A 57,671-nucleotide genomic window follows, 5' to 3' on the forward strand; every position below is an offset into this window, starting at 1 on the left:
GGCCAGCACCTCGTCCATCTGCCGATGCGCCTCGCGGTAGTCGTCGACATCGCCTGGCGCGATCTCGACATCGAAATAGGCGCGCACCTCGTCGACGAATCCGATCTCGTCCCCGGCGAATTTGCGCGCCGAACACTCCAGCGCACCCAGGTGCACGTCCAGGAATTCGGTGCGCTCGGCGGTCAGGCCCGCGTCGGGCAGCGCGGTCCGCAGTTCGGCGGCGCGCTTGGCCAGATCCCTCGGCTCGGGCGCCGGCGCGTTCGCCACCGCTCTGCGCAGTTCGGGATCGCCGGTGTACGCGTCGACGAAACCTTCCTCCAACCGGTCGAAAGCCAATCCGAGCCGCAGGTACTCGGTGACGAGCGGGTGCGCATCCATTGCGCCGACATTAGCGGGTTGTGGCCGCACGTGACCTGACCGTCCAGTCAGCATCCCATCGGTTACCACCCGGTATCGGCACCCCGCGTTTCACACGATCATGGGGCAGAGCAGAATTCAGCTATGCGGCCTCAGTTGGACCGAATCGCGCACCCGGCACGCGGACTATGTTCGTGTTTGATTTCGGGGAGTGTCGGGTAAGTGGCACGGATGAGCAGCGAGGCGGTGGCATGAGCGAGCCGAGCCCCTATGTCGAATTCGATCGTAAAAAGTGGCGAACACTCCGCAAGTCGACTCCGCTGGTGCTCACCGAGGAAGAACTGATCGGGCTGCGCGGTCTGGGCGAACAGATAGATCTCGAAGAAGTGGCCGAGGTCTATCTTCCGCTGGCCAGGTTGATCCACCTCCAGGTGGCCGCGCGACAACGGCTTTTCGCGGCCACCGCGACCTTCCTCGGTGAACAGCATCCGGATCGTCAGGTGCCGTTCGTGATCGGGGTCGCGGGCAGTGTCGCGGTCGGAAAATCCACCACCGCGCGTGTACTGCAGGCGTTGTTGGCGCGTTGGGACCACCATCCGCGTGTGGATTTGGTCACAACCGACGGATTCCTGTATCCCACCGCGGAGCTGACCCGGCGCGGCATCATGCAGCGCAAGGGTTTTCCGGAAAGTTACGACCGGCGCAAGTTGCTGCGTTTCGTCACCGAGGTGAAATCCGGTGCACCGGAAGTATGCGCGCCGGTGTATTCCCATATCTCCTACGACATCGTGCCGGACAAGCAGCACTGTGTGCGCCAGCCCGACATTCTCATCGTCGAGGGTCTGAATGTGCTGCAGACCGGGCCGCGGCTGATGGTCTCGGATCTGTTCGACTTCTCCATCTACGTCGACGCGCGCATCGAGGATATCGAAAACTGGTATGTGCAAAGGTTTCTGGCGCTGCGCGCCACGGCCTTCGCCGACCCGGCGGCGCACTTCCACGACTACTCGCTGTTCACCGATGACCAGGCGACGGCGGAGGCCCGCAAGATCTGGAACAACATCAACCGCCCCAACCTGGTCGAGAACATCCTGCCGACCCGGCCGCGCGCCACCCTGGTGCTGCGCAAGGACGCCGACCACAGCATCAACCGGATTCGGCTGCGCAAGCTCTGATTTCGCCGGCGCGGCTACAACTTCCACGCCGCGTCCAGTCGGGCCGCGACATCGATATCGCGGGCGGCGGCAATATGCGGCTTGCGGATTTCTCTGGCGATGTAGCGCGCGATGAATCGCCGGATTTCCTGGTCGACGCTGGCGACGATGCGCAGCAGTTGACCGCGAATGGTATCGGTGGCCACATTGATCCGGACGTCACCCGGCCGCGGTTCGGCGATATCGATGACTACCCGCAGCGGTTCCGCGGTGCGGGCGGTGAGCCGCAAATGAATGGTGCCGTCCACCTGGAAACGATGACGATCTATGGCCAAATCTATGAGCATGTTCACATCGAGCGGGATGAACAGGTCGAAGGAAATCAACTCGTCGATGTGGCGGCGCACGCTCGGCTGTCCGAGTCGCACCTCGGCACTGGCCTTGGCGAGCCGGGCGGGCCCGACGCCGATGGGTCCGAAATCGAATGCGGTGCCGGTCAATTGGGCGAAGGCGCCGAGAATGCGCTCCTCCGATGCCGCGTATTCCAGGAAACACCTGCCGAATTCCTCGTAGCTGAGGTAGTTCGGCGCCGAGTTCTCCTCCACCAACCGGACGGTACGCGATGTTCTACGGTTCAGAGCCCGAATCGGCGATGCCGGGCCGCGTAGTCGCGTAGCGCGCGCAGGAAATCCACCCGGCGGAATTCGGGCCAATATGCCTCGGTGAACCATATTTCCGAGTATGCGCTCTGCCAGAGCAGAAAGCCCGAAAGTCGCTGCTCGCCGGAGGTTCTGATGACCAAATCGGGATCCGGCTGACCCGAGGTGTACAAATGCTGGCCGATCGCGTTGACGGTGACCGACTGCACCAGATCCTCGCCGGTCTCACCCGCGGCAATCTCCTGGCGCAGCAGCGACCGCACCGCGTCGGCGATCTCCTGACGGCCGCCGTAGCCGACCGCGATATTGACGTGCACGCCGTTCTCCCGGCCCTCGGTGCGCTCGGCCGCGGTGCGCATGCGCTTGGCGATGAGCTCGGGAAATCCGTCCAGCGATCCGACGATGCGGACGCTCCAATTCTGTTCCGGCGCGGACAGTTCCTCGACCACGTCGGTGATGACCTCGAAAACCGTCTCCAGCTCGTCCGGATCGCGCTCCAGGTTCTCGGTCGAGAGCAGATAGACGGTGACCAGCTCGATGCCCTCGGCCTCGCACCAGCTGACCAGCTCGGCGACCTTCAGCGCGCCGACCCGGTGGCCGTGACTGATATCGGTGAAGCCGTTTTCCCGCGCCCAGCGCCGGTTGCCGTCACAGATCACCGCGACGTGCCGGGGATGTTGTTTGCCCGCCAACTGCTTGGACAGCCGGGCCTCGTAGAGGCGGTATGGCAGCAAACGAACCGGGTTGGGAAGCTCCACGGCGACCAACCCTACGCCCCGAGAGCCGGATACCGGCAGCGACCGGGATTCACCGGTACAGTGATCAGGAGTAAACCTACGGTACCGTAGGTTACTGCTGGGTTGTCTTGGGAGGTTACTCGTGCCCGAATCGGTCGGCGCCGCGGACGCGGCCCTCTTCGGTCATCCGGCCGAAGCGCTGGTCGCGGCGGTGAAGCCGCGCATGCGCGGGTGGATACACACCTGGGCCGTCGGCATCGCCGCGATCGCGGTGATCGTTCTGATCGCCACCGCGAGCACCATATCCAAGACGGCGGGCTGGTCCACCCTCCTCTACGGTCTCACGGTGTGCGCGCTGTTCGGTATCAGCGCCGTCTACCACCGGGTGACCTGGCGGACCGTCGCGGCGCGGGTCCGCATGAAACGGGCCGATCATTCAATGATTTTCGTATTCATCGCGGGCAGTTACACGCCATTCGCGCTGCTCGGGCTGCCGGGGCGCACGGGACAGACGCTCTTGGCGGTGGTTTGGGCCGGCGCGCTGGCCGGCGTCGCGCTGAAGCTGCTCTGGCCGAGCGCACCGCGCTGGGTAGGGGTTCCGCTGTACCTGTTGCTCGGCTGGGCCATCGTGCCGGTGGCCGGACAGCTGCTGCACAACGTCGGCGTGGTGCCGCTGGTGCTGCTCGTCGTCGGCGGGCTGATGTACAGCGTCGGCGCGATCCTGTACGCCACCAAATGGCCCAACCCGTGGCCCGCAGTCTTCGGCCACCACGAATTCTTCCACGCCGCAACGGTTGTCGCCGCGCTGTGCCACTACGGTGCGGTCTGGTGGATCGTCCTGCCCTGAACTCGGGCCGACCGGTCACCCCACTTCGGCGCCCGCGCAATAAAGTCGAGGCGTGCTCCCCTTCGGCGGCCGACCGGCACGAACCGTAACCGGATGTCGTTCGTGATCGAGTGGACGAACATCCGGATCACCCGGCTCATCATCTGGGCGCTGCGCGCGCGGATCGGGCTGGCCGCGGTGGTGATCACCGCGAACGTCGGCGGCCTCGGGGTGATCGTCATCCAGCTGTGGCTCAACGGGTTCCTCGGCAGGCTCGGGCCGGACTGGTTGCGCGCCATGACCTTCGTCGGCATCTACCCGGTGATCGGCTTCCTCGTCGGCGTCTGGTTGGCCGTGCGCGACCGCACTATCTATTTCAGTTGGATGGACGCGGGCCGCAAACCCGACCCGGAGGAAGCTCGCCGCCTGCTGCGGTTGCCGCTCGCGATCACCATCAGGGCGCTCGCGCTCTGGTTGCCCGGCGTGATCGTCGCCGCCGCGATCTTCGCGCATCTGAGCACCGACAACGATCCGGCGGTCACCACCGCGCTGTTCACCCTCGGCGGGCTGGAATCGGCGGCGCTCACCTTCCTGATCGTCGACCGGCTGATCCGCCCGACCATCCCGGTGGTGGCCGGGGTGCTCGGCGCGACCATGCACTGGAGTTCGTCGGTGCTGGCGCGGGTGGTCGTCACCTGGGCGGTGTCGGGGGCGATGCCCTTGCTCATGTTGATCGTGGTGCTCGCGGATCCTGCGGCCCACGCGTCCGACCGGATCCGGGCCGCGATCTACCTGGCCGTCGTCGGCATCGCGGTCGGCGCGCTCGCCACCGCGTTCCTGGCCCGCGCGGTGGCAGCGCCGATGCGCACGCTGCGCCGGGCGCTGGACCGGATCACCAAGGGCGAGTTGGATGTTCGGGTGCCGGTCGGCAGCGCGAGCGAGGTCGGGCGGCTGGAGAATTCGGTCAACGAGCTCGCCGCGAACCTGCGCGAGCGGGAGCGGATGCGCGATGTGTTCGGCCGCCACGTCGGGGCCGAGGTGGCCGAGCGGGCGCTCGCGGGTGGGCTGGACCTGACCGGTGACGTCCGGGTGGTTTCAGCGCTGTTCGTCGACGTCACCGGATCGGTCGCGCTCTCGACCGGGCTGCCGCCACAGGAGTTCGTCGCCAAACTCAACCGCCTGCTCGCGATCGTCGTCGCGGCGACCGAGGAGAACAACGGGCTGGTCAACAAGTTCGAGGGCGATGCGGCGCTGTGTATTTTCGGCGCGCCGATCGCTTTGCGGGACAACGCGACTCCCGCACTGCGGGCCGCCCGCCGGATCCGCGACGAGGTGGTGGCCACCGGAGAACTCGATATCGGGATCGGGGTGGCCCGCGGGCGGGTTTTCGCCGGTGACGTCGGCAGCGACACCCGGCTGGAGTACACGGTGATCGGCGACGCGGTGAACGAGGCGGCCCGGCTCACCGCCGAGGCCAAGGAGGTGCCGCGGCGAATCCTGGTGAGCCAGGCGGTAATCGATGCGGCCGCGCCGCACGAACGGGTGAAATGGGAGCTGTACCGGACGATTCCGCTGCGCGGTATGCCGGTGCCGACGCAATGCTGGACCGATGTGGACGGAGCTGCCCGGGCGGCGATCGATCCGGTCGAAATCCATACCACGACAGCGCAATCGCCCGACTCGCCGCGCTGACACCGTCGCGCTCACGCCGATGGTGCCATCGGGGAACCGATTACGGCAGCCAGCCAGACAGGGTGATCACATCGGCCGCGATCTCGGCGACCGTGCGGCCGTCGGTCACGACCCGATGCGCCCGTTCCGGCGCGGCCGTATCCAACCGGCGGGCCATCGCCGCGCCGCGCTCGACATGTTCCTCGAATGCGGTGCCGATTTCGCGCTGCGCCAATCGTTTTCGAGCGGTTTCGTCGCTGCAGGTCAGCAGGATCGCGGTGATCTCCGGACGGTCGCCCATCGCGGCCGCCAATTGATCTGTGACATCGGCGAATACGCTCGCGGTGTTCGTGTAGATCAGTCGCCGGTAGCCGAGCTCCCGGTAGTTGGCCCACATCGCGGCCAGATTCCGTTCCGCCAGACCGTATTTCCCGGGATCCGGATACGCCAGGTCGAGGTTGTCGCCCTCGATCAGACAGTGCCGAACGCCCGCGGCCGAAAGTTGCACGTGAATTTCGATGCCGACGCTGCTCTTGCCGACACCCGACCGGCCGCCGATCAACAATGCCCTACTGGGTTCGGTCATCGCACCACTGTGCCGCACCCGCCGCAGCGCGGGCCATCGAATATTCGCCCGGGGCGGGCTGTCGAGTATTTCAACTCCAACCCGCGAGCCCGAAATGTGTACCGCTGCGGTACAGGCCGATACCGGCGACGGTGTACGGCTCGGTGTCGGCGGGCAGGTCGTCGAGCGGGAACCAGCCGAGCTCCGAACACTTCTCGGGCTCCCGGTTGTACGGCTCGCCGGGCCAACTCTCGGCGTGGAAGACGAATCCGACCCGCCCCCGCCCGCTCGGCGAGCGATAGTGCAACGCCGTCACCATGCGAACAGCATTGCGGGACAAGACGATTCCGATCTCTTCGGCCGCCTCGCGCAGAACCGCGGCGACCACATCCTCACCGTCCTCCAGCTTCCCCGACGGCATATTCCACATGCCGTCGGCATAGCCGGTGTTCCTGCGCCGCGCCAGCAGCGCCAGATCGGCGCGGGTGAGCAGAAGGAATACGTCTACCGGGCTCGTATATGGCACGCCGAGACCCTAGGGGCGGGTGAGGGAGGCGCGGAGTTGTTCGGCGGTGGAGACCGGTAGATCGCAGACCGAGCCGCGGCAGACGTAGGCGGCGGGTGCGCCGTCGTGCAATGGGCGGTCGGTGAGCAGGGGCGCGGAATCCGGTGCGGCGGCGAGGATTACCGAACCGCCCGGTGCGACGGCCCTGGCGACGGCGAGCAGTTCCGCGGCGGTCGCGGGCCGCGTCGCGTCGTGCACGACCGTCAGACGGGGAACCGAAGTCACCGCGGCGGTGGCGGATTCGGGTGTGGCGATGGCCACCTGCAGCGGTCCGCGCAGCGCGGCCTCGGCGACGGTGAGCCAGTGGCCGCCCGACCGTGGGGCGCGCGCCAGGATGACCGCGCCGCGAGCGATGGCCTGATCGGCCAATTCGCGGTAGCGGGAAGCGTTTTCCGGATCGCTCACCGCCGAGGCCGTCAGCAGGGCCTCGGCCAACGCCGACGCGCCCGCGGGTGTCGCGCCGTCGATGGGATCGCGCGGGCGGGCCACCAGGGTCTCCGCGTCATCCGCGGTGTCGAACCAGCTGCCGGGCGCGTCCGGGTCGGCGAAATGGTGAATCGCCTTGTCCAGCAGACGCTGCGCCTCGGGCAGCCAATCCGTCTGCCCGGTGGCCTGATACAGCGCGAGCAGACCGGTGGCGAGCCAGGCGTAATCCTCCAGGATGCCCGGTGAGACGCCGACGACACCGCCGAGCGACGCGCGCCGCACCCGGCCGTCGACGACGTGCTCGGCCAGCAGGAAGTGTGCGCACCCGGCTGCGGCGTCGATCCAATTCTGTTGTCCGAGTGCGGCTCCCGCCTCGGCCAGCGCGGTGATCGCCATACCGTTCCACGCGGTGACCACCTTGTCGTCGCGTGCGGGCTGCGGGCGCTTGTCCCGAACGGCCCGCAACGCCAACCGGATTCGCTGGAAGCGCGCGGCGTCCTCCGGATCCTGGTACCGGGTGAGCACCGAGGTGCCGAGTTCGAAGGTCCCGCCCGTTGTCACACCGAAAACCTCTGCGGCCCATGCGCCGTCGATAGGTCCGAGCTCGCCCATCAGTTCGGCGGGCGTCCACACATAGGTCGCGCCCTCGACACCGGGCCGCCCCGGTTCCAGGTGCGTGTCGGCATCCAGTGCCGAGGCGAAACCGCCCGTCCCGGTCGCCAGGTCGTCGAGCAGGAACTCCGCTGTCTCGCAGGCGATCCGGTGCGCGAACTCTGATCCGGCGCGGCGGGCTAGGTGGGCGTAGCCGCGCAACAGCAGCGCGTTGTCGTAGAGCATCTTCTCGAAATGCGGTACCACCCAGGCCGCGTCCACCGAGTAGCGGGCGAAGCCGCCCCGTAACTGGTCGTAGATGCCGCCGCGAGCCATCGCCTCGGCCGTCCGCGAAACCGCCTGCAGCACTTCGGCTTTGCCGGTGCGCTCATAATCCCGCAGCAGACCCTCCAGCAACGCCGACGGCGGAAACTTCGGCGCACCACCGAATCCGCCGTACTTCGGATCCTCGTCGCGCAGCACCGCCGCGACGGCATGGTCGAGCAGTTCCGCGGTGAGGGTGACCCCCGCCTCCGGCAGCCCCGCCGCCTGCGCCCGCAGCGCCTCGGTCACCTGAGCCGACGCCTGATGCACCTCGTCGCGCCTCGTTTGCCAGGTTTCGGCGATCGCGGTGAGCAACTGGGTGAACGAGGGCATCCCGCCCCGCGGCACCTTCGGGTAATAGGTGCCGCAGTAGAACGGCTCACCACCGGGCGTCAAAAAGCAGGTCATCGGCCACCCGCCCTGCCCCGTCATCGCGACCGTCGCATTCATGTACACAGCGTCGAGATCCGGCCGCTCCTCCCGATCCACCTTCACACACACGAAGTTCGCATTCATCAACTCCGCGGTCGCGGCATCCTCGAACGACTCGTGCGCCATCACATGGCACCAGTGGCAACTGGCGTACCCGACCGACAGCAGGATCGGCACGTCTCGCGACTCGGCTTCGGCCAGCGCCTCGGCATCCCACTGCCGCCAATCCACCGGGTTCCCCGCGTGTTGACGCAGGTAAGGCGATGTCGCACTTGCTAATTGGTTCACATTCATCAACCTCCCACGCCGAGCGGGCACACAAATCCGCACGCCCCGCGGGATTTGCCGGAGCGGCGAGAACGGTCCTGCCATCACACCACGAAGTCGTGGGCCATCACCTGAAGCGTAGTGCGCCATCATCGGGTGCTGGGCGTGTCGGGCTTCGGAAATCACGAATAGGAATGGTTCGCCCATGATCCAGCTCACGGTTGAGGTTGACCGGGGTCGGGGTGGATGTTCAGCGCAGCGGCACGACGCCGAGCCGGACATCACGGATTCGAGGAGCATTCGATAATGTCGATCGCCCTTTCCAACCAGGACAAGAGCATCCTACGGACCGCCGCCTATGGCGCTGTGTTCCAGATGGCCGCCGCCACCGGCGCGCCCCAGAAGACCGCCGCGAATGCCGTCCTCGCCCTGACATCGGCGACCGGGCTGGTCGGGCATGTGCTCGCCGCGCGGAGCAATGACATCGAGGCTATGGCGCCGATGGAGCGTTCGTAACGGTACGAGTGTGCTGACGCGAGCCAGGGCACGCAGCCGCGCCGTCCGGGGTGTTGGCGCGCACCACGATTCGATCTGCACCGGTCGACGATCAAACGGCGGTAAACCCGAAAGCGCCACGCCCACAGCAGAATCCGCAACACCCACGAACCGGGGTCGCACGTTACCACCAAATCCGGCTCGGAGTACAGCCCCTACGTGTCCTCTTGCTGTCGTTGTGGAAAACGATGGATCATCAAGCCGTAATCCTTTGGGACACAACGCAAAGTGCCTACCAGCCGGTGTCTGACGTGCGTCGAGATACTGCGTCGACGCACGCGTGTCCCGACTTCATTCCGGGGGCGCGGGGAAGGGGACGAGCAGATGAAGCAGATCGCCAGCACCCGCAAGGACCGTCGTCCGGCGCGCAAAGCCCTTCAGCAACACCTGGAGAGCGTCATGCCATGGGGCGTGCGGCCCAAGATCACCTTCGTCACCGATGGTGCAGGTTTCCTGGCCGACGAGGGCGGCGCCTACTACCGGCTCGCGAGCCAGGCGATCGCCGAGGCACTGCTGCTGCAAAAGATCGCTGATTCACCGAATCGAGGAGGAACCCGATGACGCAGGCACAGACCCATCCGACCTTCCCCTATGGACCGGATGGCAAACCCTGGTCGGAGCTGTTGACCTCGGCCGGTCTGGCCGACCACCCGGTCACCGATCCGCGGGTGAATCCGACCGAGGTCTACCCGAACGGCGACGGCCCTGACCCGGCGCGGTTCCAGCTGCCCGTCACCGGGCTGACCGAGCAGCAACGGCGTGCGGCGCTCGACGCGCTCGACGACTACCTGGAGGTCAAGCGCGACCACTTCCTGGGCTATCAGGTCAACTGCGCGCTGGACTACCGAACCGATCTCGCGCGGTTCATGGACTACCACATCAACAACATCGGCGATCCTTACACCGCCGGCGGCATGAAGATCAACAGCAAAGCGGTCGAACAGGCGGTGCTCGACTACTTCGCCGCCCTGTGGCGGGCCCAGTGGCCGAATGATCCCGATGACGGGGAAACCTATTGGGGCTACATGCTTTCCATGGGATCCACCGAGGGCAACATGTACGCGCTGTGGAATGCGCGGGACTATCTCGGCGGCAAGGCGCTGATCGTCGACCCGAGCCACGCAACCAGCGTGAACTCGAAGAACGAGATCGTTCCCAACCTCGCCTATGTCCAGGCGAGGACCCCGGAGCGCTCGCCGAACTACTACAAGCCGATCGCGTTCTTCTCCGAGGACACCCACTACTCGTTCACCAAAGCGGTGCGGGTGTTGGCGGTCGACACCTTCTCCGCCGCCGGCCAGCGCGACTATGCGGGCGAGTGCCCGATCACCCCGGATGGCTCGTGGCCGGTCGAGGTCCCATCCCACGACAGCGGCGCGATCGACGTGGCCAAGCTCGTCTCGCTGGTGGAGTTCTTCGCCGAGCGCGGGCATCCGATCATGGTCAGCCTCAACTACGGCAGCACCTTCAAGGGCGCGTACGACAACGTCCGACTGGTCTGCGAGAAGCTGTATCCCGTCTTCGAGCGATACGGTCTTTTGGAGCGGGATATCGAATACGCACCGGGACAGCACGACCGGCGGCACGGGTTCTGGATCCACGTCGACGGCGCCCTCGGTGCCGCCTACCTGCCGTTCCTGCGAATTGCCGCGGAAAGCCCGGACTACGAATACGTGCCGGAGGCCCCGATTCCGGAGTTCGACTTCTCCCTCGAGGTCAACGGTATGAAGATGGTGGCGTCGATCGCGATGAGCGGGCACAAGTGGATCGGTGCGCCGTGGCCGTGCGGTATCTACATGACCAAGGTGAAATACCAACTGCGGCCACCGGATTCGCCGGCCTACATCGGTTCGCTGGATACGACGTTCGCCGGTTCCCGCAATGGGTTCTCCCCACTGATTCTGTGGGACTTCCTGGCCAAACACTCCTACGACGCGCAGATCTCCCTGGCCCGCGAGGCTCAGGACCTCGCGGTCTACCTCGAAGGCCAGCTCGAGAAGCTGGCAAGCCACCTCGGGCGGGACCTGTTGGTGGCGCGTACTCCACTGGCTCTCACCGTGCGGTTCCGCAAACCCAACGACCGGATCATCGCGCGGTATTCGTTGTCCACCGAGTCATTGCTGCTCAAACCCGGAGACCCGACGAGCCGACAGGACTACGCGCATGTGTTCACGATGATCGGCACCAAGCGCGAGGTGATCGACCAGCTGATCAAGGATCTGCACGCCCCGGATGCCTTCCCGGAGACCGAACCGATCCTCATGGCACCTCTCGCGGCGGCGGAGCCGCTGCCCGGCGTCGTCCCGATCGCGTACCAATCGGCCAATCAAGGCGGATTCGCCTAGCCCTGAACCAGGGAGTCGACATGCACATCGTCATTCCGCTCTTTCCCCGCTACACCACACTCGACGCAATCGGCCCGTACGAGGTGCTCCGCTTCATCCCCGATGCCGAGATCACCTTCGCCGCAGCGGAAACCGACCCGGTCCCCGCCGACAGCGGTGCCCTGGCGATCACTCACACCACCCCGCTCAACGAGATCGAAACCTGTGACATCGTGGTTGTCCCGGGAGGCCCTGGCTCCCGAGCAGAGAACAAGCAGTTGGTTGCCTGGCTGAGCATGATCCACCCGAAATCCCGGTGGACGACCTCGGTGTGCACCGGTGCCCTGGTACTCGGTTCGGCCGGTCTACTCAAAGGACTGGACGCGGCAACTCACTGGAACCCCAAAGTGGTGCAACGCCTGGAGGAACTCGGCGCGCGATACGTCACCGACCGCGTCGTCTTCGACGACGAGCACCGGATCGTCACCTCGGCCGGTGTCTCGGCCGGAATCGACATGGCACTCGCCCTGGCCGCTCGGATCACGGACCAGGTGACCGCCGAGGCAATCCAGCTCGCGATCCAGTACGACCCGCAACCGCCGTTCGACAGTGGTTCCCCGGACAAGGCCACCGAGAACGTCAGGCAGCGCGCCCTCGAACTCCTCGGTTCGAAAACCACCTAACGGCACAAGAATGCCACTCGGCCCGCGAGAAGGTCCGAGTGGCATTCCTCTGTGGGTCATCACATGGGTAGTGCGCCTCACATGACGAGCACACGGCTCGGGCTCCGCGATGCGGGCACCGGGCGAGCCCGGCTCATTTCGAAGCCGTTGATCGCCAGCCGGGTCACCGGCCACGATGTAAATGCGCCACGGCCGCGGATTGCCGCCCGGAGGTGCGCAAGCGGCCGCCGTCGGCGCCCGGTCGAGCAGATCGCAATCCGCCGACGAGGCATAATATTGCGCCGAGCGTGACCCATGCGGTCAGCACGAACAGGGCGTGGGTCGCGCCGCGTCCGTCGAAGAAGGCGGTCGACCGGAGCAGTCGGCCTCCGGCCCCGGGCGGCAGCAGTTGGCCGAGCGCGCCGGACCATCCGGGCAGCATCTCCGGTGCGGTCGCGGTACCCGAAAGGGGGTTGCCGACAAGCATCATGATCACGGCACCGATCCCGATTCCGGCGTATCCGAGCAATGATTCCAACCCGAGAACGGTCAGCGATGTCGCCGCGATGGACAGGCCGACAGCACCGGCATTGGCCGCGTAGGACCCGCTCAGTGAGCCCAGCCAGAATTGCAGGACCGCGGCAACCGTCAGACCGCCGGTGACCGCGAAAGCGACTGCGCCGATAGCCCGTTGGGCGGTGCCGTGGACGAGCCTGGTCAACAGCACCGCGGCCAGCAGACCGCCCATGACCAGAGGCAGCGCGCCCGCGGACAGTCCGGCACCACGGGGATCGGTGGCGGGCAGGGCCGCGAGATCACGGACAGCGACCGGCGTGCCGCCCGCCTGGCCGAGGCCGGTCGCCATGGCCTGCAGGGTCTGCGCGACCGCGGTGCTCGCGGCGGAGGCGACAATGACCTGCGGGGCACCGGAACTGAGGTCGATCGCCCCGTACACGCGCCGATCACCGATGAGTTTCTCGGCCGCCGCGGTGTCGGCTACGGCCGTTATCTCGAACCCGCCCGGCACCCGTTGTTCCAATGCGGTGCGAATCCGAGTGACGGCGGTGGGCGGCCCCGCGACCGCGATCGGCACATCGTGCACCGATGACCGCACCGAAGGCCAGGCGAAGGCGATAAGCAGGACACCGACGATCGCCGTGAGCAGGACGACCGTTCCTGCCACCGCCGACCATCGGGACGCGGGTACATCGGTGGCGGTATTCATCTGTACTCCTTGGACATTGGGACTTTGACCGGTGCTCATCGCAGGGTGAGCGGGGTCTCGGTGTCGATGTGGGTCAGCTTCTGGGGATTGCGGACGTAGTAGAGGCCGGTGATGCGGCCGTCTGCGACGCTCAACGCGATGACACCGTCGAGTTCGCCGTCGACGTGCAGGGCCAGGGCCGGGCCACCATTGACCGCGGTCGGCTCAGCGGCGAGCGCGACGTCCTTCTTGGTGAGGCCGCCGACAATGAAGCGAGCCACCTTGTCCGCGCCGATGATCGGCCGTGGCGTGGCCTGTTTGATCCCGCCGCCGTCGCTGATCGCCACCACGTCGGAGGCGAGCACGTCGAGCAGGCCCTGCAGATTCCGGGTCTCGAGCGCCTGCCGGAAGGCTTGGAGCGCCACTTCGGCCTCTCGCGTGGTCACTATGCGGCGCGGGCGGCGCGCCTCGACGTGGCGGCGCGCCCGGTGGGCGATCTGGTGTACGGCGGCGGGCGTCTTGCCGACCGCCGCCGCGATTTCGTCGTAGCCGATCCCGAATGCCTCCCGCAGCACGAACACGGCTCGTTCGGTCGGGGTCAGTGTCTCGAGCACGAGCAGCAGTGCCATCGAAACGCTTTCGGAAAGTTCGGCATCGGCGGCCACATCGGGCGTGGTGAGCAGTGGTTCCGGCAGCCACGAACCCACATACGACTCCCGGCGGCGCTTCATCGAGCGCAGCCGGTTGAGCGCCTGCCGGGTGGTGATCCGAACCAAATAGGCGCGTGGATCGTCGACGTGCGCCGCATCGACACCGACCCAGCGCAGCCAGGTCTCCTGCAGGACGTCGTCGACATCGGCCACCGAACCGAGCATCTCGTAGGCGACGGTGAACAGCAGCTTGCGATGCGCGACAAATACTTCCGTCGCCTCGACGGTGGTGTGGTCCATGGCTGCGGCTGCAATCACCTCGGTGTTCTCGTGCACGATGTCTCCTTCGCTTCGAGGGCTCGAGCACAAGACACCGGATCGACGAGATTTCTGACAGCCCAGTGCAGTGATCCACGTCACCGGCCGAAGCTGTCAGGAATTCGCGGGCTGTCTCGTTCAGGAAGCACGCGAACCAGACAGGAGCGAACCATGCCGCACCGCATCGTCGTCCTCGGGGCCGGATACGCCGGAGCCTTCTCCGCCGGATACCTGGCCCGCCAACTGCATTCGGACGACTTCGAGATCACCGTCATCAACGCCGAACCCGATTTCGTCGAGCGGCTGCGCCTGCATCAGCTCGCCGCCGGGCACGATCTGCGCCATCGGCCGTTGGCGGAAGTGTTCGCGGGCACCGGAATCCGGCTGCGGTTGGCGCGGATAACCAGCGTCGACGCCGCGCACAAAACCGTCACCATCGACGATGGCAATGGCATCGACCGGATCGAATACGACACCCTCCTGTACGCGCTCGGTAGCACTGCCGCGGATCACGGTGTTGCGGGCGTCGCCGAGCACGCCTTCCATGTAGCGCAGCGACCCGCGGCACTGCGCCTTCGCGCACGCCTCGATGAGCTGGGCGAGGGCGGGATGATGCTGGTGGTCGGCGGTAACCTGACCGCGATCGAGACCGCCATCGAAATCGCCGAAGCCCGTCCTGGACTCGAGGTCAGCCTCGCCACCAGCGGCGAACTGGGCGGCTGGCTCGGTCCGAAGGCCCGACGTCACCTGCTGCGCGCCTTCGACCGATTCGATATCACGGTCCACGAGCACACAACCATCGCGCGCGTCGAGAAGCAGGGGGCGATCGCCGCCGACGGCACCGCGTTCGCCTCGGATGCGACCGTGTGGGCCGCCGGGTTCACCGTCCATCCCATCGCCGCCGCCAGCGGATTCGAGGTGATGCCCAACGGTCAGATCAGGGTGGACCGGCAGATGCGGTCGGTCTCGCATCCGGAGGTCTACGTCGCCGGTGACAGCGCCTTCATTATCGGCGAGAACGGTCATCCATTGCCGATGTCCTGTGCTTCAGCGGGATACACCAGCGCGCAGGCGACGGCCGCGATCATCGGCGACCGGACCGGGCGCAAGATCAAGGCGACCGCGCTCACCTATATCGGCAACCACATCAGCCTCGGCCGCAAGGACGCGATCTTCCAATTGGTCGACGACGACGCGCGCGCGAAACCCGGGGCCCTGTGCGGCCGGTCGGCGGCCTGGATCAAATCGGCGATCGTGGCGACCAGCGGCTGGGCGATCAGCCACCCGACCATGGGAAAACCGAGTCACAAATACCACTCGGCCGCCGCCCGAGAGCACTCGCCCGAGCTGGTCGCCCGATAGATTCGTGCCGATGGACACCGCCACCGTGGCACGTTTCGAGGCCAGCCGCGATCGGCTGGCCTCCCTCGCCTATCGGCTGCTCGGCTCGGCCGCCGACGCCGAAGACACGGTGCAGGACGCGTTCCTGCGGTGGCAGGCCGCCGACCAGCAGTACCTCGACGCGCCAGAGGCTTGGCTGACCAGGATCGTCACCAATCTGGCGCTGGACCGGCTGCGTTCGGCACAGGCGCGGCGCGAAAGCGCGGTCGGCGCGTGGATGCCCGAACCGCTCCTGCACGGCGACCCGATGTTGGGTCCGGCCGACACCGTCGAGCAGCGTGAATCGGTGACCCTGGCGGTGCTGATGCTGATGGAGCGTCTGTCGCCGGTCGAACGCGCCGTTTACGTACTGCGCGAAGCCTTTTCGTATCGCCATGCCGAGATAGCCGAGATTCTCGGCATCACCGAGTCCGCGAGCCAGCAGCATGCCCACCGAGCCCGGCATCGAATCACCGCCGCCGGCAAGGGAACCGACACCGACGAGGCCGCGGCGCGCCGAATCGTCGAGGCCTTCGCCGACGCCGCCGCCTCGGGTCGCACCGAACCCTTGATAGCTCTGCTGACCGACGACGCGACAGGAACCTCCGACGGCTCCGGAGTCGTGTTGGCCGCCACGCTGATTCGATACTCGTCACCCGAGCAGATCGCCCGCGCGGTGCGCGCCGGCTTCAAACCGTCCCCGGCCAAGCGCAGACTCGCCGGCGGCTCCCCTTCGATCCATGCCGCCGTCGTCAACAACTGCCCGGCTATGCTCGCCACCCTCGACGGCCGGGTCCTGGGCGTCACGATCCTGGAGATCCGTGACCACAAGATCGCAGGCGTGCGCGGCATCGCCACCCCGCACCGACTCGGTCGCCTCACCGAGCGGTGGCAGCGACAAGAGCATGCCGCACCGCTGATCGCTGCGTGGTGACAAGGTTCTCGCCAGGTCCGCGGGATCGCCTGTGAGTCAGATCACGGTTGAGGTTGACCTGAGGTCAGGGTGGACGCTCGGCGCAGCGGCACGACGCCGAGCCGGACATCACGGATTCGAGGAGCATTCCACAATGTCGATCACCCTTTCCAACCAGGACAAGAGCATCCTGCGGACCGCCGCCTACGGCGCTGTGTCCCTGATGGCCGCCGCCACCGGCGCGCCCCAGAAGACCGCCGCGAATGCCGTCCTCGCCCTGACATCGGCGACCGGGCTGGTCGGGCACGTGCTCGCCGCGCGGACCAAGGACATCGAGCTGACGGGTAAGACCGTGGCCGAACTCGCCGACAGGGTATTGCCCGCTCTGGCGGCGGCCATGAAGCTGCTCGGCGAACAAGCTCCGGCAGAGGCGGACAACTTCCGCAGCACCATTCTTTTCGCCACCGAAGCCGCCCAGGCTCATCCGGACCGGGCCTCCACCGGAGCCGAGATGGCCCGCAAGATCACCGCGGCACTCGACGCCGGCACCGCCCTAACGAATACCGCGGATCGCCCGGAGCTGCGCAAGGCGATCGAGGAGATCGTCGACTCCGGTTTCGTCGGGGTGTCGCTACGAGTGCGCGACGAGCGCGGCGAGTGGGTCGGCAGCGCCGGGGCGGCCGAGTTGGGCGGGACCGCGAAGCCGCCGATCGATGGGCACGTCCGGATCGCAAGCAACACCAAGACATTCACCGCCGCACTGGTGCTGGGGTTGGTGGGCGAGGGCAGAATCGGACTGGACACTCCGGCGGTGGACTATCTGCCCGAATTCGAGCTGGACGAGCGGATCACGGTACGAATGCTGTTGCGGCACACCAGCGGAATCTTCAATTTCACCGGCGAGCTCTACGAGAACGGGACGATCGTGGCGGGGATTCCCGCACCCGGCACCCCCTGGGGCGAGCAGTGGGTGGACGACCGTTTCCACACCTACCGGCCGCAGGAACTGGTGGAGTTGGCGTTGTCCAAGCCGCTGCGTTTCGAGCCGGGGACGGGCTGGAGCTATTCCAACACCAATTACGCGCTGGCCCGACTGCTGATCGAGAAGGTAACGGGCCGTTCGTTCGCCGAGGAGATGCGGCGGCTGATCGTGGAGCCACTCGGACTGTCGGGCACCGTGGTGCCAGACGGTCCGGAGATCCCCGAGCCGCACGCCCACGCCTACTACCGGTACGAGGCAGCCGGCGAGCAGAAGACGGTCGACATCACCCGCCACGACCCGTCCTGGAATCCCGGCGGCGGTGACATGATCTCGACCACCGAGGACCTGGCCACCTTCATTTCCGCGCTGCTGAGCGGAAAACTCCTGTCGGCCGAGCTACTGGACGAGATGTGCACCCCGCACCCGACGGGTATCCCGACCATGGATTACGGCCTGGGCGTGTTCATCCGGGACCTGGGTCCCGACGGCGGCATCGTCATCACCCACAACGGCGGCCATGCGGGCTATGCGACGTTGATGTATGCGACACCCGACGGCACTAAGACGATGACCGCTGCTTTGACCTGCGTGGACGACTCCGCAATGGCTGCGGCGGTGCCCTTCCAGAACGCCCAGCAGAGGCTCCTCGCCGAGGTGTTCGGTACCGGGCAAGCCGATCCGGCTCGGTAGCACGCGAATCGATGCTTCGCCCGCCGACTCCGATCGGCGGGCGGCCTCGCATACCCACTTCTTCGATACAAGGCAGGCTGAGCCTATGCGGAATGGAGTCACGATCGGGCAGGCGGCGGCGTTCGTCGGCGTCACGGTGAAGACGGTGCGGCACTATCACAAGCTCGGTCTGGTCGCCGAGCCCGACCGCGACAGCTCCGGCTACCGACGCTACGGATCGGACGAACTGCTGCGGCTGGTGCGGGTCCGGACATTGGCCGCGGCCGGGGTGCCGTTGGCCGAAATCGAGCCCCTGCTCGACACCGACGCCGCGCAGTTCGCCGCGGCGCTCGCCGACGTCGAACGGCAACTCACCGAACGGATCGACGAGTTGATCGCCCGGCGCGACACCCTGCGTCGGCTCGCCGACGGGGACCGGGCGCTGTTGGGCGACCGGGCGGTGGCGCTACTGGAGCGGATGGCCGACCTCGGCTTCCCCGCATCCGAGGTGGCGACCGCCCGGGAGGGCTGGGTGTTGGCCAAAGCCCTTGTCCCGGAAGGTTTCGACGATTACCTCGACCATCTCGGGCACGCTCTCGACGACCCTCGCTACGTCGCGTTGATCAAGCGCGCCGCCGAAGCCGCGACCTGGAAGGAGGACGACCCCCGTATCGCCGAGCTCGCCACCGACATGGCCGAACACTACCTGGCCAATCCCGAACACCTGAAGGTCGTGACCGCACTGCAAGCCCGCACCGACACCGCGACCCGATACACGATGATCGCCCGCCACGGTGAGGAGCCCGCCTCGGCCACCACGCGAGCGGCCGAGGCATTCAACACCAAACTCCGTGCCGCAGGCGTCCGGATCCCCAAACCGGGCTTCTAGGTGGACATTTGGATCTGGTGATGGTCAGCCGCACGAACACTGGCCGCCGTCCCGACCTATGCGGTCGACATCATCACCGTCCGACGCCCACGGCGACCGAATCGCAACCATGCCCGTCGAATCGATAGTCGTTGAGGCCGAAGGTTTTCTGGGCCCACATCGCGTGCACACCCGCGGTGGGTCGCAGATACGGTGCGTCCCCGTGCTGATCGATGTAGTAGGTGTTGGATCCGGCGCAGGTCCGGTTGTGGAACATGGTCTTGCCTTCGCGGGAGTGCACGAATTCCATGAAGCGGTCCTGCGCCTCGGCGGTGACCTCGACGCGGGTGGCGCCACGACGGTGCGCGGCCCGGATCACCCGCATGGCGTGCTTGACGCAGATGTCGAAGGTGGCGAACAGTGACGAGCCGGTGACGCCGTAGGGGCCGGGGGTGAGGAACATATTCGGGAACCCGTGCACCGTGGTGCCCTCGTAGGATTGTCTGCGGTCGCGGTCCCAGCGCTCGTTGAGCGTTTCTCCGGCGGACCCGTACAGGTCGTAGGGCACGTCGAAGACTTTGAAACCTGTTGCCAGGACCAGCGTGTCGATCTCCCGCTCCAGTCCGTCGATGGTTCGGACGCCGTTCGGGGTGATCCGCTCGATGCCGTCGGTGACCAGTTCGACGTTGTCGCGCAGGTAGGTCCGGTAATAGGTGTTGGAGAACGACGGCCGCTTGCAGCCGAATCCGTATGTGGGCGTGAGCTTTTCCCGTAGGACCGGATCCTTCACCTGAGAATTCAGGAAGTTGCGCGCCATTGTCTCGGTGCCGCCGACGATGAAGGGTAGCTCCGCGTAGTGGACCGCGCCGAACGTCACGAACAGTTCGGCGAAGAGGTCGGTCGCCAGGCGCGCGGACCGCCGCGCCAACGGCAGTTTGTCCAGGGCGAGCCGGGTTATGCCGTCCAGCCGTGGATTCGGCTTCGGCAGCACCCAGATCGGCGTGCGCTGAAACACCTTCAGCGCGGCCACCTTCGGGGCGATCTCCGGAATCACCTGCAGCGCGGAGGCTCCGGTGCCGATCACGGCCACCCGCTCACCGGTCAGGTCGTGCGAATGGTCCCAGCGCATCGTGTAGTTCACCCGTCCGGCGAAATCCGCCAGACCCGGAATGGCCGGTTTGGTCGGCGTGGAAAAGGTGCCATGACAGGCGAACAGGTACCGTCCGGTCACCATGCTGCCGTCGGAGAGTTCCACCCGCCACAGGTGATCGTCTTCGTCGAAACGCGCGACGGAGACCTCGCTGTCGAACCGGATGCGGGGCCGCAGACCGTATTTCGCGGCACACCGCTTGGCGTAGCTGAACAGTTCCGCTCCGGGCGCGAAGGCGCGTGACCACGCGTTCGGTTCGAAGCCGTAGCTGTAGCTGAAAGACGGGATATCAACGGCCACACCGGGATAGGTGTTGTCCCGCCATACGCCACCGACCTCGGATTCGCGTTCGAGCATGACGAAGTCGTCGATACCCGCCCGGGTCAGCGCGATGGCGGCGGCCATACCGCCGAACCCGGCGCCGACAATGATCACCTCGTGCTCGGGTAGGAGATACAAATCCTTGTCGGACATAGTCTTTCACCTTCCGTGACCGCAGGTGGCCGATTCAGGCCGCGGCGCGGCGTTCGATCTCGCGGATCATCGAGTGCATCAGCGGTGAGCCGGTGGCGATGCGGTCGATGACGAGGTTCATCGTGCCGCGCAGCAGTGAGTACTCCCGCCAGCCCGCCGGGGCGAAGGTGGCGGCGGCGCGGCGGGTGATGCCGTCGGCGATCACGGTGGCGGCCTGCTCGGCGCTGATGCGCTGGTTGAACGGCCAGGGCAGGAACGAGTCCAGTTTGCGGCCGAGGGGTCCTCGTCGATCGGCCGGGCCAGTGGCGTCCGAACGAAGCCGAAGTAGGCGAGTCCGGCGCTGGCGCCGACCGCGGCCAGTTCGATGCGCAGTGCGCGCCCGAGTTGTTCCACCCCGGCCTTGCTGATCATGTAGGGGGACAGTCCGGCGGCGGGCGCGAACGCGGCGGCCGAGGCGACGATCACGACATGCCCTCTGGTGGCGGCGATCTGCTCGAGCGCGGGCCGCACGGTGTTGAACGCGCCCACCAGGTTGATGTCGAGCACCCGGTCGAATTCGGCGGGATCGACGGTGCGCACGGTGGTCGGCGCCGGGGCGACCCCGGCATTGGCCACCACCACGTCGATGCGACCGAACCGATCGACCGCGGCGTCGATCGCCAGCGCCGTGGCGGTCCGGTCACGAATATCGGCGGCCAGAGCCAGTGCGGTGGACCCGAAAGCCTTGGCGGCCAGGGTGATCGGTTCGGCGACGACGTCGATCAGGACGAGTTTCGCGCCCCGGGAATGCAATTCGGCGGCCAGCGCCGCGCCGATACCGCTCGCGGCGCCGGTGACGACGACGACCTTGTCACGCACGTCGAAACCACGACGGGTCGGAAACGGGAACATGGGCGGGCTCCTTTGCTCGCTCAGAGATCGAGGACCAGGCGGTCGGTGCAGCGGGATACGCAGATGAGCATCGAGTCGGCCCCGGCGAATGCCTTGTCACCGCCGTGCCGCTCGACCGTCCCGTCAAGCACGGTGGTCCGGCAGCTGCCGCAGAAGCCTTGCTGGCACGAATAGGGCACGCCGGGCACCGCCTGTTTCACCGCGGCCAGCACCGATTGCTGGGCTCCGACCTCGACAGTGATTGCGCTGCGGCGCAATTCGACCTGAAACGGGCTGCCGCCGAGTACCGGTGGCGGCGAGAAGCGTTCGGTGTGCAGCTCGTATCCGGCGCCCCGCGCGGTGAGGGTGCGTCGTGCGCCGTCCAGAATCGGGGGCGGACCGCACACGTAGGCGGCCTCGTTCCGGGGCATATCGGCGAACAGGGCGGGAACATCGGGCACGCCGAATTCGTCGTCGGTGCGGATGTCCACTCGACCCGAGGTGTATCCGGCCAGCTCCTCGCGGAACGGCATCGACTCGCGGCTACGGCCCAAATACACCAGCCGCCAAGGGATTCCGTGCCGGTGCGCGGTGTGAACCATGGGCAGGATCGGGGTGATGCCGATGCCACCCGCCACGAAGTAGTACCGCCGCGCCGCCACCATCCTGAAGGCGTTGCGGGGTCCGCGAATGTGCACGGGCTCCCCGGCCCGCAGGGTCTCGTGTACTTCGAGCGATCCGCCTCCGCCATCGACTATGCGCCGCACCGCGATTCGATACCGGAATCGGTCCTCCGGGTCGCCGCACAGCGAATACTGCCGCTGCCTGCCCGATGGCAGGAACACATCCAGGTGCGCCCCTGGAATCCAGCGTGGCAAGGCGCGCCCATCCGGCGCGACCAGCGTCAGGCCGACCACATCCTCGGCCGCCGCGGTCACCGACTCGATGACGAGATTCAGGTCGAATCCGGTGCGCCGCACCGGATTCGCGAGCGAGATCCGGGACGTCAGCGGGTTTACCGCCACCAGCCGCTTGTAGCCGCCGGCCAGGCCGAGCATCAGGCGCATCCCCGGATGCAGGTGTCCCGGGTCCGGAATGGGCGTGTCCCCGTGCACCAATTCCTTCATCGCACGCCTCCCGGCGACGCGCCCGTCGGCCCCGAGGGAGTTGATTTCATCGTGCGGACCTTTCCGGTCAGTGCTGGGCCGCGCGGGCAGCCGGTGAGGTCGCCAGATATTGCAGGGCTTTGTCGAGGCTGCCCATCGACGACGGGTGGAATCTCGGCGCAAGATAGGGCGGGATCTCGGTGAAGAAGAATCCGATATTGGGTATCAGGCCGCGCCGCATCGCGCGAACGGCCTCGATCGGCCATGGCTTCCACCACCGGTAGTCGGGGTCCTGACGGTAGAGCCGGTCGACGACGATGAAAGTGGTGCTCAGCAGGCCGATGCTCCCGATGGCGACGGTGCGGGCACGTCGGAGGTAACCGCCGTCGAGGTGCTGGAAGATATCGAACAACACGTTGCGGTGCTCGACTTCCTCGGCGCCGTGCCAGCGCAACAGATCCAACATCATCGGATGCATGCCCGCGGTTTCGAGCGCGTCGGCGTCGAGGAACCACTGCCCGACGATCGCGGTGAAGTGCTCCATCCCGGCGAAGAACGCCAGTCGCTCCTTGAGCCACTCCTGCTTGGCGCGACCGGTCAGCCCGTGATCGCCGAAGATCACGCGCAGCATGTGCTCGACGTGTCGCACGATCGAGTCGATGTCGATGCCCTGCTCGGCCAGCCGCTCGTGATAGCCGCCGTGCGAGTTGGCGTGCATCGCCTCTTGCCCGATGAAACCGATCGCCTCCTCCCGCAGGCGCTCATCGGTGATGTAGGGCAGCGCCTCGGCCACGCAGCCGGCCATCATCTGCTCGCCCAGCGGGACGATCAGATGCATCACATTCCACAGGTGCGAGGCGAACGGTTCACCCGGGATGTAGTGCAAAGGCACGTCGCGCCAGTCGAATTCGACGTCGCGTGCGGCGATCACATGCGCTTCCTCGGTATAAGGCCGCGCCGTTGCGGAGTTCCTCGTCATGAGTCGAGAATACAAAGATACAAATTGAAGCGCAATGTATCTTTGTTCTGACACGGTAGTCTGACGACATGCCAGCCGCCTCCGTCGATCCGCTTACCGACGACATCCTCGACGCCGCCCTGGCCGTCTTCGAGGACGTCGGCATCCGCAGGAGCACCATCGACGACATCGCCCGCCGGGCCGGCATCAAACGGGTCACCGTCTACCGACGCATGGGTTCCAAAGACGATGTGGTCCGCGCCGTGGTCCTGCGCGAATCCCAACGGATCATCGCGGCAGTGGCCGAACGCGCGAACGCCACCGGCACTCTCGAAGACCGCATCGCGGCCACCTTCACCGGACTGGTCCTCGCCCTACGGGACCACCCCCTCTACAACCGCATGCTGCGACTCGAACCCGACACCACCCTGCCGCGCATCACCATCGACGCCGCCGAACCATTGACCTGGGCCATCCACGCCGCCGTCATGATCCTCGGCCCCGACCTACCCGACCATCTCGCCGACACCGACCTGCTCACCGAGCGCGTCGAAATCATCGCGCGCACAATCCATTCCCTGATACTCACCCCCAAAGCCGTCACCGACCTGCACACCGAAGCCCAACTCACCCGCTTCGCCCACCGCCACATCACGCCCCTCCTGAACGCATCCTTACCCGCCACCCAGCCCTGATGCGGCGGCCGCGATCCCCACGAGTCTTCGGGTGAACGGTGCATCGGCCGGATTCGGCGGGTCAATGCCGCTGGTGCCCGAGGTCTAGCGGATAGAACGGCTCAGGTGGTTTTCGGATCCAGCGACCGAGATGTCGCGTCGGTTATCGGATTTCCGTTACCACGGCGGATGATTCGGGCAGGGCAGCTGGACCGGCCGGGACGTGGTGGAAGTCGGCGAAATCGACCTTGCGGGTGCGCCGGTGATATTCGGTGACGGTGCCGGGCCAGTTGGCCGTGACGCGGCCGTTGGCATTGCGGTACCAGCTGGCGCAGCCCGTCCACGCGGTGTGTTGCAGTCGGCGCTGGATTTCGTCGTCGTAGCGCCGCTCCACGTCGGCTCGCACCTCGAGTGCTGAATCGCGGTGGGCGGCAAGGTGTTCGATGAGCTGCCGGATATACCGAGCCTGCCGTTCGTGCATGAAGACGATAGATCCCGCGCCCAGGCTGGTATTGGGCCCGTAGACGAGGAACATGTTGGGGAATCCGGGTACCGCGATGCCGTGATAGGCCCGCGCGCCCCCGCTCCACCGCTCGTGCAGATCCAGCGCATCGAGGCCGCGAATCCGCATGGGCGCCAGCGGTTCCTGTGCCGCGAATCCGGTGCCGTAGATGATCGCGTCCACCTCATGATGGACGCCGTCGACGGTGCGTACGCCGCGCGGTGTGATCTCGGAGATTCGCTCGGTGGTGACCTCGACGTTCGGTTGGGCCAGTGCCGGATAGTAGTTGTTGGCGAACAGGATTCGCTTACAGCCGATCGGATGGTCCGGCGTCAACGTCGCACGCAATGCCGGATCCGGTACCTGGCGGCGCAGGTGATACTCCGAAAGCCATTGCAGCGCGGCCGCTATGGGCCGGTTGCCGAGGATCGCGGCGGTCATGAGCTCGCCGACTCCCCAGAATCCGGCGCGCTCGACCGAGAGCAGCAGCGGTAGCACACGGAAGGCGCGCTGATGCAGTCGGCCGTACTCGGTGTCGGGTTTGGGGATGATGTGCGGCGCGGACCGCTGGAACACGGTGAGCCGCGCGACCTGCGGCTGAATCCGCGGAATGAATTGGACGGCACTGGCCCCGGTGCCGATCACGGCGACCCGCTTACCGGTCAAGTCGTAGTCGTGATCCCACCGCGCGGAATGAAATGCCTTGCCCTCGAAGGATTCCCGTCCCTGGATGCCCGGCAGCACCGGCCGCGAGAGCACACCGGTGGCGGGCACGAAGACATCCGCCTCGAAGCTCTCGCCGGAATCGGTTTCGATATGCCAGGTGGCGGTTTCCGCGTCGAAGGCGGCGGCGGTCACCTCGATGCCGAACCGCAGATGCGGGCGAAGATCGTAGGCATCGATGACCCCGTCGATATAGCGCTGGATATCGGGTTGCAGCGAAAACCGGCGCGGCCATTCGGTATTCGGCGCGAACGAGTACGAGTAGTATGGCGACGGAATATCGCATCCGGCTCCGGGATAAGTGTTGTCGCACCACACCCCGCCCGCCGCGGCGGATTTCTCGAGCACCACGAAGTTGCGCAGACCGTGCCGCGCCAGCTCCGCGGCCATGGCCAGGCCCCCGAATCCGGCACCGACGATCAGCACGGACGGCCCGACGTCACGCGGCGCGCTCATCGCCCAGCCGCCCAGCGCAGCGGGCCGCGCGCCGCGTCCGCGGCGGTCCCGAGGAGGTAGGTGGTGAGCGTGGTCAGCGGATGCCGCTCGGGATCGGGCCGTTTATTGACCGCGATCCGCGCCATTTGCTGTGCGTACCAGGCGAGTTCGGTCATGCCGTCCACGCTGTCGATACCGAGCCGACGGGGGCGCACGGTGCTGACGGTCGCGGAGTCGGCAAGTACGCGGGCCGGGAACTCCGGATCCAGCACCAGCGGACGAGCCATACCCACGAGATCGACCGCTCCGGAGGCGACCGCCTCGGCCATGCCCGCCGCGGTCCGGAAACCGCCGGTCAACAGCAGCGGCAGCGCGGTGGTGGCCCGCACCCGTTCGGCGTAGTCCAGGAAGTACGCCTCGCGCGCCCGGGTACTGGCCTTGCGTGGCTCACCGACACCCATCATCGCGGCGGATTCATAAGTGCCGCCGGAGATTTCGAGCAGGTCGATGCCCTCCGCACCGAGCGCCGCCACCACCTCGAGCGATTCCTCCTCGCCGAATCCGCCGCGCTGGAAGTCCGCCGAGTTCAGCTTGACCGCCAGCGGGACCGCGGCCCCGATCTCCGCCCGCACCGCCCGCACCACCTCGAGCAGGAATCGGCGGCGGCGCTGCGGTGTGCCACCCCAGCCGTCGGTGCGCAGATTCGTCAGCGGCGAGAGGAACTGGCTGATCAAATACCCGTGCGCGGAATGGATTTCGATGCCGGTGAAACCGTTGTCCACCGCGCTGCGCGCGGCCGCGGCGAAACGCTCGACGAGCGCGATGATTTCGGATTCGGTCAGCGCGCGCGGAGTCGCGAACAGCGCACGTTGACCGGGCACCGGTACCGCCGACGGCGCGACCGAATTCCAGCCGAGCAGCCGTGGCACCTGCCGACCCGGATGGTTCAGCTGTGCCCACAGGTGCGCACCTCCCATTCGGGCCGCGCGGGTCCACTCGGCCAGTGCCCGGCGATCGGTGCGATCGTCGATGACGACATTGCGGGCCTCCCCCAGCGCGGTCCGATCGATCATGATGTTGCCGCTGATCAGCAGCGCCGCCCCGAATGGGCCCACTTGCGGTAGAGCCGGATCAATCCCGGCGACGGATCGTGCGACGGACTCGCCAGGTTCTCACTCATGGCCGGTTTGGTCAGCCGATTGACCAGGGTGACCCCGCAGGGCAGCTCGAACGGCCGCGCCAGCGCCGCCACGGCGGTGTCCTCGGTCTCGATGGGGGCAGAGGTCATCGTCGATCCCTTCCGGATAGGTCGCGCACTCGACATTCAGCAACTGTGCGACTAATCTAGCGTTCTGTCGCATTGTCGCACAAGCGAGGAGTTATCGATGGCCGAGACAGCGTTGTCGTTATCCGCCCCCGAACCGATCCGTCTCGGACCCGAGTCACCCCTGTGGAAAGCCGCGGGAGATTGGCGCGTCTACCTCATGACCCCCGCCACCAGTCTGATGTTGAACATGCTTCCGGGCGTTTCGGCGGGCGTGGAACAGCACTCCACCACCGTGTTCGTCGAACCGTGGGCGCGGCTGTTCCGCTCGGTGCCGCAGATCCAGGAGGGCGTCTTCGATCCGCACATGGCCGAACGCATTCGGAAGTACCACGTCGACATCAAGGGCACCGATCAGAACGGCGAGCGGTATCACGCCCTGAGCCCCGAGCTCTACTACGCCTCGCACGCCATCTTCACCTACACCGTGTTGACCACCCTCGAGCTGTTCGATCACCCACTCACCGACTCCGAAAAGGCCGCCTACTACGAGGATTCGAAGATCTGGTTCCACAACTACGGCGTCAGCGACCGCATGATGCCGCGGACCTGGCCGGAGTTCGAGGCGTACTTCGAGCGGCTGATCGCCGAGGGCATGGAGAACACCGCGGTCACCGATTATCTGCTCGACCTCTACCGCCACCCCGTCCGGTACCGGCCCGCCGGAATATCGCCCCTGGTCTGGCGCCTACTCGCCCCGCTGGTCGGCTCGCATGCCCGCCTGCTCGCGGCGGCGGCCGTTCCCGCGGTCTGCCGCGAACGCGCCGGGCTACGATTCAACCGGGTCGATCGCGCCCGATTCGCCGCACTGGCCGCCACCGTGCGCAGCGTCTGGCCGCGACTCCCCGAGCGAGTCCGGATCACCCCGCGCGCCTGGTACGCCAAGCAGGCCGTCCTACGGGAACGAGCGGGTCTGGCCGGGCACTGATACCGAAGGAGTCCTCCGATGCTGGCCGACCTGCTGTCGACCACCGATGAGCACGACGCCACCGCCGAGCAGATCATCGACACCGCACTCGCCGAATTCACCGAATTCGGCATTCGCCGCGTCAGCATCGCCGACGTAGCCAAGCGGGCCGGCCTGCATCGGGCCACCGTCCACCGCCGGTTCCCCACCAAGGACGATCTGGTGACCGCGGCCATGATCACCTGGTCCCGCCGCTTCTTCGAAACCATCCTGGCCGCCGTCACCGATCTCACGGATTTCGAGGATCGCCTGGTCGAGGGATTCACCCTGTCGCTCAAAGGTCTTCGCTCCGACCCGCTGGTATCCCGCCTGCTCGTCACCGACGCCGACACCGTGCTGCCGTTGCTCACCACCCAGGGCGGCCCGGTCCTCACCACCGTCACCGAATTCTTCGCCGAGCAGTACCGCGCCGCCCGCCCCGACGACCCCGACGTCGACATCGCGGCCGAACTGGCCACCCGCATCGGCCTATCCCTGATCCTCACCCCCGCCAGCCACGCCCCCCTGCGCACCGACGACGAGATCCGCGCCTTCGCCCGCCGCTACCTACTCGCCCTGATCTGAGTCGGATGCCACCTTCTCGTCACCACAGCCCAGGCATGCGAGCAGGATCGCTTCGGCCGAACCGCAGCACCCCACTGCCGCCGATCAACGGGCGCGGTCACACCTCCACGACACGAATTCGCTTGCCGCAGAGCTTGGTCATATCGTCCACATCCGAGGTCAGGATCACCGTGGGCGCGGCTGCGCGCAGCGCGGTCGCAGCCACAACGGCATCGATCGCATATTTGTGACCGTGCAGACCAGCCTGACGAAGCAGTTCGATTGCGCCAAAAGCGATCTCGTCGGTCACGGGTTCGACCCGAAGCCGTGACAGGTACCAGCGGAACCGATCGTTTTCGATCCTGGTGTCGTATCCCTCGATCGGCGTGAGCGCGCTGACGATCACCCGGAAATCGCTGTCCTGCGCTTCCCGGACGTACGCGGTGGCCCGTTGATCCGCCGCGCACCACTTCGACAGACCCTCGCTATCCAGCACCAACGTCCCGGCGCTCAGTCGGCTTCGGGCTCGTGCCACCCCTGGTCCCCCTGCAACTCGGGCGAGGCCTTCACCTCACGAAACAACGCAGCCGCTTCATCCCTGAGCTCCTGCGGAATCACCCCGGCTTGATCCTCGTTCGCAATCAGCGCCTCCTCGAGCAGATCTCGCTCGATCTGCCGCTCGACGGCGGCATCGACATACGCGGAGAATCCACGCGCCCCAACCCGCTCCCTGATCGCCCGAATATTGCCCGCGCGCAGCGACACGCTGACCTTCGCCGCCGGCCCGTCGCCCGGGGGGTAATCCGCGGGTAGTGCACTCATATGACGAGTTTACTACTGGAAGTAGCAATACGGCTGGTAACCCTGAACCATCACGCGACACCAGTGGCGGGACGCGTATCCGACCGATAGCAGAATCGGCACGTCTCTGGCCGTCGCCTCCGCCAATGCTTCGGCGACCCTCTGCTCGGACAACCGCTCGATGCCGGCGCGGAATGTACCTAAGGCCGATGCCGAAAGTACTTATGCGCGACTGATTCCCCGACCGTCGGATCTCAATAGCGTTGTGGTCAACACGAACAACCACGGACGATCAGGAGAATCCGATGCCCTACTTCGACTCGCACGATGGCACCCGGCTGCACTACCAGGACTGGGGTACCGGGCAGCCGGTGCTGTTTCTCGCCGGTGGCTGGCTGAGCAGCACCTCCTGGGAGTTGCAGATGCTGCCGCTGTCCCGACAGGGACTGCGGTGCCTTTCCTACGACCGGCGTGGACACGGCAAGTCCGACTGGGTCGGCCACGGTTACGACTACGACACCCTTTCGGAGGATCTGGCGGCGTTCCTGGAACACCTCGACCTGCGCGATGTCGTGGTGGTCGCGCATTCCATGGCCGGTGGCGAGATCGTCCGGTACCTGACGCGGCACGGCAGCGACCGGATCAATCGGCTCATGTTGGTCTCTGCGACCCTGCCGTTCATGGCTCAGGCCGCCGATAACCCGGACGGTGTCCCGAAGGCCGTCGCCGACGCGGTGAACGCGGCCCGCCTCGCCGACCGTCCGCTGTGGATGGAACAGAATGCGCAGGCGTTCTTCGCAACCCACTTGGGCAACCAGATATCTTCCGCGCGCATCGCGTGGATGGTGCAGAAATGTATGGACTGCTCATTGCTGGCGGCCGACGCGGTCATGGAGACCATCTTCACCACCGACTTCCGCGCCGAACTGCGCGAGATCACGGTCCCCACCATGATCATCCACGGTGACGCCGATGCCTCCGCGATCATCGAACTCTGCGGACGCAAGACCAAGGATCTGATCCCGGTGAACACCTACAAGGAATACCCGGCGACCGGTCACGGCATCATGATCACGCACGCCGAACAGCTCAATGCCGACATCGTGGACTTCATCAAGTCCTGATCACCGCGGGATAGAACCGAGCGCGGCGTGGCTATCGTAGGAGGCGCAGGCGCAGTTCCTGGTCTGCCGCCCTGACCAGGAGGTCGGCGTCGTGGCTGATCAGGACGACCACCGCGCCGGCGGCCGCGAGGTCGCGCATGACCCGGGTCATCGATCGGAGGTGGCGGCGGTCGACTCCGGAACTGGGTTCGTCGAAGACGATGATGCGGCGGCCGCTCAGGCGTGCCGTGGCGAGGATCAGGCGCTGCTGCTGGCCGCCCGACAGCGACAGGGGGTGCCGGCGGTGGCAACCGCCGAGATCGAGTTCGGCCAGTAGGTCGGGGGCGTGCGCCGCGTATTCCGTGGGCGTGCCGAGGCGCAGTTCGGCCTCGACGCTGTCGGTGAAGAGCTGACGCTGCACATCCTGCATGACGATCGCGGTTTCGCGCTGCCGCCGTCGGCGGGGCAGCGCGAAACCGTCGAGCAGCACTCGGCCCGAATGACGTTGTAAGCCCGCCAGAATTCGGGCAAGCGTGCTCTTACCGGCACCATTCGGCCCGGTGACGGCGGTGACGACGCCGGCGGGTAGCCGTGCGTAGGCGATATCGAGCACGCGGCGTCCGTGAAACGCACACCCGATATCGATGAGCTCGACACCGCGATCCACGGCGCACGCCGGTGTGTCGCGGACCGTCGCCACACTGGGTCCTCTCGCGAAAGCAGCCGTCCTGTCGGCCTTTTCGGGCGGATCGAGACTGCGCAGCCCCTGTGCGCGCATCGTCTCCTCGGTCAGTCCAGCGAATTCGGCCCTGCTCCACTCCTTTCGGACGCGGCCGTCGTGTAGCACCACGATCCGGTCGGCGAGGTGGCGCAGGTAATGCAGCCGGTGCTCGGCGATGACGATGGTCGTTCCCCGCTCCCGGAGCCGATACAGCACCGCGGTGAGATCGGCGATGCCCTGTGGGGAGAGGTTCGACGTCGGCTCGTCCAAGAGCAATACCGGAGGTTCGTGAGTGACGGCGGCAGCGCACGCCACCCGCTGCTGCTGTCCGCCCGACAGCTCGCGAAGCCGGGTGCCGCTGAACGCGTCCAGCCCGAGGCCCGCCATGACCGCGCCGACACGGTCGCGAATACATCGAGGGTCGGCGCCGAAATTCTCCGAGGCGAAGGCCAATTCGGTGTCGACCGCGTCGGTGAAGAACTGACGGCGCGGATGCTGCAGCACCGTCCCGGTCAGCCGCCCCGCCTGCGCGAGGTCGGCGATCGGCGACCCGGCGACCCGGATCTCCCCTGCCAGTGTTCCCTGGTGGAAGTGCGGGATGAGCCCGTTCATCAACCTCAGCACCGAACTCTTTCCGGACCCGCTCGGCCCGCACAACACCACCGTCTCGCCGCGTCCAACCCGCAGATCCAACCCGTCCAGCACGACACTGTCGGCGCCCGAATACGACCAGCGGACATTCCGCAACTCGATCATCGCCCGGTCTCCCAGCACAGCGTCGCCGCCACCAGCATCGCGAACACCATCGCGGCCGCCACGTCGACGGGTCCGAGCCGCAGCGGCCGCATCGACGTCGGCCGCGGGTGCGAGCCCAGTCCGCGTAGCAGCGCCGACGCCGAAAGATCCTCGGCCGCACGCAGACTCGACGCAATGAGCGGCACCGTGAAGAACTCGACGCTGAGCATCGGATGCCGCAGCATCATCCACCAGCCACCCAGCCCACGCAGCCGCATGGCAGCCCGCACCGCGCGCGCCTCACCGACGATCGCGGGCACGAATCGCAGCAGCACAGCACCGGACACGGTGAACGCCATCGGCACCCGCGCCGACCGTAGCGCGGCGGTGAGCCGGGTCGGCGGGATGGTCCGGATCAGGTGTACGGCAATGCCTCCGACGGCCAGCAGCCGCAATCCGTACCCGGCGGTGACCGAGACGAGTCCCAGCACCGGCCACGCCGCCGCCCGCGACAGATAGGCGACCGCCGCGGTCACCGCCACGGTCCCCACCAACCCGGCCGCACGCCGCCACGCGCGCGCCGAAAAGGCCAGCAGCACACCGGTGATCAGGGCGGCCGGAACGAATCGTGTTCCGCCGGGACTCATCAGCGCGACGCTCGCCGCCAGCAGCAGCGCGAGCGCCACGCGCGGATCCAGCTCCCAGCGCGACGTGCGGCTGGTCACGCCAGCCCGGCCTTCCGGAAGTGCTTGTCCAGCAGCCGCATTCCCAGCAGGCCGCCGAGGACGCCGAACACGAGCAGGGACAGGTCGAAGGCGACCAATACGGCGGGTGACAACAGCGCGTCGAGGCGCTCGAGGTAATCCGCGCCCATCTCCCGCATATAGGGGCTGGACAGGAATTCGTCGCGGGCATAGAACAACGGCAGAAACAGCCCGACGAACCACGAGCTGAACGCGGCATAGGCGAGCACGCTCGCGCTCCGCGAGCGATACCGGCCCAGCCACAGCAGAACCTCGGCGACCAGCGCGGCCACCACCGCGACGGCGAGACAGATCGGCGGACTGCCGATGGCGAGCATGAAACCGCTGACGATAACGGCGAATACGGTGATCATGCCCGCGTGCCGCACCCTGGTGAGGAACAGCATGAACGGCACACCGCCGGCCACGATGCTCACCGCGACCGAGGCCAAAGTCGCCAGCGGACCTATGAATTCGAGCGCGTTGAAGACGCCGACGGTGACGATATAGAGGGCGCCGAAGATTCCGATGTCGATGAGATCCCTGGGACTCATCCGGACATCGATGCGGCGCGGCGCGAATTCGACGCTCATGACACCACCGCCGCCGGCGTGGCCACCGTCCAGAAGTCGGCGTAGTGGCCGCCCAGACGAAGCAGCTGATCATGGGTGCCGGATTCGACGATGCGGCCGCCGTCGAGGAAGACGATGCGGTCGGCGCCCCGGACGGTATGCAGCCGGTGGGCGACCATGACGACGGTCCGGCCCGCCATGAGCCGCTCGATGCCCACGTGGACCGCGGCCTCGTTGACCGGGTCGAGCGCGGAGGTCACCTCGTCGAGCAGGACGATGGGGGCATCCTTCAGCAGTGCCCGCGCGATCGAAACCCGTTGGCGCTCACCGCCGGACAGCAGCGCGCCGCCCTCGCCGACGGTGGTCGCCCAGCCGTCGGGCAGGCGGTCGATCACCTCGTCCAGGCATGCGGCGGTCGCGGCCGCGCGGACCTCGGCGTCGGTGGCGTCGGGGCGGCCGAGGCGGATGTTGTCCTCGATGGTGCCGTCGAACAGGTACACGTCCTGGAAGACGATCGCGATCCGGTCCCGCAGCAGCCCGGTGTCGATGGCGCGCACATCAACGTCGCCCACGCCCACCGAGCCCGCGTCGACGTCGTAGAACCGGGCGAGCAGCCGCAGCAGGGTGCTCTTGCCCGCACCCGACGGCCCGACGATGGCGATCCGCTGCCCCTCCGGCACGGTCAGCGACAGGTCGTCGATCACGGTGCGGCCGTTGTGCGCGAAGGTGACGGATTCGAAGCTCACGCCGTGGTGGGCGGGCTCGATCGGCCGATCCGCCTCGGGCAGCGGTTCGGTGCGCAGGAGCGTATCGAGTTGCGCCAGAACCGTACGCGTGCCGCGGAGTTTGCCACCGATGTCCGATAGCGACAGCAGCGGGTCCGCGCAGCGGGCCGCCAGCACCAGAGTCGCCAAAACCTCTGCCGCGCCGATGGTCCCACCGATCGCCAGGTAGGCAGCCAGCGTCAGCAATGCCGTGAACATCGCCTGCACCGTGAGGGTCAGGCCGATGACGCCGGGCAGCGCCGCGAGCGCGGAGCGGTGGGACGCGCGCCGGACCTCGCGCAGTGAATCGTCGAGCAGGGCGAATCGCTCGCCGGTGCGGCCTCCGGCCCGCAGCACCGGCTGGGCCTGGAGGTATTCGATAACGCGTCCGGCGGCCTCGTGGTCGCGCTCGTGGCGGTTCGCGTCGGCGGCGGCGGTGGCGCGTCCGGCCCGGAGCTGGACGGCCGCGACGATCGGCGCGGCCAGCAGTGCCGCCAGCCCCAATTGCCAATTGCAGGCGAGCATCACGGCGACAATTGTCAGCGGCGTCACGGCGGCGGATACGAATGGCGACAGCAGATGTGCGATCACGCTCATCGCCTGCAGCACACCGCGACCGGCCAGCACCGATACCTCACCGACCCGGCTCGCGTTGTACCAGCCGAGGGGAAGCCGGGCCAGGTGGTCGCCGAGGCGGTGGTACAGGCCGCGCAACATGGTTGTCCCGACGCGGAATCCGGACAGATCACTGCGATAGCGAAGGATCGCGTAGACCGCTACCGCGGCGCCGAAGGCGACCAGCCAGGGCCGGGCGGCACCGGGGTGCGGCCCGAACAGTGCCCGCAGCACCGGAACCAGCAGCGCGTAGGACAGTCCTTCGGCCACAGCGGTGACCGTCATCAAGGCGATGGTGCGGCGCACCGGCCCGGCGTACTCGGTTCCCAGTACGCGCAACAACATTCGGATCATCGGGGTTCTCCTTGCGGCGTACCGCGGTCGATATCGATCGTCTCGGCGAGCGCGGCTCGTTGGGATTGCCAGAACGCGGCGAACCGCCCCGCGCGGGCGAGCAGCTCGGCGGGCGCCCCGGATTCGACGACGGACCCGTTCTCCAGCATGACGACGGTGTCGGCCTCGGCGATGGTCTCGAGACGATGCGCGATAACCAGCGTCGTTCGGGTGCCCGCTGACGCCGCGAGCGCCCGGCGCACCGCCTGTTCGGTGCGCGGATCGGCGAAGGAGGTCGCCTCGTCGAGCACCAGCACCGGTGTGTCGGCCAGCAGCGCGCGGGCGATCGAGATCCGTTGCGCCTCACCGCCGGACAGTTCGACGTCCGCACCGATCACGGTGTCGTACCCGTGCGGCAGTTCCAGAATCCGGTCGTGGATATGCGCACGCCTGGCGGCCTGGACCACGTCCGCACGGTCGGCGTGCGGCACCGCGAGCGCGATATTGTCCGCGACCGATGCGCGCAGCAGGCGCACGTCCTGGAAGACGAACGACACCAGCCGGTACAGCTCGCGGCCGCCGATCTCGCGCAGGTCGACTCCGCCGAGGGTGATCACACCGCCGTCCGGGTCGAAGAACCGCGGCAACAGCTGTACCAGCGTGGACTTTCCGCTGCCCGAGGGGCCGACGATCGCGGTGACCGTGCCCGGCTCCAGCACCAGGTCGATGCCGCGCAATACCTCGCGGCCGGTGTCGTAGCCGAAGCGGATATCGCGCATCTCCACGCGGTGCCCGCGCGGCGCGACGGGGTGCGCGGGTTCCGGAAGCGGCTGTACCGCAAGGACATCCCGGATCCGGCCGACCGCTCGGCCGGCGGCCTGCAGATCGTCGAAGCCATGCCCCAGTGCTGCCACCGGAGCGGTCAGGCCCAAGCCGAGCAGCAGGAACGGCAGCAGATCCGCCGGGGCCAGACCGCCATCCGTGATCAGCGCCGTACCGCCGACCAACACGACCAGCAGCACGAACGGCGGCGACAGCGCCAGCTGCATACCAGCGGCGACCGCCGAGACACCGCGTACCCAGCGGTAGAAGGTGGTGGCGAAATCGTCTGTGGCCGTGCGGAATCGACCGTGGGCACGTTCGGATCCACCGAACGCCTTGACCACCGCGATACCCTGCACGAATTCGACGACCGAGCTCGTGATCCGACCCATGGCCGCATCGAATTCCCGCTGCTCACGCACCCGCGCCGGGGTCATCAGCAACGGGACCAGCGCGATCGCCAGCACCACCGGGATCAGCGTGATCAGCGTGAGCCGCCAGTCGACGGTGAACAGGTAGACCAGCGACACCAGCGGTACCACGAACGCCGAGACCAGTTCGCCGGGCGCGTGTGCGATGAACGGGTGCACCGCACTCACATCCTCGCCGACCACCTTCGCCAGCTCACCGGTGCGCCGCCGGGAGAACCAGCCGATCGGCACCTGCCCCAGCCGCGCGGCCAGCCGGCGGCGGAACGACAGCTGCACCCGGCTGTCGAGCAGATGCCCGATCCCGGAGGATCCGGCGGTGAACACCAGCCGGACGAACAGTCCAGCCGCGCCCGCGATCACGACCATCCGGATATGACCGTGGTCGATAGGGCCGGGCGACAACAGGGTTCGCCCCAGCTCGACGACCGCGAGTAAGGGTGCCAAACCCGCGACGGCGCCGATCACCTGCAGGACGACCACCGCGGCGAAACTCGGCAGGAAGGGCCGCAGCAGTCCCGCAAGGCTCTGTCCCGCAACCGAATCGGTGGGCCGTTCCGCGGTTCCGGCGATATCGGTGGCGGTCATCACTTGCCCACCTTCGCGACGAGTTGCTCGATGTCATCCGGCTCGGTGGGTTTCGGTGGCAGGGCCCGGCGCAGGACGGCGGCGGCGATCAGGGCGGCCACGACCAGCAATGCGGCGCAGAGGACGAAGCCGAGCTGGTATCCGCTATTGAGGGCCTCCGGCGTGACGTTGCGGCCGGTGCGGTCATGCGCCGCGGTGCCGAGAGCCGCGAGTCCGAGCGAGGCGCCGATCTGCCGCGAGCTGCTGAGCAGACCCGAAGCGGTCCCGGCCTCGTGCGGTGCGACACCGGCGGTGGCGGTGGCGACGACCGGTCCGAGGCAGAGCCCGAACCCGACGCTGGCGACGATCGATGGCCCGAGCACGTCGGTGGCGAACGCGCCGTCGGGGCTGATCAGGCCGAACCAGCCGAACCCTGCCGCGGTCAGCAGGCCGCCGACGACCAGCAGGGTACGGGCAGCGATGCGGTAGCCGAGCTTCATGGCGAGGACGGAGCCGACGACCACACCGAGCGCGAAGGGCAGGAATTCGGCGCCGGTCAGGGCCGGCCCGGTCCCGAGCACTCGTTGCAGGTAGAGGGACATGAAGTAGAAGGCCGCGGCCATGGCGGCGCCGACCAGCAGGTTGTACGCGTTGGCACCGGCGACCGCGCGATTGGCGAACAGCCCGAGCCGGATCAACGGTTCGCGGTTGGTGGTCCGCTCGACGCCGAGGAACGCGGCCAGCAGTGCCGCGGCGACCATCAGTGTGGTGACGGTGATCGGTGAACTCCACGCGTACTGATCGGTGCGCACCACACCGAACACCAGCAGGGTCAGGCCCGAGGTGGCCAGGACCGCGCCGAGCACGTCCGGCCGACCTCCGCGTCCGGTCGCCGGATCACCAGCGATGCCGCGCCGGGCAAGCACCAGCGCGCAGGCGGCCATCGGCACGTTCACGAACATCGCCCAGCGCCAGCTGACGTACTCGGTGAGCACGCCGCCGATCAGCACGCCGAATGCGCCGCCCGCGGCGTTCACCGCGCTCCACACGCCGAAGGCCCGGACGCGGGCCTTCCCGGCGGGGAATGTCGCGGTCAGCAGGGCCAGCGCGGCCGGGGCCAGGGCGGCCGCTCCGATCCCCTGGGCGGCGCGGGCGGCGACCAGGTGGCCGGGCACCTGAGCGAAACCGCCTGCCAGCGAGGCGATTCCGAACAGTCCGAGCCCGAGCAGCAGGACGCGCTTGCGACCGTACCGATCGGCGGCCTTGCCCCCGAGCAGCAACAGTCCGCCGAAGGTGAGGGCGTAGGCGTGAATCACCCAGGTCACGCCGACCGCACCGAACCCAAGACCGGCGGCGATCTGGGGCAGCCCGACATTCACGACCGACAGGTCCAGCGACACCATGAATTGCACGACGGCCACCGCGGCGAGCGTGAGCCCGGAACGCGCGACCGAACCATTCCCCATCACGGACTTCACCCCCCTTACCGGCGGTTTCGACTTTTCGAACATGTTCCGAAAGTAGCATTCGAAGAACTGGGATGTCGAGAACGAACTCGAAGCACCGCGATTTCACGGCCCGGGCAGGCGGGGCGGCATGATGGGACGATGCCCCGATCGACCGCAGCACCGGGCCGCACCGGCCGACCTCCCCGCACCTCGCGTGCGCAGATCCTCACCGCGGCCCGGCAACTCATCGACCGGGACGGCTGGGAGAAACTGACCATCCGTCGGCTGGCCGCGGAGATCGGCGTCGGAGCGACGACCCTCTATCACCACATCCGAGATAAGGAAGACCTGCTGATCCAGCTGCTCAATCACCACATCGAGCAGGTCGAACACCCCCCGCTACCCGACGATCCGCGCGATCGCATCATCGCGACCGCCATCGCGATGCACGACGCACTCGCGGATTGGCCCTGGGCCGCCGAGGTACTCACCACCGACGGCTTCGTCGGCCTGCTCGACGAATCGGCGCTCTGGATGGTCGAATCCATCATCGCCGCCGCGGCCGACTACGGATGCACACCCGAGCAGGCCGTCGACACCTTCCGCAGCATCTGGTACTACACCGTCGGCGAGATCCTCGTGCGCGCCCACTCCCCGCGCACCCCACCCGCCGTCGACTCCCCCACCCGCCGCGACATCTCCTTCAACGGTTTCGACACCTCCCAGGTGCCGCACCTATCGGCCATCGGCGACCGCTGGCCGACCTTCGCGGCCCGCGATACCTACCGTCATGGCCTCCACACGCTCGTCTACGGCCTACTCCCGCAAGCCAATTCGCAATAGACGCGATCGGACACGAGCCGTCGGCCGATGGAGGCGATACGGGCAACGGCCAAATCAGTTGCCGCAGAACCTGATCCGTCGGTCAAGCCGAAACGCCTAGCAGATCGATCGCGACGAGAGGGCGCGATGTCGGTCACATCATGCCGAAAGCCCTTGTCTCCGAAGGTGCCTCGCGGGATGGGAAGAATCAGTGAGATTCTAATTATGTTCGACCGGCGCTCCCGCGGCGTAGATCTGTAGGTCGGATCCGAAATCCGGACGAATGACCGCTGACGTTCTTCGCTGACACCAGAGATTCCAGGTGTGGTCGGACGAAGTTCGGCGCGCGTCTGTGGGGCGTAGGGGAAACCGAATTGATTGTGCCGCAACAGGCCGGCGGGTTGTCGACTGCGACGATACCGCGCCGGGCCATTGTCGCGTCCGCGTGTGGCGCGGTGATCGTCGCGCAGATGGCGACCACTATTTACCTTCCCGGCATGCCCGCGTTGGGTGCGGATATCGGGGCGGGTGATGGCACACTTCAGCTTTCGGTCGCCCTGTTCGTGGTGTTCGCCGCGCTTCCGGTCGTCGCGTGGGGGCGGGCGGCGGAGCGGTTCGGCCGGGTGCCCGCATTCGTCGCGGCCGGACTGTGCTTCATCCTGGCCAGCGCGGGCCTGGCGCTGATCACGAACGCTCCGGAGCTGCTCACCCTGCGTGTGGTGCAGGCGATCGGCGCGGGCGGTGTCGCGGTGGTCGGGCGGATGATGGTGAAAGACCTGTTCACCGGCGCCGAACTCGCGCGCCAGCTCGCACTGCTTTCGATGGCATTCGTCGTCGCGCTCGGCGGCGGACAGGTGATCGGCGGCATCCTCACCTCCACACTCGGCTGGCGATACGGATTCGCCGTATTGGCCGTACTCGCCGTCGTACCCGTTGTTTTCGCGCTGCGGGTATCGCTCCCGCCGCCGGATCGGAAATCCCGGGACAAGGGGACGACTCGACGGCTGCTCGGCGACCGAGTCTTCATCGCCGCCGCCGTCGCGGGCGGTATCGGATTCGCGATCATCGTCATGATCCAGCAGAAGTCCGCATTCGTCTTCTCGGACGAATTCGCGCTGCCGCCTTGGGTTTTCGGCCTATTCGGTGTTCTGTACGGCGCGGCGTATTTCGCGGGCGCCACCTATGTGCGGCGGCGGGTGAGCGGGTTGGGCGCACGCGCGATGATGCGGCAGGGCGCCTGGATCATGCTCGCCGGATGCGTACTGATCACCATCGTCTGGGTGGGCGATCTGCACCGGGCGATCGCGCTCCCGATCTTTCTCGCCGGATACGTCACCACGACCTTCGGACAGGCCACGCTGTTCCCCAACAGCGCGGCGCATGCCGTCAGCCACCTCGTCTCCGGCGGCGCGATCGCCGTCTCGTGGTGCGCGCTGATACAGCAGGGTCTCGCGGGTGTCGCCTCGCTGGCAGGCCCGTCACTCACCGGGCTGCTCGCCTGGTCCATCGCCATCACCTCGCTCGCCGCCGTGAACGTACTGGTCGCCGCGGCTCCCTCGCCGACAAAGGAATAATCGAGTGGTCATTCACCAATTCGCCAATATTCGCAGGCAATTACAGCTGAGCAATACCTTCTGGGATGACAGCACCACCCACGGCCTGGTCGATATCGTCGCCGCCGATATGCGCGACGGAATAGTCAACGACCGTGCCGGGCGCACGATCGTCAACTTCTCCTCGTATTCCTATCTCGGCCTGGACAGCGACCCGCGGATAATCGCCGGAGCCCATCGAGGTTTGGACGAAACGGCGACGATCAATTCGTCCATATCCCGCATGCGGATTCGGCTGTCGCTGCTGGAGGAGGCCGAGCAGCGCCTGTCGCTGACCTTCGGCGCCCAGGCCGTCACCGTATCGTCGTGTGCGGCCGCGGCGTGGGCGACCCTGCCGCTGCTGGCCTCCGGGGAGTTCACCGACGGGCACCCACCGCTGGTGGTATTCGACAAGAACGCGCACTTCTGCCTGAACGCGATGAAACCGCTGGTCGCGGATGAGACCGAACTGGTCACGATCGACCACAACGATATCGAGGCGTTGGAACAGTTGTGCCGCAAGCATTCTCACGTGGCATACATCGCCGACGGCGTGTACAGCACCGGCGGCGGGGCACCGCTGGATGAGCTGCACCGGCTGCAGGACCAATACGGTCTTTTCCTGTATTTCGATGAGGCACACGGTATTTCGACGCTCGGTCGACGTGGCCGCGGTTATGTCCTCGGCGGCTACGACGGCTGGCGGGACCGGACCCTCATAATCGCCTCGCTGAACAAGGGATTCGGCGCGAGCGGCGGTGTCATCTTCTTCGGCCCGCCCGGCGACGACTCCCGCAAACCCACGCTGCTGCGCACCAGCGGACCGCTGATGTGGTCGCAGCGAATCAATACCGCCGGTCTCGGGGCCATCGTCGCGTCCTGCGACCTGCACGACGACGGCACCGTCGACCGGCTACAGATCGACCTGCGCGAACGGGTGCGCCTGTTCAACTCGCTGGTCGACACCGACCTCGCCGGTGACGGGCTGCCCATTCGGTTCGTCGATATCGGCCGGGAGGACACCACCGTCGCGGTGGCGAAGGACATGCTCGACGCGGGCTTCTACACCTCCCCCGTCTTCTTCCCGATCATCCGCCGCGGCAGCGCGGGCCTGCGCCTGATGTTGCGAGCGGACTTGGAGCCCAACACGATTCGGCGCTTCGCCGACACCCTCACCGCGAGCCTGGCCGCCCATCGCGATCGGGAGGAGCTACCCGCATGACGGTAACCGTCGAGAACCACACCGAATTCGAGGCCCAGCGTCGGCTGCTGCGCGACCGCTTCGCCGAGGTCGTATCGCCGCGACGCCGACCCGGTGACGCCAAACTGCCAGTGCGCGAACGGGTTAACCGGATACTCGACCCGGGAACGCCTTTCCTGGAGATCGGCCGATTGGCCGCGCACGAGGTGTACGACACCGACCTGCCCGCCGCCGCGCTCATCGTCGGCATCGGAACCATCCACGGCAGGCCCTGCATGGTGTTCGCGAACGACCCGCACGTCAAGGGCGGAACCTACTACCCGCTCACCATCAAGAAGCAGTTGCGCGGGCAGAAGCTGGCCCGCGAATATCGGCTCCCCTGTGTGTATTTGGCGGATTCGGGCGGTATCTACCTGCCGTTGCAGGAGGAGATCTTCCCGGACGAGGAGCACCTCGGGAAGATGTTCCGCAATATCGCGGAGATGTCGGCCATGGGTCTGCCGCAGATTTCGGCCGTGCTCGGCATCTGCACCGCGGGCGGTGCGTACATACCCGCGATGAGCGACGAAACGGTGATGGTGCAGGACCTCAGCACCGTCTTCCTCGGCGGACCGCAACTGGTGGAGGCCGCCACCGGGATCAAGGTCGACGCGCAGGCACTCGGCGGCGCGGCCCTGCATGTCCGGGAAACCGCTGTGGCGGACCATCTCGCGGCGAACGAGGAGGAAGCGCTGGCGATGGTCCGGGATATCGTCTCGCGCACACCCGGCGATCGAGTGCGCCCACCCGCGTTCGAGGCTCTGGAACCCGTCGACGATCCGGCGCGGCTCCCGGCCTTGATACCGGCGACGACCAAGAAGGAGATGGACGTTCGCGCGATCCTGCGCTGCGTCGTCGATGCCACCTCCTGGATCGAATACCGCAAGGATTACGGCATCACCATCGTCTGCGCGACCGCGCGCATCGCCGGATACGAGGTGGGTATCGTCGCGAATCAGGGCGTGATCTTCCCCGACAGCGCGCTCAAGGCGACCAATTTCATTCAGATCTGCAATCAGCGCCGGATCCCACTGTTGTTCGTACACAACGTGAGTGGGTTCATGGTCGGCGAGCAGTACGAGCGGGCCGGCATCGCCAAGCACGGCGCGAAGATGGTGAACGCCGTCTCCTGCGCCACCGTACCCAAGATCTCGCTGGTGATCGGCGGCAGCTTCGGCGCGGCCAACTTCGCCATGTCGGGCCGATCGATGGGCGGCCAGTTCATGGCCATGTGGCCCAACGCCCGCTCCACCGGAGTCGGCGGCGAGCAGGCGGCCGCGGTGATGGCCATTCTCAAACGGGACCGCCTGCGCCGCGAAGGCAAGGAATTGAGCGCCGCCGAGGAGGCCGCCATCAAGCAGCCGATCATCGACAGCTTCGAACGGCAGTCGCTGCCCGCCTACATTGCCGCACGCATGTGGGTCGACGCGGTGATCGAGCCCGAGGATACGAGATCCTGGCTCGCGCAATGCCTTTCGCTGGCGCACGAACGCTGGGATCGGCCGGACCCGGCCGCCGCGACCTTCGGGGTGTTCCGGCTGTGATCACGAAGCTGCTCATCGCGAACCGGGGCGAGATCGCCGCCCGCATCGCGCGCACCTGCGATCGCCTCGGCATCGACTACGTCACCGTGAGCGTGGACGAGGACCGGACCCTGACCTATCACGACGCGGCGGTCGCGACCGTGCGCCTGGCGGCGGGCGGATATCTCGATGCCGCGGTGCTGGTCCGGGCCGCTACCGAAACCGGTTGCGACGCAGTGCATCCCGGTTATGGCTTCCTCTCCGAGAACGCCGCGTTCGCCCGCGCGGTCCGTGCCGCCGGATTGGTGTTCGTCGGCCCGAGCTCACAGGTGATCGAGTCCATGGCCGATAAGGCGTCCGCGCGCCGGGTGATGGCCGACGCGGGCGTTCCGGTATTGCCCGGAACCCGGGAGGCGACCGACGATCTCGACGCCCTGGTCCGCGCCGCGGCGGATATCGGATTTCCGCTGATCGTCAAGCCCGCGGGCGGTGGCGGCGGCAAGGGTATGTCGGTGGTGCGCTCCGCGGCCGGGCTGCGCGAAGCGCTGGCGTCGGCGGCCCGCACCGCGAACGCGGCCTTCGCCGACCCGCGTCTGCACCTGGAGCGTTACGCCGAACACGCCCGGCATATCGAGGTGCAGGTGTTCGGCGACGAATTCGGTTCTGTCGTACACCTTTTCGACCGCGACTGTTCGCTGCAGCGGCGGCATCAGAAGGTGATCGAGGAAGCGCCGGCACCGAAAATTCCCGACGCCATCCGACGGCAGATGTTCGACGCCGCCGTGCGCGGCGCGCGGGCGCTGCACTACACCGGCGCGGGGACCTTCGAATTCCTGCTGATAGGCGACGAATTCTTCTTCATCGAGATGAATACGCGACTGCAGGTCGAGCACACCGTCACCGAGGAGATCACCGGCATCGACCTGGTGGACTGGCAGCTGCGGATCGCCTCCGGTGCACCGCTGCCCGCCACCCAGGAGGAGATCACCTATGCGGGCGCCTCGGTGCAGATCCGGGTGTATGCGGAGGATCCGTTCCGATCCTTCCTGCCGTGCCCGGGCGAGCTCGAGGTCACCCGGTGGCCCGATGTCCGGATCGAGCGGGCCTTCACCCGCCGCCTGCACGTCACCGGCGGCTTCGACCCGATGATCGCCAAACTCGTCGCGACCGGCGCCACTCGGGAGCAGGCACTGGCCGCCGCTCGGCGCGCCTGTGCACAGCTGCGCTGGCGCGGCATCTCGACGAACCTCGGATTCGTCGGCCACATCCTCGATACACCGGAAGTCGCTGCGGCAGAGCATGATACGGCTTATCTGGACCGGATCGATCCGGTCGAGGAGTTCGCCGATCCCGACCGGCTCAGCGCCATCGCGGTGGCCGCGACGCTGACCGCACCCGACCGCGCCACACCGTGGTCGGCGGGCGCTCCGGCGGGCGACCGCGCCTGGTTGGATCCCGCGGGCCGCGAACTCGGCAGCATCGACCTCTCGGTCGATGGCCGCCCGTTCACGGTCCGGGTCAGCGGCTACGACGGCCGCGCGGTACTGCTGCGCACCGACTCCGAAGCGGATGTGGCCGCGATTCACGTTGACGCGGAGACGGTTTCGCTCGACTCCACGCTCAGCACGGTCCGTCGGCTCGGTGCGGGATGGGTCAGCCAGGTCGCAGGGGTTTCCCGGGAGGTGCGGTACGCCGAATACCGCACGCTCGGCGCTGCCGCGGCGGATCCCGAGATCCGCTCGCCCATGCCCGGCACGCTCGTGCGACTCCATGTCGTCTCGGGTACGCAGGTCGAACCGGGGCAGCTGCTCGGCGTGGTCGAGGCCATGAAGATGGAACACGAGCTGACGGCAACCCATTCGGGAATCGTCACCGTGACGGCGTCGGAGGGGGCGGTCGTCACCACCGATCAATCAATATTTCTCATCGAGGAGAGGAGCGCGGCGCAGTGATGCGAAAGCGACCGATAATGGCTCTCGCATCGGCAACAGCCGTGCTCGCATTGGTGACCGCATGCGGCGGTTCGGACACCTCGGCGCACCAATCGACGCAACCGGTCAGCGGTGGATCGTTGACCTGGGGTGTCGAGACGGAGCCGACCACGCTCAATCCGCATCTGAACGGCCAGGGCAATACGCGCCTGTTGCTCCGCAACGTCTACGAATCGCTGCTGCAGCGGACCGCGGACGGCGGGGTCGTGCCATGGCTGGCCGACGGCTACGAGGTATCACCCGACGGCCTGACATATTCCTTCACGCTGCGGGATGGCGTGCGATTCACCGACGGCAATCCGCTGACCGCCGCGGCGGTCGCCCTCAACTTCACCAGAATGAAGGATCCGGCCTATTCGGGTGGATTCGGATCGGGTCCGCTGTCCAATCTCGATACGGCGGTCGCGCGGGATGCGCGAACCCTGGTGCTGACGTTGAAGAATGTCTATTCGCCGTTCCTCGACTATGCGGGAACCCTGGATATCATCTCCCCCGCGGCATTCGATTCACCGCAGTTGAAATCCGGTGGACCGGAGATCGCCGGTACCGGACCATTCATTCTCGACCGCTACACCAAGGGGCAGGAAATCCACTTCCGGAAGAATCCGGATTACAACTGGGCGCCGCGGAATGCCAAACATCAGGGCCCCGCCTACCTCGATGAAATCACCTACCGGTTCCTGCCCGAATCGTCGGTGCGCACCGGAGCGCTCACCTCCGGGCAGGTCGATATTATCGAGGGCATTTCCGGAAATGACGCCGGACTGTTCGAAAACAACCCCGAATTCACCTATCAGCACGCGCTGAATGCCGGGAGCCCCTATTCCCTGTACCTCAATTCGACCTACGGTCCGGCGTCCGACGAAAAGGTCCGCAAGGCGTTGATCGACTCCGTCGACGTCGACGCGGTACTGCGGTCGATATACCGCGGCGAGCGCACGCGGGGCTGGGGCATCACCTCCCCCGACGACGCGGTGTTCTACGACAAGAGCATCGAGCGGTCCTACGGAAACGATAAGGACGCCGCGAACCGTCTCCTGGACGAGGCCGGCTGGACGACCCGGGACGACAAGGGATTTCGCACCAAGAACGGTCAGCGGCTCACCATCGAGGTGGTTCAGGCGCAATCCACCGTCCGCGATCAGCGCGAGGTGCTGTTGCAGGCGATCCAGGCCCAGGCCAGGCAGAATGCCGGCATCGACCTGGCCATCTCCCTGGTGGACGCGGGCACCTACGCCGACCGCCGCAAGGACAGCAGTTACGGTTCGGTCGCCAACTCCGACACGCTGACCGGCGGTATCGATATCGAAAATCACTGGTACCCGGCCGCGACATTCGGCACCCTCAATTACAGCCGTGCCACGGATCCCGAGCTGACCGCATGGTTGAAAGCCGCGGCCGCGACACAGAATACGAGTGAGCGCGCCGGACAATATGCGCGTTTGCAGCGATTTGCACTCGTAGACAAGGGATATGCGCTGCCGCTCTACCAGCCCGAGAACGAGATCGCGGCCGCCACCCGCGTGCACGGCGCCGGTTTCCGGCCGTATCACCGGTTCCCGGAAAGCGCATACGACATTTGGGTCGACCGTGGTTAGCGATGCCGTCGTCACGGATATTCGGTTCTACGCGCACCGCACGATCGGGAAACGCGTCCTACTCCGGGTGTTATCCGGACTCGGTGTGCTGTGGGGCGCGGCGACCCTGTCTTTCGTCAGCCTTCGGCTCGCGCCGGGCGATACCGTCGACCTTTTGGTGGGCGAACAGCGGCGCACCCCGGAACTGGAGGCGGCCATCCGCGCCGAATGGGGGCTGAACGACCCGGTCGTCGTGCAGTATCTCCGCTATCTGTGGAATTGCGCGCACGGCGATTTCGGGCGTTCCTACATCCTGCACAAGCCGGTATCGGGAATCCTCGCCGCGCAGGCCGCACCGACCTTGACGCTCACCGCGGCCGCTCTGCTGGTGGCAGTGGTATTCGCGGTGGTCGTCGCGGCGACGACCGCACACCGGCGACGGTCCAGGGCGTTTGCGAATGCCGTTGAGCTGACGCTCGTTTCGACTCCCTCGTTCTGGTTGGGCATCGTCCTGCTCGCGGTTTTCAGCTTCCAGCTCAAGCTCTTTCCGGTATCCGGGAGCAAAGGGCTTGCCTCGCTTGTGCTTCCGGCTCTGGCACTCGGATTGCCGCTCGGCGCGGTGATCTCGCAGGTGCTGCGCGACGGATTGGAGCGCGCGCTGGAGGAGCCGTTCGCGCTGACGGTGCGATCCTGGTCGGTCAGCGAGAGCGCGCTGCGGCTGCGCCACGGATTGCGCCATGCGGCCGTACCCGCGGTGACGTTGACCGGCTGGCTGGTCGGCGGCCTGCTCGGCGGCGCGGTCGTGACCGAGGCGGTCTTCGGCCGACCGGGACTCGGCAGGGTGACCGTCGACGCCGTACTGGCGAAAGACCTTCCCGTCGTGCTGGCCGTGGCGATGCTGTCCGCGCTGGTCTATGTCGTGCTGAGCACGATCGTCGACCTGCTCGGACTCCTGCTCGACCCACGGCTGCGCACCGGATCCCGGCGAGGTGAGCAGGGGTGAGGCCAGCCACTCGTCGAATCGTCCTGCGCGCCTTCGGAATTCCGCCCGGTGTCGCCGCCGCGGCGCTGGTGCTGGTCGTGATCGCGATCGCGGTGGTCGCGCCCTCGCTGCTGACCGCGCATGATCCGCTCGCGGCCGATCCGCTCGCCGCGCAGCTTCCGCCCGGCCCGCGACACTGGTTCGGGACGGATCACCTCGGGCGCGACGTCTTCACTCGCGTCGTCAACGGTGCGCGCTACTCGCTGCTCATCGGGATCACCGCGATCGCCATCGCGGTCGTCGCCGGAACCGCGCTCGGACTGGTCGCCGGGCTCGCCCGCGGACCGGTCGACGAACTGATCACCCGATTCCTCGACGTGGTCTCCGCATTCCCGGATCTACTGCTGGCGCTGGTGCTGATCTCGTTCACCGGCCCCGGGACCACGAACCTGATCTGCGCGCTCGGCATCGCATCGATTCCGCGGTTCGCCCGGGTGGTGCGGGCTCAGACGCTCGTCGTGCGGGAATCCGGCTATGTCGAACAGGCACGAACCTTCGGGCTCACCCGAATTACGTTGGTGCGGCGCCATATTCTGCCGCACGCGGTCGCTCAGGTGCCGATACTCGCCACCATCGGCCTCGGCACCGCGATCCTCGGCGCCGCCGGACTGAGCTTTCTCGGGATGGGGCCGAAACCACCTGCGCCGGAATGGGGTTCGATGCTCGCGGAGGGACGCAACTATCTCCGCAATGCCTGGTGGATCGCCGTGCTTCCCGGCGTTGCGGTCACCGCGACGGTCGTCGCGCTGAGTTCGCTCGGGCGGCACTGGCAACGGCACTACGACGGAAGGTCGCGGGCGTGATGTGTCCGTCGGCTCGAAAGGACATGGCGTGAGCCTGGTCTCGATCACCAACCTGCGCATCGGCTTTCCGGCCAAGGAGGTTGTGAAAGGCATCGACCTGCATATCGATCCGGGCGAGGCCGTCGCGATCGTCGGTGAGTCGGGTTCCGGAAAGTCGGTCACCGCAAGGGCGTTGGTCGGTCTGTCCGGATCCGGTGCCGTCGTGCGCGCGGACCGCCTCGAGCTCTTCGGGCAGGACGCCCGCAGCTATCGAGAGCGCCAGTGGCGCCGAATCCGCGGCAGCAAAATAGGTTTCGTGCTGCAGGACGCGCTCGTATCGCTGGATCCGTTGCGCCGGATCGGACAGCAGCTGTCCGAGGCGCAGCGGGCGCTCACCGACCTGCGCGGGCGGGCCATCACCGAACGCAGCGTGCGACTGCTCGATTCGGTCGGGGTGCCGGAACCCGAACTGCGGCTGCGGCAATACCCGCACGAGCTGTCCGGCGGCCTGCGTCAGCGGGCGCTCATCGCGGCGGCCATCGCGGGCGATCCCCCGCTGATCATCGCCGATGAGCCGACCACCGCACTCGATGTCACCGTGCAGCGCCAGATTCTGGATCTGCTTGGGCAGCGCAAGGATTCGGGCAATGCGCTGCTGCTGATCAGCCACGATCTCGCGGTGGTCGCCGAGTTGGCCGACCGAGTGCTGGTGCTGAAGGACGGGGAGATCGTCGAGCACGGAAACACCCGCGACGTACTGACGCGACCGGCGCATCCGTATACGCGGGGACTGCTCGCGGCCGTGCCGTCGGCGGCGTCGCGTGGTACGGCGCTGTCCGGCTCCGAGCGCCGACCGCTGCCGCCGCGCCGGGTGGACGACTCGCGAATCGTGCTGTCCGTGCAGCATCTTCGCAAGACATACGGTTCCGGACCAGCCGCGCGAACCGTGGTCGACGATATCGATTTCGACCTGTTCGCCGGCGAAACCCTCGGGATAGTAGGTGAATCGGGTTCCGGGAAGACTACGACCGCGCGAATGGCGTTGAGCCTCATCGCACCGACATCCGGCCGCGTCGTCGTCGACGGCGAACCGTGGAGCGAATATTCCGACAGCCGACTGCGCCGCCTGCGCGGCACCGCGCAGCTCATCGCGCAAGACCCGTTGAGTTCGTTCGACCCCCGCTACACCGTGGAACGCATCATCGGCGAAAGTCTGGACACCATCGGCGTCCGCGGGCGCGACCGGACCACCCGGGTTCGGGAACTACTCGATGCGGTGCGACTCGACCGCGACCTCCTCGACCGCCACCCCCGCACCCTGTCCGGCGGGCAGCGGCAACGGGTCGCCATCGCCCGCGCCCTCGCCCCCAACCCCGCCCTGATCGTCGCCGACGAACCGGTATCCGCACTGGACGTCTCGGTACAGGCCCAAATCCTCGACCTACTCGCCGAACTCCAAGCGGAATTCGGCACCGCCCTCCTCTTCATCTCCCACGACCTCGGCGTAGTCCACCACATAGCCGACCGAGTAGTCGTCATGAAAGACGGCCGCATAGTCGAATCCGGCGACGCCGACACGGTCCTCCAATCCCCCCAACACAACTACACCCGCCACCTGCTCGCCTCGGTCCCCCACCTACCCGAACTCACCGACCGCGTATGACCAACCCCGGCCAGCGCCTGAAGTGTGGCAACCGATCGTCGGTGCGCGGTCGGGTCGGTCGACGGCGCAGGCGGTGGGGCAGAATGGCTGGGTGCGTGTTTGGCTGCTCGGGCCCTTTGAGGTGCGGACCGGGGATGGGGTTCCGGTGGAGATTTCGGGTGCCCGGGTGCGTGCGTTGTTGGCGGCGCTCGCGCTGGAGCCGGGGCGGGTTGTCGGGCGGGCGCGGCTGGTGGATTGGATTTGGGGTGAGGAGCCGCCGGCGGATGCGGCGAATGCCGTGCAGGCCTTGGTATCTCGGCTGCGCAGGGTGTTGCCGGACGGGTCGATCGAGGCGGAGTCCGGTGGGTACCGGCTTGCGGTGGCGCCCGAAGCGGTCGACGTGAGCCGATTCGAGTCGTTGGTCGCTCAGGCGCGCACCGCGGAGGATCCGGCGCGGGCGGATCTGTTGCGCGAGGCATTGGGTCTGTGGCGCGGAACGGCCTTGCAGGACATCGCATTACCGGGCAGCGAAGCATTCGACGCGGCGGTCACCCGGTTGAACGAGCTGCATCTCGCCGCGCTCGGCGACCGGGTGGACGCGGATATCCGCCTCGGCCGCGGCGCGGACCTGATCTCCGAGCTGACCGAGTTGACCGCCGCGTATCCGCTGCGGGAGGGCTTCGTCGCGGCGCTGATGCGCGCATTCGCCGAGGCGGGGCGCGGTGCGGAGGCGCTGGTCGTCTACCAGCGGATGCGCGAACGGCTCGACGAGGAGTTGGGTGTCGAGCCCTCGGCCGAACTCTCCGCGCTGCACACCGCGCTGTTGCGTGGCGAAATCGGCGGCCGGGAGGAGAGCCGCAGGACGAATCTGCGCGCGGAACTCACCAGTTTCATCGGCGAGGACGACACCGTCGCCGCGGTTTCCGATCTGCTCACCGAGCACCGGCTCGTCACCCTGACCGGGCCGGGCGGTTCGGGCAAGACCAGGCTGGCCACCGAGACGGCGCGCACGATGCTCGGCGAACTTCCGGATGGCACGTGGCTGGTGGAATTGGCGCCGGTGCGCACGGGCGGTGACGTCGCGCAGGCCGCGCTCACCGCGATCGGCCTGCGCGACCAGGCGCTGCTCGGCGCCGGCTCGGCCGCTGACCCGGTGGATCGGCTCGTCGCCGCGCTTCGGGACCGGATGGCGCTGCTGATTCTGGACAACTGCGAGCATGTGATCGAGGCGGCCGCGACCTTCGCGGCCCGGCTGCTCGGCGAATGCCGCAGGCTGCGGATCCTGGCGACGAGCCGGGAGCCGCTCGGTATAACGGGCGAGGTGCTGTGGCAGGTCGAGCCGCTCGTATTGCCAAGGGCGGGTGCGGATTCCGCCGAGGTCGCAGCGTCGCCCGCGGTGCGGCTGCTGCAGGACCGGGCCCGCGCGGTGCGCCGGGATATCGCCGCCGACGAGCCCGCCGTATCCGCGATGGCACGGATCTGCCGGGCGCTCGACGGCATGCCGCTGGCGATCGAATTGGCCGCCGCCCGGCTGCGCACCATGTCCATCGATCAGCTCGCCGACCGGCTCGATGACCGATTCCGCCTGTTGAACAGCGGAAGTCGCACGGCGCTGCCCCGGCATCGGACCTTGCGCGCGGTGGTGGACTGGAGTTGGGATCTGTTGAGCGAGGCCGAGCGCGCCGTCCTGCGACGGCTCTCGGTATTCGCCGACGGGGCGAGTCTGGAAGCGGCCGAACGGGTTTGCGCGGACGAGACGCTCGATTCCGATCAGGTGCTCGAACTGCTGACCGCGCTGGTGGAGAAGTCGCTGATCCTCGCGGACGGCGGCGGCGCACCGCGCTACCGAATGCTCGACACCATCAGGGAATACGCGGCGCACCGGCTTGCCGAGGCCGGGGAAACCGAACAGATTTACCGGGCACACCTCACCTACTTCACCGAGCTGGTCGAGCGGGCCGACCCGCACCTGCGCCGCGCCGGACAACTGGAATGGTTGGCGACGCTGGAGGCCGAGCACGCGAATATCGCCGCCGCCCTGCGCCGCGCGATCGCCGAAGGGCGGGCCGCGGAGGCGATGCGCCTGGTCGCGGCCGCGGGCTGGTACTGGCTGCTCAGCGGACGCAAGGCCGAGGGCACCGAGTTGGGCACCGCGGCGGCCTCGCTGCCCGGCGAGGTGCCCGATGCGGTGCGGGCGATGGCGTATTTCTTTGTCGGACTGTTGGTTACCGCCGGATACGGCGCACCGGAGCAGGCGGAGAAATGGATACATGAGGCGCACCGGTTGGCCGAACGGGCCGCCGGTGGTCATCCGCTGCTCAGCTTCATCGCGCCGTTCGAGGTGATACTGCGGGAGCCGATGGAGTTCGCCGCCGCGTACGAGCCGCTGATCACCAACGACGACCCGTGGCAGCGCGCGCAGGGCAGGCTGCACCGCGGCCGGTTCCGGCTCCGGCTCGGCCTCGACGAGGCGGGCGGGGAGGCCGATATCGCACTGGCCCTCGCCGAGTTCCGCGCGCTCGGTGAGCGATGGGGGATTTCGCTCGCGCTCACCTCGCTCGCCGATCACCTTGCGCTGCACGGCGAATTCGCGCGGGCGTGCGAGCACTACGACGAGGCGATCGCGGCGCTGGCCGAGGTGGGCGCGACCGAGGACGCGGTGGGTGCGCTGGCCCGCCAGGCTCAGCTGTACTGGCTGCTCGGTGACGAGACCCGCAGCAGATCCGCGATGGCCGAGGCGCAGCGGTGTGCGGAACAGATCGTCTGGCCCGACGCGCTCATCGTCCTCGCGCTCGCGAAGGCGGAGTTGGCGCGCTGGCGCGGCGAGCCGGATGAGACATATGAGCAGATCGCCGTGGTGCGGGCGATCTCGGGCGATGCCGAGAACATCAGCGTCGATGCCAGGATCGATGATCTGAACGGCTATCTCGCGCAGGATCTGGAACAGGCTCGGGCATACCGGACCAAGGCGTTCCGTGGGGCCGTCCAGGACGGCTATCAGCCGCTGATCGCGCAGGTGCTGATCGGAATAGCGGATCTCGCGCTGCGCCAGGGCCGGCCCGAGCAGGCCGCGCGCCTGCTCGCGGCGAGCGACAGCGTGCGCGGCATGCCGGACCGCGCACAACCGGATGTGGCCCGGATCGCCGATGACGCGCGAAATCGCCTCGGCGACATCGCATTCGCCGAGGCGACCCGGGTCGGCGGGCAAGCGGATTGGCGCGAATTGGCCGAGCTCACGCTCGCTTCGTGAATTATTGGCGATTCCCGTCCTCGGTCCGCGCCGCGCCGACGGGCCGCCAGCGCGCGGTGGTCACCTGGACATGCCACGATGCCACCAAGGCGACGACGGCCGCGCTTTCGAAGGGGTGACCCATGTGCACCACATTCGTAATGTGCAGCCGCGCCGAGTCGTCGTCGCCGTTCATCGAGGACAGCAACGCACGACTCGCCGCACGAATGGCCGGGTGCACGTCATCGACATCCGGCACGTCATTTCCGGTCGACGCGCGAAAGCCGAACAGCGCGTCGGCATTCGAATCGCCGGCCAGATATCGACCGCAGTCGCGAATCAGCTCGAGAATAATACCGACCAGTTCGTCATCGGTGACCGAAGAAGTCAGGCGCAGAGCCGCATTGCCGAGTTCGTCCGCACTGTCCGTCGTGGCGATCCGCACAATCTCGGCGGCCCATCGAGAGAGCTCGTCCATCGTTCCCCGACCGCTTCTGCTTCCGAAGGCTCAGGCCTCGACCTTGACGCCCATCGACCGCGCGGTGCCCGCGACGGTCTTCATGGCGGCTTCCAGGGATTCGGTGTTGAGGTCCACCATCTTTCGCTGCGCGATCGACTTCAACTGCTCGGCGGTCAGCGTGCCGACGGTGGCATTGCCGGGCCGGGCCGAACCGGAGTTCGCGCCGATCGCCTTGCGGATCAGGAACGAGGTGGGCGGCGTCTTCAGCCGCAGCTCGTAGCTGCGATCCTCGAATACGGTGACAACGGCCGGAATGACCTCGCCGCGCTGCTGCGCGGTCGCCGCATCGTATTCCTTCTTGATATCGATGGTCTTGACGCCGGTGGGGCCGAGCATCTTGCCGAGGTCCACCATGGCGGCATTGCCCGCCTCGAGGTTGAGCGTTACGACAACGCTGACCTTCTTCTTCTTCGGAGGCATCTTCGAGTCATCCTTTCCGTGTACTGAACATCAATGCCTCGCTCGCATGGCCTGGCAGAGGCTTTTCCCGCAGCTGACCACAAGCAGCTGCAGCCGCACACCAACCACCGGTATCCCGTTCGAGGGAATACCGGTAACGAGCTTTGCCGCAACACTGATCGGGTAGCGAATCCACTCTCATCGAATGCGCCGATGGACTGCGATCCATTTGCGGCTTCATCGCAAATCCGTTGGACCGCACTCCCCTTCTGAAGCATGGCCGCTAGATCGCACCAGCCCCGATGATACTGAAATTCGTTGCAAACGGCCAACTTACCGGAGCGGCCGAGGTTCAGTCAATTTCCGTACCAATACGATCACTTTACCCATCATCCGAAAGATCTTGCAGGTCAACCGAAGCAAACCTCAGCTACCGGCAGCCGAAGAGTAGCAGTCATATGCCACCGGAAGCACGCGATTTAAATACAGTCTTGCACTTGACGTTACGTCAACCGCAAGTCACGAATAGTGAATACAAAGCAACCCCCTAGAAGTGAGGTGCAGTACATAGGGGTTACCGGCCACTTGTCCCGAAACGCATTTCGCCACTTCGGCTCCGAATTCTTATTGCGCCGTACCGACTTCGAACCTCACCAACGCACCGGCAACGCGCGCGGGTAGTGGCTGAACGGCGTGCTCACCAGCTCGACAGCGGTCGGATCGAGATCGAGCTTCAGCTCCGGAAAACGCCGAAGCACCCGGCCGATCCCCTCTTGCAGCTCCACCCGCGCCAGCGCGGCGCCGAGGCAGAAGTGCGGGCCACCGCCGAAGGTCAAATGCTGCCTGGCCTCGGTCCTTCCAACATCGAAAAGGTCCGGATCGCTGAACTGTTCCGGATCCCGGTTGGCCAGATCGGGCCGGACGAACACCATGCCGCCAGCCGGTATCCGGACGCCGCCGATCGTTAACTCGGTGGTTGCGTACACCGCCCCGGCGAAGCCCGAGCCGATCTGGGCAAACCGCAGGCACTCCTCGACCGCGGTCGCCATCGAGCCGGGTTCGGCCTGCATCCGCTCGCGCTGCTCCGGATACCGGAACAGCGCGAGGAAGGCATTGCCGAGCTGGATGGCCACGGTCTCGAATCCGGCGGTGACCAGCAGGATCCCGGTGGACACCAGCTCTTGATGGGTCAGCGGTTCCTCGTCATCGGGTGCGCCGGTGAGCAGTTGGCTGAGCAGATCCCGCCCCGGATCGGCCCGGCGGCGGTCGACCAGTTCGTTCACGAACGCGCCGAGCGCACCCATCGCGGCGCCGAAGGCGGCCATGGAGCCGCCGGTGTTGCGCAGCCCGCTCGCCCACTCGGCCAGCCGGTCGTATTCGTCATCCGCCATCCCGAACAGTTCTGCGATCACCCGGATCGGCAGCCGGAAGGCCAGACCCGACATCAGGTCGGCGGGCTGCTCCAGCGCGGCGAATTCGTCGAGCAGCCGATCGGTGAGCTCGCCGATCCGGTCGCGCAGATCCTCGGCCTGCTTCGGCCCGAAGAGCGGGGTGATCACCCGCCGCCACCGGGTGTGCCCCGGCGGCTCGGCGATCGATGCGCCGAAATCGAATCCGTCCGGCGCGGTCGCTTGGGCCTGATCCCGGATGGGGCGCCGGGACAGCCGATCGTCCCGGAGCGCGGCGCGGATATCGGCGTAGCGGGTGAGCACCCAGGCGGTTTCGCCGCTCGGCAGCGTCACCTCGGGGACCGGCGAGTCATCCCGCAGCCTGCACAGTTCTCCCGGCAGCAGAAACGGATCGTCGCGGTGAAAGGGATAGGTCATGCTGTGACTCATTTCAACAGTGCGGCAAGGCTTTTCACACCTCGGATTCGGCGTGCAGCGTCCACGGCCGCGCGGCCAGATCGGATGGGATGCCGCTGCTGACCGTTGTCCGGTCGCCCGAGAGCATCGAGCTGTGCAGCCTGCGCAGGGTCGGCGATGGTTCGAGCGCCTGATCCTCGACCATCCTGGTGCGCAATCTGCGATAGACGTGCAGCGCCTCCGGTCGCCGACCGGACCGGTAGAGCGCGAGCATCAGATGGGCGCAGAACCCCTCGTGCGTCGGATATTGACCGGCCAGGCTGGTGAGGTCGCCGAGCACCTCGTGGTGGCGCCCGAGCCGGAGATCGACCTCCGCCTTCCGGTCCAGCACATTCAGCCGCGCCTCCTCCAGCCGGCCCGCCAACATGCCGAGCGTATTCCCGACTCGGATATCGGCCAGCGGCCTGCCGCGCCACACCGCGAGCGCATCGGCGAAATGCTGTGACGCCTGTTCCAGATCGCCCATTTCCCGAGCGCGATGCCCGGCCGAGGACGCGCGGTCGAAACGATACATATCCACACTCGCCGATTCCGCCGCGAGCATATAACCGCCGGAATGGGTTCGCAGATATTCCTTGACCGTGGCCCCATTGGTCGGCGAGGCGAGTTTCCGCAGCGCCATAATATAGTTCTGGATCACGGTCCGCGCGCTGCGCGGGGCGGCATTACCCCATATTTCGTTAGTTATCGATTCGACCGAGACCACGCTGTCGACATTCGCGGCGAGCAGCGCCAGAATTACCCGCGGTTTGGCCGCGGACGGAACGATCGACCGACCGTCGATACGTACCGATAAATTTCCCAGTAGGCTGATATCAAGCACCTTTCCTCCCCTCGAGTAACGAGAGTACGCACGCCGCTCTCATCGAACCGGAATTCGACTCAGGCGACCACGCTGTGCACCGGATACGGCGGCGACCGCAGATCCCAACGCAGCTCGGACTCCAATTGTCCGGCTACCGAGATCAGC

Annotated in this window: 54 protein-coding genes and 1 pseudogene (2 of these 55 only partly in view); 25 read left to right on the plus strand and 30 right to left on the minus strand. The window is 66.9% G+C overall.

Annotated elements, in window-relative coordinates; all coding sequences use genetic code 11:
* Window positions 1–378, minus strand: partial view of a DUF885 domain-containing protein gene (locus F5544_RS38725; RefSeq protein ID WP_167477748.1) — the 5' portion only. It extends 819 nt beyond the left edge of the window; only the first 378 of its 1,197 coding nucleotides appear in the window; it begins with the start codon at window positions 376–378; its stop codon lies beyond the left edge, outside the window.
* Window positions 379–608: 230 nt separating this feature from the next.
* Between F5544_RS38725 and coaA the strand changes: the two genes are divergently transcribed.
* Window positions 609–1,532: a type I pantothenate kinase gene (coaA, locus tag F5544_RS38730; RefSeq protein WP_167477749.1), complete on the plus strand. Its 924-nt coding sequence runs from the start codon at window positions 609–611 to the stop codon at window positions 1,530–1,532.
* A 14-nt stretch (window positions 1,533–1,546) separates the two neighbouring features.
* Here the strand turns inward: coaA and F5544_RS38735 are convergent, their stop codons facing one another.
* The gene (locus tag F5544_RS38735; protein ID WP_167477750.1) at window positions 1,547–2,116 is read right to left on the minus strand and encodes a hypothetical protein; all 570 of its coding nucleotides are present in this window, start codon (window positions 2,114–2,116) and stop codon (window positions 1,547–1,549) included.
* Between the two features lie 29 nt (window positions 2,117–2,145).
* Complete coding sequence (locus F5544_RS38740; protein ID WP_167477751.1) at window positions 2,146–2,937, minus strand: isoprenyl transferase; 792 nt, start codon at window positions 2,935–2,937, stop codon at window positions 2,146–2,148.
* Window positions 2,938–3,130: 193 nt separating this feature from the next.
* Between F5544_RS38740 and trhA the strand changes: the two genes are divergently transcribed.
* Window positions 3,131–3,754 (plus strand): PAQR family membrane homeostasis protein TrhA, encoded by a 624-nt coding sequence (gene trhA / locus F5544_RS38745; RefSeq protein WP_167479784.1) that lies wholly within the window; start codon window positions 3,131–3,133, stop codon window positions 3,752–3,754.
* Between the two features lie 93 nt (window positions 3,755–3,847).
* Window positions 3,848–5,425, plus strand: a complete 1,578-nt coding sequence (locus F5544_RS38750; RefSeq protein WP_167477752.1) for an adenylate/guanylate cyclase domain-containing protein — start codon at window positions 3,848–3,850, stop codon at window positions 5,423–5,425.
* A 40-nt stretch (window positions 5,426–5,465) separates the two neighbouring features.
* Here the strand turns inward: F5544_RS38750 and F5544_RS38755 are convergent, their stop codons facing one another.
* The 3 genes from F5544_RS38755 to F5544_RS38765 form a co-directional block, all read right to left on the minus strand.
* Window positions 5,466–5,990 carry a hypothetical protein gene (locus F5544_RS38755; protein WP_167477753.1) on the minus strand — a complete coding sequence of 175 codons (525 nt, stop codon included), beginning with the start codon at window positions 5,988–5,990 and terminating at the stop codon, window positions 5,466–5,468.
* 70 nt (window positions 5,991–6,060) lie between these two features.
* Entirely contained in the window at window positions 6,061–6,495 is a 435-nt protein-coding gene (locus tag F5544_RS38760) for an NUDIX hydrolase (RefSeq protein WP_167477754.1), read from the minus strand.
* Between the two features lie 9 nt (window positions 6,496–6,504).
* Window positions 6,505–8,601 (minus strand): thioredoxin domain-containing protein, encoded by a 2,097-nt coding sequence (locus tag F5544_RS38765; RefSeq protein WP_167477755.1) that lies wholly within the window; start codon window positions 8,599–8,601, stop codon window positions 6,505–6,507.
* Window positions 8,602–8,880: 279 nt separating this feature from the next.
* On the opposite strand from F5544_RS38765, the gene F5544_RS38770 reads away from it, so the two are divergent.
* The 4 genes from F5544_RS38770 (at window position 8,881) to F5544_RS38785 (ending at window position 12,136) form a co-directional block, all read left to right on the plus strand.
* The gene (locus F5544_RS38770; RefSeq protein WP_167477756.1) at window positions 8,881–9,090 is read left to right on the plus strand and encodes a hypothetical protein; all 210 of its coding nucleotides are present in this window, start codon (window positions 8,881–8,883) and stop codon (window positions 9,088–9,090) included.
* Window positions 9,091–9,453: 363 nt separating this feature from the next.
* On the plus strand, window positions 9,454–9,690 hold the full coding sequence (locus tag F5544_RS38775) for a hypothetical protein (protein ID WP_167477757.1): 237 nt from the start codon (window positions 9,454–9,456) through the stop codon (window positions 9,688–9,690).
* Entirely contained in the window at window positions 9,687–11,474 is a 1,788-nt protein-coding gene (locus F5544_RS38780; RefSeq protein WP_167477758.1) for a pyridoxal-dependent decarboxylase, read from the plus strand. The genes F5544_RS38775 and F5544_RS38780 overlap by 4 nt, the downstream gene beginning before the upstream one ends.
* A gap of 20 nt (window positions 11,475–11,494) precedes the next feature.
* Window positions 11,495–12,136, plus strand: coding sequence for a DJ-1/PfpI family protein (locus F5544_RS38785; RefSeq protein WP_167477759.1), 642 nt, complete (start codon window positions 11,495–11,497; stop codon window positions 12,134–12,136).
* A 163-nt stretch (window positions 12,137–12,299) separates the two neighbouring features.
* On the opposite strand, the gene F5544_RS38790 is transcribed toward F5544_RS38785, so the two are convergent.
* Both F5544_RS38790 and F5544_RS38795 read right to left on the minus strand, forming a co-directional pair.
* The gene (locus F5544_RS38790) at window positions 12,300–13,340 is read right to left on the minus strand and encodes an ABC transporter permease (protein ID WP_203217443.1); all 1,041 of its coding nucleotides are present in this window, start codon (window positions 13,338–13,340) and stop codon (window positions 12,300–12,302) included.
* Between the two features lie 35 nt (window positions 13,341–13,375).
* Window positions 13,376–14,269 carry an RNA polymerase sigma-70 factor gene (locus F5544_RS38795; RefSeq protein ID WP_167479785.1) on the minus strand — a complete coding sequence of 298 codons (894 nt, stop codon included), beginning with the start codon at window positions 14,267–14,269 and terminating at the stop codon, window positions 13,376–13,378.
* 189 nt (window positions 14,270–14,458) lie between these two features.
* Between F5544_RS38795 and F5544_RS38800 the strand changes: the two genes are divergently transcribed.
* From F5544_RS38800 to F5544_RS38815, 4 genes are all read left to right on the plus strand, one after another.
* The gene (locus F5544_RS38800) at window positions 14,459–15,649 is read left to right on the plus strand and encodes an NAD(P)/FAD-dependent oxidoreductase (protein ID WP_167477760.1); all 1,191 of its coding nucleotides are present in this window, start codon (window positions 14,459–14,461) and stop codon (window positions 15,647–15,649) included.
* Between the two features lie 10 nt (window positions 15,650–15,659).
* Window positions 15,660–16,601: a sigma-70 family RNA polymerase sigma factor gene (locus F5544_RS38805; protein ID WP_167477761.1), complete on the plus strand. Its 942-nt coding sequence runs from the start codon at window positions 15,660–15,662 to the stop codon at window positions 16,599–16,601.
* A 133-nt stretch (window positions 16,602–16,734) separates the two neighbouring features.
* The gene (locus F5544_RS45885; protein ID WP_238846884.1) at window positions 16,735–18,252 is read left to right on the plus strand and encodes a serine hydrolase domain-containing protein; all 1,518 of its coding nucleotides are present in this window, start codon (window positions 16,735–16,737) and stop codon (window positions 18,250–18,252) included.
* Between the two features lie 85 nt (window positions 18,253–18,337).
* The gene (locus F5544_RS38815; protein ID WP_167477762.1) at window positions 18,338–19,120 is read left to right on the plus strand and encodes a MerR family transcriptional regulator; all 783 of its coding nucleotides are present in this window, start codon (window positions 18,338–18,340) and stop codon (window positions 19,118–19,120) included.
* Between the two features lie 73 nt (window positions 19,121–19,193).
* Here the strand turns inward: F5544_RS38815 and F5544_RS38820 are convergent, their stop codons facing one another.
* From F5544_RS38820 to F5544_RS38835, 5 genes are all read right to left on the minus strand, one after another.
* On the minus strand, window positions 19,194–20,723 hold the full coding sequence (locus F5544_RS38820) for a flavin-containing monooxygenase (RefSeq protein WP_203217444.1): 1,530 nt from the start codon (window positions 20,721–20,723) through the stop codon (window positions 19,194–19,196).
* Window positions 20,724–20,757: 34 nt separating this feature from the next.
* Window positions 20,758–20,928, minus strand: coding sequence for a hypothetical protein (locus F5544_RS46835; protein ID WP_238846885.1), 171 nt, complete (start codon window positions 20,926–20,928; stop codon window positions 20,758–20,760).
* Window positions 20,925–21,614, minus strand: a complete 690-nt coding sequence (locus F5544_RS38825) for an SDR family NAD(P)-dependent oxidoreductase (protein WP_238846886.1) — start codon at window positions 21,612–21,614, stop codon at window positions 20,925–20,927. The genes F5544_RS46835 and F5544_RS38825 overlap by 4 nt, the downstream gene beginning before the upstream one ends.
* 20 nt (window positions 21,615–21,634) lie before the next feature.
* Window positions 21,635–22,720 (minus strand): PDR/VanB family oxidoreductase, encoded by a 1,086-nt coding sequence (locus F5544_RS38830; RefSeq protein WP_167477763.1) that lies wholly within the window; start codon window positions 22,718–22,720, stop codon window positions 21,635–21,637.
* A gap of 67 nt (window positions 22,721–22,787) precedes the next feature.
* Complete coding sequence (locus F5544_RS38835; RefSeq protein WP_167477764.1) at window positions 22,788–23,678, minus strand: metal-dependent hydrolase; 891 nt, start codon at window positions 23,676–23,678, stop codon at window positions 22,788–22,790.
* Between the two features lie 68 nt (window positions 23,679–23,746).
* Here F5544_RS38835 and F5544_RS38840 point away from each other — a divergent pair, with 68 nt between their 5' ends.
* The gene (locus tag F5544_RS38840; protein ID WP_167477765.1) at window positions 23,747–24,352 is read left to right on the plus strand and encodes a TetR/AcrR family transcriptional regulator; all 606 of its coding nucleotides are present in this window, start codon (window positions 23,747–23,749) and stop codon (window positions 24,350–24,352) included.
* Between the two features lie 142 nt (window positions 24,353–24,494).
* On the opposite strand, the gene F5544_RS38845 is transcribed toward F5544_RS38840, so the two are convergent.
* Genes F5544_RS38845 through F5544_RS46840 form a run of 3 tightly spaced genes read right to left on the minus strand, consistent with a single transcriptional unit; the run spans window position 24,495 to window position 27,279 of the window.
* Entirely contained in the window at window positions 24,495–26,012 is a 1,518-nt protein-coding gene (locus F5544_RS38845; RefSeq protein WP_167477766.1) for a flavin-containing monooxygenase, read from the minus strand.
* Complete coding sequence (locus F5544_RS38850) at window positions 26,009–27,106, minus strand: NADH:flavin oxidoreductase (protein WP_238846887.1); 1,098 nt, start codon at window positions 27,104–27,106, stop codon at window positions 26,009–26,011. The genes F5544_RS38845 and F5544_RS38850 overlap by 4 nt, the downstream gene beginning before the upstream one ends.
* Window positions 27,079–27,279 carry a hypothetical protein gene (locus tag F5544_RS46840; protein WP_238846888.1) on the minus strand — a complete coding sequence of 67 codons (201 nt, stop codon included), beginning with the start codon at window positions 27,277–27,279 and terminating at the stop codon, window positions 27,079–27,081. The genes F5544_RS38850 and F5544_RS46840 overlap by 28 nt, the downstream gene beginning before the upstream one ends.
* Window positions 27,280–27,376: 97 nt before the next feature.
* Between F5544_RS46840 and F5544_RS38855 the strand changes: the two genes are divergently transcribed.
* Window positions 27,377–28,243 carry an oxygenase MpaB family protein gene (locus F5544_RS38855; RefSeq protein ID WP_167477767.1) on the plus strand — a complete coding sequence of 289 codons (867 nt, stop codon included), beginning with the start codon at window positions 27,377–27,379 and terminating at the stop codon, window positions 28,241–28,243.
* A gap of 18 nt (window positions 28,244–28,261) precedes the next feature.
* Window positions 28,262–28,846: a TetR/AcrR family transcriptional regulator gene (locus F5544_RS38860; RefSeq protein ID WP_167477768.1), complete on the plus strand. Its 585-nt coding sequence runs from the start codon at window positions 28,262–28,264 to the stop codon at window positions 28,844–28,846.
* A gap of 97 nt (window positions 28,847–28,943) precedes the next feature.
* Here the strand turns inward: F5544_RS38860 and F5544_RS38865 are convergent, their stop codons facing one another.
* From F5544_RS38865 to F5544_RS47225, 3 genes and pseudogenes are all read right to left on the minus strand, one after another.
* A complete protein-coding gene (locus tag F5544_RS38865; protein ID WP_167477769.1) occupies window positions 28,944–29,360 on the minus strand; it encodes a PIN domain-containing protein in 417 nt (138 codons plus the stop codon).
* Complete coding sequence (locus tag F5544_RS38870; protein WP_167471245.1) at window positions 29,336–29,647, minus strand: hypothetical protein; 312 nt, start codon at window positions 29,645–29,647, stop codon at window positions 29,336–29,338. Before F5544_RS38870 ends, F5544_RS38865 begins: the two co-directional genes overlap by 25 nt.
* 48 nt (window positions 29,648–29,695) lie before the next feature.
* Window positions 29,696–29,809, minus strand: a pseudogene (locus tag F5544_RS47225) (DUF255 domain-containing protein); the annotation flags it as partial.
* Window positions 29,810–29,931: 122 nt separating this feature from the next.
* On the opposite strand from F5544_RS47225, the gene F5544_RS38880 reads away from it, so the two are divergent.
* On the plus strand, window positions 29,932–30,750 hold the full coding sequence (locus tag F5544_RS38880) for an alpha/beta fold hydrolase (protein ID WP_167477770.1): 819 nt from the start codon (window positions 29,932–29,934) through the stop codon (window positions 30,748–30,750).
* Between the two features lie 31 nt (window positions 30,751–30,781).
* Here F5544_RS38880 and F5544_RS38885 read toward each other — a convergent pair whose 3' ends face one another.
* Genes F5544_RS38885 through F5544_RS38910 form a run of 6 tightly spaced genes read right to left on the minus strand, consistent with a single transcriptional unit; the run spans window position 30,782 to window position 38,495 of the window.
* Window positions 30,782–32,206, minus strand: a complete 1,425-nt coding sequence (locus tag F5544_RS38885) for an ABC transporter ATP-binding protein (RefSeq protein WP_167477771.1) — start codon at window positions 32,204–32,206, stop codon at window positions 30,782–30,784.
* Window positions 32,203–32,910 carry an energy-coupling factor transporter transmembrane component T gene (locus F5544_RS38890; protein WP_238846890.1) on the minus strand — a complete coding sequence of 236 codons (708 nt, stop codon included), beginning with the start codon at window positions 32,908–32,910 and terminating at the stop codon, window positions 32,203–32,205. The genes F5544_RS38885 and F5544_RS38890 overlap by 4 nt, the downstream gene beginning before the upstream one ends.
* A complete protein-coding gene (locus F5544_RS38895; protein ID WP_167477772.1) occupies window positions 32,907–33,521 on the minus strand; it encodes an MptD family putative ECF transporter S component in 615 nt (204 codons plus the stop codon). Before F5544_RS38895 ends, F5544_RS38890 begins: the two co-directional genes overlap by 4 nt.
* Complete coding sequence (locus F5544_RS38900) at window positions 33,518–35,233, minus strand: ABC transporter ATP-binding protein (RefSeq protein WP_167477773.1); 1,716 nt, start codon at window positions 35,231–35,233, stop codon at window positions 33,518–33,520. Before F5544_RS38900 ends, F5544_RS38895 begins: the two co-directional genes overlap by 4 nt.
* On the minus strand, window positions 35,230–37,050 hold the full coding sequence (locus tag F5544_RS38905) for an ABC transporter ATP-binding protein (protein WP_167477774.1): 1,821 nt from the start codon (window positions 37,048–37,050) through the stop codon (window positions 35,230–35,232). The genes F5544_RS38900 and F5544_RS38905 overlap by 4 nt, the downstream gene beginning before the upstream one ends.
* Complete coding sequence (locus F5544_RS38910; protein WP_167477775.1) at window positions 37,050–38,495, minus strand: MFS transporter; 1,446 nt, start codon at window positions 38,493–38,495, stop codon at window positions 37,050–37,052. Before F5544_RS38910 ends, F5544_RS38905 begins: the two co-directional genes overlap by 1 nt.
* A gap of 141 nt (window positions 38,496–38,636) precedes the next feature.
* Here F5544_RS38910 and F5544_RS38915 point away from each other — a divergent pair, with 141 nt between their 5' ends.
* The 10 genes from F5544_RS38915 (at window position 38,637) to F5544_RS38960 (ending at window position 53,938) form a co-directional block, all read left to right on the plus strand.
* A complete protein-coding gene (locus F5544_RS38915; protein ID WP_167477776.1) occupies window positions 38,637–39,320 on the plus strand; it encodes a TetR/AcrR family transcriptional regulator in 684 nt (227 codons plus the stop codon).
* 434 nt (window positions 39,321–39,754) lie between these two features.
* Entirely contained in the window at window positions 39,755–40,873 is a 1,119-nt protein-coding gene (locus F5544_RS38920) for an MFS transporter (RefSeq protein WP_275107071.1), read from the plus strand.
* A 4-nt stretch (window positions 40,874–40,877) separates the two neighbouring features.
* Window positions 40,878–42,113: an aminotransferase class I/II-fold pyridoxal phosphate-dependent enzyme gene (locus F5544_RS38925; RefSeq protein ID WP_203217445.1), complete on the plus strand. Its 1,236-nt coding sequence runs from the start codon at window positions 40,878–40,880 to the stop codon at window positions 42,111–42,113.
* Entirely contained in the window at window positions 42,110–43,675 is a 1,566-nt protein-coding gene (locus F5544_RS38930; protein ID WP_167477778.1) for an acyl-CoA carboxylase subunit beta, read from the plus strand. The genes F5544_RS38925 and F5544_RS38930 overlap by 4 nt, the downstream gene beginning before the upstream one ends.
* Window positions 43,672–45,606: a biotin carboxylase N-terminal domain-containing protein gene (locus F5544_RS38935; protein ID WP_167477779.1), complete on the plus strand. Its 1,935-nt coding sequence runs from the start codon at window positions 43,672–43,674 to the stop codon at window positions 45,604–45,606. The genes F5544_RS38930 and F5544_RS38935 overlap by 4 nt, the downstream gene beginning before the upstream one ends.
* Before the next feature lie 17 nt (window positions 45,607–45,623).
* Window positions 45,624–47,243 (plus strand): ABC transporter substrate-binding protein, encoded by a 1,620-nt coding sequence (locus F5544_RS46845; RefSeq protein WP_167477780.1) that lies wholly within the window; start codon window positions 45,624–45,626, stop codon window positions 47,241–47,243.
* The gene (locus F5544_RS38945) at window positions 47,236–48,225 is read left to right on the plus strand and encodes an ABC transporter permease (RefSeq protein WP_167471246.1); all 990 of its coding nucleotides are present in this window, start codon (window positions 47,236–47,238) and stop codon (window positions 48,223–48,225) included. Before F5544_RS46845 ends, F5544_RS38945 begins: the two co-directional genes overlap by 8 nt.
* Window positions 48,222–49,067, plus strand: a complete 846-nt coding sequence (locus tag F5544_RS38950; RefSeq protein ID WP_167477781.1) for an ABC transporter permease — start codon at window positions 48,222–48,224, stop codon at window positions 49,065–49,067. Before F5544_RS38945 ends, F5544_RS38950 begins: the two co-directional genes overlap by 4 nt.
* A gap of 28 nt (window positions 49,068–49,095) precedes the next feature.
* Window positions 49,096–50,709 carry a dipeptide ABC transporter ATP-binding protein gene (locus tag F5544_RS38955; RefSeq protein ID WP_167477782.1) on the plus strand — a complete coding sequence of 538 codons (1,614 nt, stop codon included), beginning with the start codon at window positions 49,096–49,098 and terminating at the stop codon, window positions 50,707–50,709.
* Between the two features lie 91 nt (window positions 50,710–50,800).
* Window positions 50,801–53,938, plus strand: a complete 3,138-nt coding sequence (locus F5544_RS38960; RefSeq protein ID WP_167477783.1) for a BTAD domain-containing putative transcriptional regulator — start codon at window positions 50,801–50,803, stop codon at window positions 53,936–53,938.
* A 1-nt stretch (window position 53,939) separates the two neighbouring features.
* On the opposite strand, the gene F5544_RS38965 is transcribed toward F5544_RS38960, so the two are convergent.
* The 5 genes from F5544_RS38965 to F5544_RS38985 form a co-directional block, all read right to left on the minus strand.
* Window positions 53,940–54,395 (minus strand): hypothetical protein, encoded by a 456-nt coding sequence (locus tag F5544_RS38965; protein WP_167477784.1) that lies wholly within the window; start codon window positions 54,393–54,395, stop codon window positions 53,940–53,942.
* Between the two features lie 30 nt (window positions 54,396–54,425).
* Complete coding sequence (rplK, locus tag F5544_RS38970) at window positions 54,426–54,857, minus strand: 50S ribosomal protein L11 (protein WP_167477785.1); 432 nt, start codon at window positions 54,855–54,857, stop codon at window positions 54,426–54,428.
* Window positions 54,858–55,486: 629 nt separating this feature from the next.
* On the minus strand, window positions 55,487–56,662 hold the full coding sequence (locus tag F5544_RS38975) for a cytochrome P450 (protein WP_167477786.1): 1,176 nt from the start codon (window positions 56,660–56,662) through the stop codon (window positions 55,487–55,489).
* 34 nt (window positions 56,663–56,696) lie between these two features.
* Window positions 56,697–57,524, minus strand: a complete 828-nt coding sequence (locus tag F5544_RS38980) for an AfsR/SARP family transcriptional regulator (protein WP_167477787.1) — start codon at window positions 57,522–57,524, stop codon at window positions 56,697–56,699.
* Window positions 57,525–57,583: 59 nt separating this feature from the next.
* A protein-coding gene (locus tag F5544_RS38985) for an amidase family protein (RefSeq protein WP_238846891.1) crosses the window boundary here: on the minus strand, window positions 57,584–57,671 show its end. Its footprint extends 1,295 nt past the window's final position; only the last 88 of its 1,383 coding nucleotides appear in the window; its start codon lies beyond the right edge, outside the window — the gene reads right to left on this strand; the stop codon is at window positions 57,584–57,586.

Origin of the sequence: Nocardia arthritidis, assembly GCF_011801145.1 — a bacterium.
GTDB lineage: Bacteria > Actinomycetota > Actinomycetes > Mycobacteriales > Mycobacteriaceae > Nocardia > Nocardia arthritidis_A.

Bases quoted from the DNA above. Each gene is read 5' to 3' on its own strand.
- coaA (WP_167477749.1), top strand. From the start codon at position 609: ATGAGCGAGCCGAGCCCCTATGTCGAATTCGATCGTAAAAAGTGGCGA.
- trhA (WP_167479784.1), top strand. From the start codon at position 3,131: ATGCGCGGGTGGATACACACCTGGGCCGTCGGCATCGCCGCGATCGCG.
- F5544_RS38750 (WP_167477752.1), top strand. From the start codon at position 3,848: ATGTCGTTCGTGATCGAGTGGACGAACATCCGGATCACCCGGCTCATC.
- F5544_RS38755 (WP_167477753.1), bottom strand. From the start codon at position 5,990: ATGACCGAACCCAGTAGGGCATTGTTGATCGGCGGCCGGTCGGGTGTC.
- F5544_RS38765 (WP_167477755.1), bottom strand. From the start codon at position 8,601: ATGAATGTGAACCAATTAGCAAGTGCGACATCGCCTTACCTGCGTCAA.
- F5544_RS38770 (WP_167477756.1), top strand. From the start codon at position 8,881: ATGTCGATCGCCCTTTCCAACCAGGACAAGAGCATCCTACGGACCGCC.
- F5544_RS38775 (WP_167477757.1), top strand. From the start codon at position 9,454: ATGAAGCAGATCGCCAGCACCCGCAAGGACCGTCGTCCGGCGCGCAAA.
- F5544_RS38780 (WP_167477758.1), top strand. From the start codon at position 9,687: ATGACGCAGGCACAGACCCATCCGACCTTCCCCTATGGACCGGATGGC.
- F5544_RS38785 (WP_167477759.1), top strand. From the start codon at position 11,495: ATGCACATCGTCATTCCGCTCTTTCCCCGCTACACCACACTCGACGCA.
- F5544_RS38790 (WP_203217443.1), bottom strand. From the start codon at position 13,340: ATGAATACCGCCACCGATGTACCCGCGTCCCGATGGTCGGCGGTGGCA.
- F5544_RS38795 (WP_167479785.1), bottom strand. From the start codon at position 14,269: ATGGACCACACCACCGTCGAGGCGACGGAAGTATTTGTCGCGCATCGC.
- F5544_RS38800 (WP_167477760.1), top strand. From the start codon at position 14,459: ATGCCGCACCGCATCGTCGTCCTCGGGGCCGGATACGCCGGAGCCTTC.
- F5544_RS38805 (WP_167477761.1), top strand. From the start codon at position 15,660: ATGGACACCGCCACCGTGGCACGTTTCGAGGCCAGCCGCGATCGGCTG.
- F5544_RS45885 (WP_238846884.1), top strand. From the start codon at position 16,735: ATGTCGATCACCCTTTCCAACCAGGACAAGAGCATCCTGCGGACCGCC.
- F5544_RS38815 (WP_167477762.1), top strand. From the start codon at position 18,338: ATGCGGAATGGAGTCACGATCGGGCAGGCGGCGGCGTTCGTCGGCGTC.
- F5544_RS38820 (WP_203217444.1), bottom strand. From the start codon at position 20,723: ATGTCCGACAAGGATTTGTATCTCCTACCCGAGCACGAGGTGATCATT.
- F5544_RS38825 (WP_238846886.1), bottom strand. From the start codon at position 21,614: ATGTTCCCGTTTCCGACCCGTCGTGGTTTCGACGTGCGTGACAAGGTC.
- F5544_RS38830 (WP_167477763.1), bottom strand. From the start codon at position 22,720: ATGAAGGAATTGGTGCACGGGGACACGCCCATTCCGGACCCGGGACAC.
- F5544_RS38835 (WP_167477764.1), bottom strand. From the start codon at position 23,678: ATGACGAGGAACTCCGCAACGGCGCGGCCTTATACCGAGGAAGCGCAT.
- F5544_RS38840 (WP_167477765.1), top strand. From the start codon at position 23,747: ATGCCAGCCGCCTCCGTCGATCCGCTTACCGACGACATCCTCGACGCC.
- F5544_RS38845 (WP_167477766.1), bottom strand. From the start codon at position 26,012: ATGAGCGCGCCGCGTGACGTCGGGCCGTCCGTGCTGATCGTCGGTGCC.
- F5544_RS46840 (WP_238846888.1), bottom strand. From the start codon at position 27,279: ATGACCTCTGCCCCCATCGAGACCGAGGACACCGCCGTGGCGGCGCTG.
- F5544_RS38855 (WP_167477767.1), top strand. From the start codon at position 27,377: ATGGCCGAGACAGCGTTGTCGTTATCCGCCCCCGAACCGATCCGTCTC.
- F5544_RS38860 (WP_167477768.1), top strand. From the start codon at position 28,262: ATGCTGGCCGACCTGCTGTCGACCACCGATGAGCACGACGCCACCGCC.
- F5544_RS38870 (WP_167471245.1), bottom strand. From the start codon at position 29,647: ATGAGTGCACTACCCGCGGATTACCCCCCGGGCGACGGGCCGGCGGCG.
- F5544_RS38880 (WP_167477770.1), top strand. From the start codon at position 29,932: ATGCCCTACTTCGACTCGCACGATGGCACCCGGCTGCACTACCAGGAC.
- F5544_RS38885 (WP_167477771.1), bottom strand. From the start codon at position 32,206: ATGATCGAGTTGCGGAATGTCCGCTGGTCGTATTCGGGCGCCGACAGT.
- F5544_RS38895 (WP_167477772.1), bottom strand. From the start codon at position 33,521: ATGAGCGTCGAATTCGCGCCGCGCCGCATCGATGTCCGGATGAGTCCC.
- F5544_RS38900 (WP_167477773.1), bottom strand. From the start codon at position 35,233: ATGATCCGAATGTTGTTGCGCGTACTGGGAACCGAGTACGCCGGGCCG.
- F5544_RS38905 (WP_167477774.1), bottom strand. From the start codon at position 37,050: ATGACCGCCACCGATATCGCCGGAACCGCGGAACGGCCCACCGATTCG.
- F5544_RS38910 (WP_167477775.1), bottom strand. From the start codon at position 38,495: ATGGGGAATGGTTCGGTCGCGCGTTCCGGGCTCACGCTCGCCGCGGTG.
- F5544_RS38915 (WP_167477776.1), top strand. From the start codon at position 38,637: ATGCCCCGATCGACCGCAGCACCGGGCCGCACCGGCCGACCTCCCCGC.
- F5544_RS38930 (WP_167477778.1), top strand. From the start codon at position 42,110: ATGACGGTAACCGTCGAGAACCACACCGAATTCGAGGCCCAGCGTCGG.
- F5544_RS46845 (WP_167477780.1), top strand. From the start codon at position 45,624: ATGGCTCTCGCATCGGCAACAGCCGTGCTCGCATTGGTGACCGCATGC.
- F5544_RS38965 (WP_167477784.1), bottom strand. From the start codon at position 54,395: ATGGACGAGCTCTCTCGATGGGCCGCCGAGATTGTGCGGATCGCCACG.
- rplK (WP_167477785.1), bottom strand. From the start codon at position 54,857: ATGCCTCCGAAGAAGAAGAAGGTCAGCGTTGTCGTAACGCTCAACCTC.
- F5544_RS38975 (WP_167477786.1), bottom strand. From the start codon at position 56,662: ATGACCTATCCCTTTCACCGCGACGATCCGTTTCTGCTGCCGGGAGAA.